59 protein-coding genes (2 of these 59 only partly in view) are annotated in these 54,707 nt (G+C 63.4%); 34 read left to right on the top strand and 25 right to left on the bottom strand.

Going from position 1 to position 54,707, the window contains the following annotated elements; all coding sequences use genetic code 11:
• The 3 genes from RBH20_RS14580 to RBH20_RS14570 form a co-directional block, all read left to right on the top strand.
• Positions 1–226: the 3' portion of a hypothetical protein gene (locus RBH20_RS14580; protein WP_005536918.1), read on the top strand. The gene continues 89 nt to the left of window position 1, outside the view; 226 of the gene's 315 nt are visible here — the last part of the coding sequence; its start codon lies beyond the left edge, outside the window; it ends in the stop codon at positions 224–226.
• A 30-nt stretch (positions 227–256) separates the two neighbouring features.
• On the top strand, positions 257–670 hold the full coding sequence (locus RBH20_RS14575) for an SRPBCC family protein (RefSeq protein ID WP_306709836.1): 414 nt from the start codon (positions 257–259) through the stop codon (positions 668–670).
• A 99-nt stretch (positions 671–769) separates the two neighbouring features.
• Positions 770–976, top strand: a complete 207-nt coding sequence (locus tag RBH20_RS14570; protein ID WP_170096672.1) for a hypothetical protein — start codon at positions 770–772, stop codon at positions 974–976.
• Here RBH20_RS14570 and RBH20_RS14565 read toward each other — a convergent pair.
• A complete protein-coding gene (locus tag RBH20_RS14565; RefSeq protein WP_306709834.1) occupies positions 973–2,253 on the bottom strand; it encodes a GTP-binding protein in 1,281 nt (426 codons plus the stop codon). The genes RBH20_RS14570 and RBH20_RS14565 overlap by 4 nt on opposite strands.
• A 145-nt stretch (positions 2,254–2,398) precedes the next feature.
• Between RBH20_RS14565 and RBH20_RS14560 the strand changes: the two genes are divergently transcribed.
• From RBH20_RS14560 to RBH20_RS14550, 3 genes are all read left to right on the top strand, one after another.
• Complete coding sequence (locus RBH20_RS14560) at positions 2,399–2,695, top strand: hypothetical protein (protein ID WP_004517689.1); 297 nt, start codon at positions 2,399–2,401, stop codon at positions 2,693–2,695.
• The gene (locus RBH20_RS14555) at positions 2,695–3,669 is read left to right on the top strand and encodes a TRC40/GET3/ArsA family transport-energizing ATPase (RefSeq protein WP_306709829.1); all 975 of its coding nucleotides are present in this window, start codon (positions 2,695–2,697) and stop codon (positions 3,667–3,669) included. The genes RBH20_RS14560 and RBH20_RS14555 overlap by 1 nt, the downstream gene beginning before the upstream one ends.
• Positions 3,670–3,843: 174 nt before the next feature.
• Positions 3,844–5,709 (top strand): carbon starvation protein A, encoded by a 1,866-nt coding sequence (locus RBH20_RS14550; RefSeq protein ID WP_306709827.1) that lies wholly within the window; start codon positions 3,844–3,846, stop codon positions 5,707–5,709.
• A 42-nt stretch (positions 5,710–5,751) separates the two neighbouring features.
• On the opposite strand, the gene RBH20_RS14545 is transcribed toward RBH20_RS14550, so the two are convergent.
• Both RBH20_RS14545 and RBH20_RS14540 read right to left on the bottom strand, forming a co-directional pair.
• A complete protein-coding gene (locus RBH20_RS14545) occupies positions 5,752–6,351 on the bottom strand; it encodes a DUF6517 family protein (RefSeq protein WP_306709825.1) in 600 nt (199 codons plus the stop codon).
• Entirely contained in the window at positions 6,348–7,031 is a 684-nt protein-coding gene (locus RBH20_RS14540) for a hypothetical protein (protein WP_306709823.1), read from the bottom strand. Before RBH20_RS14540 ends, RBH20_RS14545 begins: the two co-directional genes overlap by 4 nt.
• Positions 7,032–7,207: 176 nt before the next feature.
• Between RBH20_RS14540 and RBH20_RS14535 the strand changes: the two genes are divergently transcribed.
• Complete coding sequence (locus RBH20_RS14535; RefSeq protein WP_306709821.1) at positions 7,208–7,423, top strand: hypothetical protein; 216 nt, start codon at positions 7,208–7,210, stop codon at positions 7,421–7,423.
• A 4-nt stretch (positions 7,424–7,427) separates the two neighbouring features.
• Here the strand turns inward: RBH20_RS14535 and RBH20_RS14530 are convergent, their stop codons facing one another.
• Positions 7,428–8,627, bottom strand: a complete 1,200-nt coding sequence (locus tag RBH20_RS14530; RefSeq protein WP_306709819.1) for an inorganic phosphate transporter — start codon at positions 8,625–8,627, stop codon at positions 7,428–7,430.
• Between the two features lie 126 nt (positions 8,628–8,753).
• Here RBH20_RS14530 and RBH20_RS14525 point away from each other — a divergent pair, with 126 nt between their 5' ends.
• Positions 8,754–9,035 carry a hypothetical protein gene (locus RBH20_RS14525; protein WP_306709817.1) on the top strand — a complete coding sequence of 94 codons (282 nt, stop codon included), beginning with the start codon at positions 8,754–8,756 and terminating at the stop codon, positions 9,033–9,035.
• Positions 9,036–9,228: 193 nt separating this feature from the next.
• Here the strand turns inward: RBH20_RS14525 and RBH20_RS14520 are convergent, their stop codons facing one another.
• Entirely contained in the window at positions 9,229–9,927 is a 699-nt protein-coding gene (locus RBH20_RS14520) for a DUF5828 family protein (RefSeq protein WP_151101502.1), read from the bottom strand.
• A gap of 257 nt (positions 9,928–10,184) precedes the next feature.
• Between RBH20_RS14520 and RBH20_RS14515 the strand changes: the two genes are divergently transcribed.
• The 7 genes from RBH20_RS14515 to RBH20_RS14485 all read left to right on the top strand — a co-directional run bounded on the left by RBH20_RS14515 (position 10,185) and on the right by RBH20_RS14485 (position 17,516).
• The gene (locus RBH20_RS14515; protein WP_306709814.1) at positions 10,185–10,877 is read left to right on the top strand and encodes a type 1 glutamine amidotransferase domain-containing protein; all 693 of its coding nucleotides are present in this window, start codon (positions 10,185–10,187) and stop codon (positions 10,875–10,877) included.
• 199 nt (positions 10,878–11,076) lie between these two features.
• Entirely contained in the window at positions 11,077–12,117 is a 1,041-nt protein-coding gene (locus tag RBH20_RS14510; protein WP_306709812.1) for a TAXI family TRAP transporter solute-binding subunit, read from the top strand.
• A 61-nt stretch (positions 12,118–12,178) separates the two neighbouring features.
• Entirely contained in the window at positions 12,179–12,667 is a 489-nt protein-coding gene (locus RBH20_RS14505; RefSeq protein ID WP_306709810.1) for a DUF1850 domain-containing protein, read from the top strand.
• The gene (locus RBH20_RS14500; protein ID WP_306709808.1) at positions 12,664–15,465 is read left to right on the top strand and encodes a TRAP transporter fused permease subunit; all 2,802 of its coding nucleotides are present in this window, start codon (positions 12,664–12,666) and stop codon (positions 15,463–15,465) included. The genes RBH20_RS14505 and RBH20_RS14500 overlap by 4 nt, the downstream gene beginning before the upstream one ends.
• Positions 15,466–15,505: 40 nt before the next feature.
• Positions 15,506–16,183, top strand: coding sequence for a uracil phosphoribosyltransferase (gene upp, locus RBH20_RS14495; RefSeq protein WP_188852436.1), 678 nt, complete (start codon positions 15,506–15,508; stop codon positions 16,181–16,183).
• Positions 16,184–16,447: 264 nt separating this feature from the next.
• Positions 16,448–16,885 carry a DUF2391 family protein gene (locus tag RBH20_RS14490; protein WP_306709804.1) on the top strand — a complete coding sequence of 146 codons (438 nt, stop codon included), beginning with the start codon at positions 16,448–16,450 and terminating at the stop codon, positions 16,883–16,885.
• Between the two features lie 46 nt (positions 16,886–16,931).
• A complete protein-coding gene (locus RBH20_RS14485; protein ID WP_306709802.1) occupies positions 16,932–17,516 on the top strand; it encodes a hypothetical protein in 585 nt (194 codons plus the stop codon).
• A gap of 557 nt (positions 17,517–18,073) precedes the next feature.
• On the opposite strand, the gene glmM is transcribed toward RBH20_RS14485, so the two are convergent.
• Complete coding sequence (glmM, locus tag RBH20_RS14480; RefSeq protein ID WP_306709800.1) at positions 18,074–19,387, bottom strand: phosphoglucosamine mutase; 1,314 nt, start codon at positions 19,385–19,387, stop codon at positions 18,074–18,076.
• An 83-nt stretch (positions 19,388–19,470) separates the two neighbouring features.
• Positions 19,471–19,647 (bottom strand): hypothetical protein, encoded by a 177-nt coding sequence (locus tag RBH20_RS14475; protein ID WP_373567960.1) that lies wholly within the window; start codon positions 19,645–19,647, stop codon positions 19,471–19,473.
• A gap of 58 nt (positions 19,648–19,705) precedes the next feature.
• Between RBH20_RS14475 and rpiA the strand changes: the two genes are divergently transcribed.
• Positions 19,706–20,392, top strand: coding sequence for a ribose-5-phosphate isomerase RpiA (gene rpiA / locus RBH20_RS14470; protein WP_306709797.1), 687 nt, complete (start codon positions 19,706–19,708; stop codon positions 20,390–20,392).
• Between the two features lie 47 nt (positions 20,393–20,439).
• On the opposite strand, the gene RBH20_RS14465 is transcribed toward rpiA, so the two are convergent.
• Positions 20,440–20,607, bottom strand: a complete 168-nt coding sequence (locus RBH20_RS14465; protein WP_004517708.1) for a hypothetical protein — start codon at positions 20,605–20,607, stop codon at positions 20,440–20,442.
• A 290-nt stretch (positions 20,608–20,897) separates the two neighbouring features.
• Between RBH20_RS14465 and larB the strand changes: the two genes are divergently transcribed.
• The 3 genes from larB (at position 20,898) to RBH20_RS14450 (ending at position 23,715) form a co-directional block, all read left to right on the top strand.
• Entirely contained in the window at positions 20,898–21,662 is a 765-nt protein-coding gene (larB, locus tag RBH20_RS14460; RefSeq protein WP_306709791.1) for a nickel pincer cofactor biosynthesis protein LarB, read from the top strand.
• Between the two features lie 279 nt (positions 21,663–21,941).
• Positions 21,942–22,226 (top strand): GIY-YIG nuclease family protein, encoded by a 285-nt coding sequence (locus RBH20_RS14455; protein WP_174789919.1) that lies wholly within the window; start codon positions 21,942–21,944, stop codon positions 22,224–22,226.
• Between the two features lie 91 nt (positions 22,227–22,317).
• Positions 22,318–23,715, top strand: a complete 1,398-nt coding sequence (locus RBH20_RS14450; protein ID WP_306709789.1) for a phosphoglucomutase/phosphomannomutase family protein — start codon at positions 22,318–22,320, stop codon at positions 23,713–23,715.
• Positions 23,716–23,717: 2 nt separating this feature from the next.
• Here the strand turns inward: RBH20_RS14450 and RBH20_RS14445 are convergent, their stop codons facing one another.
• The 3 genes from RBH20_RS14445 to RBH20_RS14435 all read right to left on the bottom strand — a co-directional run bounded on the left by RBH20_RS14445 (position 23,718) and on the right by RBH20_RS14435 (position 24,975).
• Positions 23,718–24,293 carry an RDD family protein gene (locus RBH20_RS14445; RefSeq protein WP_306709787.1) on the bottom strand — a complete coding sequence of 192 codons (576 nt, stop codon included), beginning with the start codon at positions 24,291–24,293 and terminating at the stop codon, positions 23,718–23,720.
• Between the two features lie 75 nt (positions 24,294–24,368).
• Complete coding sequence (locus RBH20_RS14440) at positions 24,369–24,749, bottom strand: GNAT family N-acetyltransferase (protein WP_306709785.1); 381 nt, start codon at positions 24,747–24,749, stop codon at positions 24,369–24,371.
• Between the two features lie 25 nt (positions 24,750–24,774).
• Complete coding sequence (locus RBH20_RS14435; protein WP_306709783.1) at positions 24,775–24,975, bottom strand: ubiquitin-like small modifier protein 2; 201 nt, start codon at positions 24,973–24,975, stop codon at positions 24,775–24,777.
• Between the two features lie 79 nt (positions 24,976–25,054).
• Between RBH20_RS14435 and RBH20_RS14430 the strand changes: the two genes are divergently transcribed.
• The 4 genes from RBH20_RS14430 (at position 25,055) to RBH20_RS14415 (ending at position 30,144) form a co-directional block, all read left to right on the top strand.
• Positions 25,055–26,032: a replication factor C small subunit gene (locus tag RBH20_RS14430; protein WP_306709782.1), complete on the top strand. Its 978-nt coding sequence runs from the start codon at positions 25,055–25,057 to the stop codon at positions 26,030–26,032.
• Between the two features lie 92 nt (positions 26,033–26,124).
• Positions 26,125–26,754, top strand: a complete 630-nt coding sequence (locus tag RBH20_RS14425; RefSeq protein ID WP_306709780.1) for an archaellin/type IV pilin N-terminal domain-containing protein — start codon at positions 26,125–26,127, stop codon at positions 26,752–26,754.
• A 64-nt stretch (positions 26,755–26,818) separates the two neighbouring features.
• Entirely contained in the window at positions 26,819–29,602 is a 2,784-nt protein-coding gene (gene alaS / locus RBH20_RS14420; protein ID WP_306709778.1) for an alanine--tRNA ligase, read from the top strand.
• A gap of 350 nt (positions 29,603–29,952) precedes the next feature.
• Positions 29,953–30,144 carry a hypothetical protein gene (locus tag RBH20_RS14415; protein WP_306709776.1) on the top strand — a complete coding sequence of 64 codons (192 nt, stop codon included), beginning with the start codon at positions 29,953–29,955 and terminating at the stop codon, positions 30,142–30,144.
• An 18-nt stretch (positions 30,145–30,162) separates the two neighbouring features.
• Here RBH20_RS14415 and RBH20_RS14410 read toward each other — a convergent pair whose 3' ends face one another.
• Positions 30,163–32,025, bottom strand: coding sequence for a cation:proton antiporter (locus RBH20_RS14410; RefSeq protein ID WP_306709774.1), 1,863 nt, complete (start codon positions 32,023–32,025; stop codon positions 30,163–30,165).
• 82 nt (positions 32,026–32,107) lie between these two features.
• Here RBH20_RS14410 and RBH20_RS14405 point away from each other — a divergent pair, with 82 nt between their 5' ends.
• From RBH20_RS14405 to RBH20_RS14385, 5 genes are all read left to right on the top strand, one after another.
• The gene (locus RBH20_RS14405; protein WP_306709772.1) at positions 32,108–32,869 is read left to right on the top strand and encodes an alpha/beta fold hydrolase; all 762 of its coding nucleotides are present in this window, start codon (positions 32,108–32,110) and stop codon (positions 32,867–32,869) included.
• A gap of 42 nt (positions 32,870–32,911) precedes the next feature.
• Positions 32,912–33,499 carry an imidazoleglycerol-phosphate dehydratase HisB gene (gene hisB, locus RBH20_RS14400; protein ID WP_306709770.1) on the top strand — a complete coding sequence of 196 codons (588 nt, stop codon included), beginning with the start codon at positions 32,912–32,914 and terminating at the stop codon, positions 33,497–33,499.
• Between the two features lie 75 nt (positions 33,500–33,574).
• The gene (locus RBH20_RS14395; RefSeq protein ID WP_306709768.1) at positions 33,575–34,078 is read left to right on the top strand and encodes an ACT domain-containing protein; all 504 of its coding nucleotides are present in this window, start codon (positions 33,575–33,577) and stop codon (positions 34,076–34,078) included.
• The gene (locus RBH20_RS14390; RefSeq protein ID WP_306709766.1) at positions 34,078–34,413 is read left to right on the top strand and encodes a 2Fe-2S iron-sulfur cluster binding domain-containing protein; all 336 of its coding nucleotides are present in this window, start codon (positions 34,078–34,080) and stop codon (positions 34,411–34,413) included. Before RBH20_RS14395 ends, RBH20_RS14390 begins: the two co-directional genes overlap by 1 nt.
• Before the next feature lie 63 nt (positions 34,414–34,476).
• Entirely contained in the window at positions 34,477–35,079 is a 603-nt protein-coding gene (locus RBH20_RS14385; protein ID WP_306709763.1) for a YigZ family protein, read from the top strand.
• A 6-nt stretch (positions 35,080–35,085) separates the two neighbouring features.
• Here RBH20_RS14385 and RBH20_RS14380 read toward each other — a convergent pair whose 3' ends face one another.
• The 3 genes from RBH20_RS14380 to mutL form a co-directional block, all read right to left on the bottom strand.
• Positions 35,086–36,171 (bottom strand): aminomethyltransferase family protein, encoded by a 1,086-nt coding sequence (locus RBH20_RS14380; protein ID WP_306709761.1) that lies wholly within the window; start codon positions 36,169–36,171, stop codon positions 35,086–35,088.
• 201 nt (positions 36,172–36,372) lie between these two features.
• The gene (locus RBH20_RS14375; protein WP_306709758.1) at positions 36,373–37,317 is read right to left on the bottom strand and encodes a sugar kinase; all 945 of its coding nucleotides are present in this window, start codon (positions 37,315–37,317) and stop codon (positions 36,373–36,375) included.
• An 80-nt stretch (positions 37,318–37,397) separates the two neighbouring features.
• On the bottom strand, positions 37,398–39,548 hold the full coding sequence (mutL, locus tag RBH20_RS14370; RefSeq protein ID WP_306709756.1) for a DNA mismatch repair endonuclease MutL: 2,151 nt from the start codon (positions 39,546–39,548) through the stop codon (positions 37,398–37,400).
• A gap of 135 nt (positions 39,549–39,683) precedes the next feature.
• Here mutL and RBH20_RS14365 point away from each other — a divergent pair, with 135 nt between their 5' ends.
• The 4 genes from RBH20_RS14365 (at position 39,684) to RBH20_RS14350 (ending at position 42,068) form a co-directional block, all read left to right on the top strand.
• Positions 39,684–39,827, top strand: a complete 144-nt coding sequence (locus tag RBH20_RS14365; protein ID WP_306709754.1) for a hypothetical protein — start codon at positions 39,684–39,686, stop codon at positions 39,825–39,827.
• A 108-nt stretch (positions 39,828–39,935) separates the two neighbouring features.
• On the top strand, positions 39,936–41,201 hold the full coding sequence (locus RBH20_RS14360; RefSeq protein WP_306709752.1) for an HAD family hydrolase: 1,266 nt from the start codon (positions 39,936–39,938) through the stop codon (positions 41,199–41,201).
• A gap of 95 nt (positions 41,202–41,296) precedes the next feature.
• Positions 41,297–41,803, top strand: coding sequence for a hypothetical protein (locus RBH20_RS14355; RefSeq protein WP_306709749.1), 507 nt, complete (start codon positions 41,297–41,299; stop codon positions 41,801–41,803).
• 64 nt (positions 41,804–41,867) lie between these two features.
• Complete coding sequence (locus tag RBH20_RS14350; protein ID WP_004959541.1) at positions 41,868–42,068, top strand: hypothetical protein; 201 nt, start codon at positions 41,868–41,870, stop codon at positions 42,066–42,068.
• A gap of 14 nt (positions 42,069–42,082) precedes the next feature.
• On the opposite strand, the gene RBH20_RS14345 is transcribed toward RBH20_RS14350, so the two are convergent.
• The 9 genes from RBH20_RS14345 to mutS all read right to left on the bottom strand — a co-directional run bounded on the left by RBH20_RS14345 (position 42,083) and on the right by mutS (position 52,613).
• The gene (locus RBH20_RS14345; RefSeq protein WP_306709746.1) at positions 42,083–42,532 is read right to left on the bottom strand and encodes a hypothetical protein; all 450 of its coding nucleotides are present in this window, start codon (positions 42,530–42,532) and stop codon (positions 42,083–42,085) included.
• A 78-nt stretch (positions 42,533–42,610) separates the two neighbouring features.
• Positions 42,611–42,922: a hypothetical protein gene (locus RBH20_RS14340; RefSeq protein ID WP_306709744.1), complete on the bottom strand. Its 312-nt coding sequence runs from the start codon at positions 42,920–42,922 to the stop codon at positions 42,611–42,613.
• Between the two features lies 1 nt (position 42,923).
• Positions 42,924–43,295 (bottom strand): helix-turn-helix domain-containing protein, encoded by a 372-nt coding sequence (locus RBH20_RS14335; RefSeq protein ID WP_049909028.1) that lies wholly within the window; start codon positions 43,293–43,295, stop codon positions 42,924–42,926.
• 363 nt (positions 43,296–43,658) lie between these two features.
• Positions 43,659–44,843, bottom strand: a complete 1,185-nt coding sequence (locus RBH20_RS14330) for an outer membrane lipoprotein carrier protein LolA (RefSeq protein ID WP_306709740.1) — start codon at positions 44,841–44,843, stop codon at positions 43,659–43,661.
• Between the two features lie 61 nt (positions 44,844–44,904).
• Positions 44,905–45,744 (bottom strand): outer membrane lipoprotein carrier protein LolA, encoded by an 840-nt coding sequence (locus RBH20_RS14325; protein ID WP_306709738.1) that lies wholly within the window; start codon positions 45,742–45,744, stop codon positions 44,905–44,907.
• A 107-nt stretch (positions 45,745–45,851) separates the two neighbouring features.
• A complete protein-coding gene (locus tag RBH20_RS14320; protein WP_306709736.1) occupies positions 45,852–46,697 on the bottom strand; it encodes an ABC transporter permease in 846 nt (281 codons plus the stop codon).
• A gap of 19 nt (positions 46,698–46,716) precedes the next feature.
• Positions 46,717–47,733: an ABC transporter ATP-binding protein gene (locus RBH20_RS14315; protein ID WP_306709734.1), complete on the bottom strand. Its 1,017-nt coding sequence runs from the start codon at positions 47,731–47,733 to the stop codon at positions 46,717–46,719.
• Between the two features lie 99 nt (positions 47,734–47,832).
• Positions 47,833–49,773 (bottom strand): ATP-binding protein, encoded by a 1,941-nt coding sequence (locus tag RBH20_RS14310; RefSeq protein WP_306709731.1) that lies wholly within the window; start codon positions 49,771–49,773, stop codon positions 47,833–47,835.
• Between the two features lie 74 nt (positions 49,774–49,847).
• Positions 49,848–52,613, bottom strand: coding sequence for a DNA mismatch repair protein MutS (mutS, locus tag RBH20_RS14305; protein WP_306709729.1), 2,766 nt, complete (start codon positions 52,611–52,613; stop codon positions 49,848–49,850).
• 97 nt (positions 52,614–52,710) lie between these two features.
• Here mutS and RBH20_RS14300 point away from each other — a divergent pair, with 97 nt between their 5' ends.
• Positions 52,711–53,103: a nuclear transport factor 2 family protein gene (locus RBH20_RS14300; RefSeq protein ID WP_306709727.1), complete on the top strand. Its 393-nt coding sequence runs from the start codon at positions 52,711–52,713 to the stop codon at positions 53,101–53,103.
• A 7-nt stretch (positions 53,104–53,110) separates the two neighbouring features.
• Here RBH20_RS14300 and RBH20_RS14295 read toward each other — a convergent pair whose 3' ends face one another.
• Entirely contained in the window at positions 53,111–53,713 is a 603-nt protein-coding gene (locus tag RBH20_RS14295) for a class I SAM-dependent methyltransferase (RefSeq protein ID WP_306709725.1), read from the bottom strand.
• Positions 53,714–53,864: 151 nt separating this feature from the next.
• On the opposite strand from RBH20_RS14295, the gene RBH20_RS14290 reads away from it, so the two are divergent.
• Positions 53,865–54,707: the beginning of a glycoside hydrolase family 97 catalytic domain-containing protein gene (locus RBH20_RS14290; protein ID WP_306709724.1), read on the top strand. It continues 2,856 nt past the right edge of the window; only the first 843 of its 3,699 coding nucleotides appear in the window; the start codon lies at positions 53,865–53,867; its stop codon lies beyond the right edge, outside the window.

Below are 54,707 nucleotides of genomic sequence, written 5' to 3'. Positions count from 1 at the left end.
CGGCCCGCTGTACGGCCTCGCCTATGGGCTTCCGGTGTGGGCCGGTCTGACCGTTTCGACAGCCGGGACCGTCGCTGTCGCCGCCGTTTCGTATCACCGACTGGTCTGGACTGCGCCGCCGCCCTCGGTACAAATCGCCCCGGAGCTTCGCTTTCAGCGCCTCATCTACATCGGCGTCGGCTTCGCTGTGTTGCTGGTCGGCGTCTCGGCTCCGCTGGCCCTGTGATTTACCACCCCGGTACGCATGTGGACTGGTATGCGCGAGGTCGAACGCTCTCGGTTCGTGATGGCACGGCCGCCGGCTGTCCACCGCACGCTCTCGCCGGAAGCAGTCGTCGCAGCGGAGGGGACGTTCACGGTGACGGCTGTCGAGGAAACAGAGACTGGAACGCTCGTCACCGCCGCTGGCCCGGGGATGTCAGTGCCGCTGCGCTTCGAGTCGCGGGACGACGGACTCCGGTACACCGCTGAGGGCGAGGTCGGTCCGTTCGACCATCTGGAGACCCGGATTACTGTCGTACCGGAGGAGAACGGCTCTCGGGTCACGATGCGGTCGACCGTCTCGCTGAACCTGCCACTCCCCTTCGCTGACCGCATTGCCGCCTGGAAGCGTGGCAACGAAATAGAGCGAGCTATCGAGGAACTGGCGGCGGATGTGCCCGGGGGCTGAATCGGCGATGCCGCTCCCGTCCGGCCGGTTTATTGATGCCCGTGAGACGACTGCGCACAACCACGGTACGTTTAGTAGCTCTAATCTACACATACAACCATGAGCATCCTCGACAGCGTCAAGGAGGCACTCACCTCACAACCGGAGACGAAGTCCCGCCCCGACGATGGTTCGAAAGGGGCGTACTGGTGTGACGACTGTGGCGTTCGCATCAGAGATGTCGAACTGGAGGGCGAGCCGGTCTGTCCGGACTGTGGCGAGGAGATGCGCTTCGAGCGCGCGGCTGGTCGTGACTGCGCCTGTTAGGGGCTCCGTATCACCGTCTCCTCGCCCTGTTCCGCTGGGAACGGACCCGTGAGCGCCTCGTTCTCGGTCCATTCTTCATCTGTCACCAGCGCGTCGTCCAGCGCTGTCCGAAGAGTGTTTTCGTCGTAGTTAGTTCCGATGAACACCAGTTCCGTTCGACGGTCGCCGTGCTCGTCGTGCCAGTCAAGTTCCGGCCGGTTCGAGCGGTACATATCCTGCTCAATTTCAGGGAGACTCGCAATCCAGGGCCCCTGCGCTTCCGCCCGTATCGAAGGACCGGCCTGGCCGATGACCACCCGTACCTCAGTGCCTGCCAGCCAGACGGTCCCCTTCGAGCGGACGACACCTGGCGGCAGGTCCTGCAGCACGTCGGCGAGTCGGTCGGGGTGGAACGGCCGACGGCGGCGGTACGTGAAGGAGGTGACGCCGTACACCTCCTCGGGATGATGGTGGCCGTCGTGCTCGTGACCGCTGTCGCCCTCATGGGAATCCGTTTCGTGGCTGTGGTTGTCGCCGCCGTGTTTGGCTTCGGCCAGGGCTCGCTTCCAGCCCGGCAAGTCGTTGATTTCGGTCTGGTCGAACAGGCCGCGGTCGAACAGCCGGTCGGGGTCCACCTGTGAGAAGGTTGTTCGGACAGTCTCGGCGTCGGGCTGGAGCGCCCGCACCAGCTCCTCGGCTTCGTCCAGCTCCCCGTCCGTACAGAGGTCCGTCTTGTTCATCACGACAAGGTTCGACAGCTCGACCTGTTCGACCATCAGGTCCGAGAGCGGGCGGTCGGCGTCGTCGGTCGCTGTGTCGTCGCTGTCTCCACCGGCGTTCGCTTCCACGACCCCCCGGCGCTCGGGCGTCTCGCCGGCGAAGGAATCGAGAAACAATCGCGTATCCAGCACCGTCACGAGCGTGTCGACCCGATACAGCGCGGCCACGCGCGACTCAGTAGTGAACAGCCGCGCGACGGGCGCCGGCTCAGAGATGCCGGAGGACTCGACGACGAGCGCGTCGAAGTCGCGGTCGTTCGCCAACCGGACGACTGCCGTTTCGAGGTCGTCCTGTAGCTCACAGCAGATACAGCCGTTGGATAGCTCCGCGACCCCGTCGTCCACATCGAGTTCGGACCCCTCGGCGATGAGTTCCGCGTCGACGTTGACGGTTCCCATGTCGTTGACGAGGACGGCGATGTCGCGGTCACCGGCCTCAGTCAGCAGATGGTTCAGTAGCGTCGTCTTCCCGGCCCCGAGGCTGCCGGAGAGAATCGTGACGGGAATGGTGTCGCGCATACCTCCCGTTGTGGGCAGGCTCCCTTCAAATCGCGCCTTGTTTCCGGTGGTCAAACACGACCGCTGTCGCGCTACAGCGCGTGGGCACTGTCGACGGGGAACTGCGACAGCTTTTACTCCGTGCCTCTCGCACACACGACCCACGATGGAACTGGCCGACCGAATCGAGCGCTTTCGCCGGACGCTACGGGAGTGGGCCCGTGGACTGTACCACGGCATGATAACGCACCCGGCCTATGAGAAAATCGAGAAGGAGGCCGAGGACACCGAAGACGCGTTCATGCTGGCCTGTTTCCCCGATGCCTTCGGCATCCCGTCGCCGGTGTCGTACTACACCGCCGAACTGCTGCCGTACCTCGAAGACACCTTCGAGGCCTGGGAGCGGCGGCTGTGGGACCGGGGCTCGTACATCGAACGCAAAGGCCAGCAGTACCACTTCTGATGGAGCCGTTCGTCTTCTTCGGCGGCAAGGGCGGGGTCGGCAAGACAACCGTCTCCTGTGCCTACGGAGTGAAATCCGCGCGAGTCGGCCTTGATACGCTCGTCGTCTCGACGGATCCGGCCCACTCCGTCTCGGATGTGTTCGATCAGCAGTTCAGCGACGACCCGGAATCCGTCGAGGGTATTGATGGCCTCGACGCGATGGAGATCGACCCCGAAACCGAGACGCAGCGCCACCTCGACGGCATCCGAAACGACCTCTCCGAGCAGGTGTCGGCGGCGATGGTCAACGAAATCAACCAGCAGCTAGAGATGGCCCACCAGACGCCAGGGGCCTACGAGTCGGCGCTGTTCGACCGCTTCGTCGACGTGATGCGCAACGCCGACCCGTACGACCGGGTGGTCTTCGACACCTCGCCGACCGGCAGCACGCTCCGCTTGCTCGGTCTGCCGGAGTTCCTTGAAGGGTGGATCGACCGACTGATGCACAAACGCGAGAAGAGCATCGACCTCTTCGAGAAGGCCGCCATCGGCAACAACGAGCCACGGCGCGTGATGGACGGCGACCCGGTACTCGCCCGCCTGCAGGACCGTAAGGAGTTCTTCGAGTTCGCCGGCGGCGCGCTTCAGGCCGACGCCGCCTTCTTCCTCGTGCTCAACCCCGACCAGCTCTCGGTCAACGAGACGCGGCGCGCCATCGCCGAGATGCGCGAGCGTGACCTCTCGGTTCGGGGGCTCGTCGCGAACAAGCTCACGCCCGAACCGGACCCCGACGAGGCAGGTCGTGGGGCCCGGTATCTCCAGGACCGCGTCGCCACCGAGAACGAGCGGCTACAGGAGGTCCGTGAGACGCTCGACCCGCCGTTAGTCGCGGAAATCACGACCCGTACGGCGGAGGTGAAAGGCAACCTGCTCGATGATGTCGCTGCTGAACTCGATGTCGAAACCGACGCCGAGGTGCCCACGTTCGTCTGAATCACCGACCGCCGCTCATGTGTGGGCCGCGCATAACCGATAAGTAATCGGATATTGGATTTTTCGTTGACAGCCGGAGCTGTGTGCCCGAGCGGGTTCTGACGGACTTGAGAAGTATAAGAAATATATAATAACTATTAATAGCTTGATGTTGGTTACCATTCATGCATATCCATGACACAGGTAATCTGGATCGTCCTGGCAGTACTGGTGACGTTCAGCGTGGGGTATCTGGGGTATTCGAAGTACCTCGCGCGGTTCCTCGAACTCGATAACGACAACGAGACACCGGCACACAAGTACGAAGACGGGCAGGAATACGTCCCGTCGAAGAAACCGGTGTTGCTGGGTCACCACTACTCCAGTATCGCGGGTGGGGCACCAATTGTCGGACCGATTACTGCGGGGGCCATCTGGGGATGGGTTCCCGCACTGCTGTGGATCGCCATCGGCAACCCGCTGATGGGCAGCGTCCACGACTTCGTCTCGCTGTCGGGGTCACTCCGACACGAGGGGAAGTCCATCGGCTACATCGTCGGTGAGTATGTCGGCGAGGGCGGGAAGAACATGCTCCTGTGGTTCGCGTTCCTGACGATTATCCTCGTCGTCGCAGTGTTTGCGCTGGTGGTCGGGATCGTGTTCAACGCCTATCCCGAGGTGGTGACGGCGTCGATGGTCTACATTGCTCTCGCGCTGGCGTTTGGCGTGTACCTCTACCAGCTCAACGGCCCGTTCATCCCGGGGACAGTCCTGTTCGTTGCAGGCGTTTTCGCCGGCGTCTTCGCCGGGATTCAGTTCCCGATTGCCCTGTTCGAGCCGACGGCCGAACGGACCGCGGAGATGTCCGTCATCGTGTTGCTGGGTGGGAGCGGTTCCTGGGTGCCTGGCGCGAGCGCACTGGGCGGCAACACTGCGGCGTGGATCCCGGTCATCATGGCCTACGCCGCCGTCGCCAGCGCGCTCCCGGTGTGGGTGTTGCTCCAGCCGCGTGACTACCTCTCCTCGTTCTTGCTGTACACCGGCGTCGGCGGCGCGCTGCTCGCCATTATCGTCGGAACCATCCTCGGCTCGTCGAGCCAGCCGCTGGTCATCGACAGTTCGCTGGGTGCGTTCAACGGCTTCTGGGGTGTCGAAGGTGCGGGCCTGTACCCGCTGTTCCCACTGCTGTTCATTACTATCGCCTGTGGAACCATCAGCGGTTTCCACTCGCTGGTCTCCTCCGGGACGACGGCGAAGCAACTCGATAAGGAGACCGACGCCCGCCTCATCGGCTACGGCGGGATGCTGGGCGAGGGCCTGCTCGCGGCCGTCGCGCTGTCGACGCTCGCAGTCGCCGGCTTCCCCGACCCCGCGGGCGGTATCGGCGCGGCGCTGCCGAACTTCGCGACCGGTGGTGGCATTATCCTGACGAGCCTCGGCCTCCCACAGAGCTTTGGCGCACCGTTCATGGCACTCGTCCTCGTGAGCTTCCTGCTTACGTCTACTGACACGGCTGTCCGACTCGGCCGCTACATGATGGAAGAAATCGTCGGCCTGCCGGCCGGTCAGACGTCGAGCGGGCTCAATGTGGGCGGTGGCATCCGTTCAACGCTGGGTGAACTCGGCCGCGGCCGGTACACGAACCCGATTATCCAGTGTGGCCTCGCGTACGTGATGGTCGTCTCCGGCCAGTGGGTCGTCCTGTGGGCGCTGTTCGGTGGCGCGAACCAGCTACTGGCCGCGCTCGCACTACTGACCGGGACGGTCTGGCTGGCTAACTGGGACAAGAGCAAACAGCTGTACTCCACCGGAGTTCCGATGGCGATCATGGTGGCGATAACCGTGCTCGGCCTCGGCTGGCTCGCGTTCTACCAGAACATCTACCAGACGATTATCGTGGGCGGTGCGAGCGGTGTGCAACTGTTCGCAACGATTATCCAGACGCTTCTGGCACTGACCCTCATCGGCCTCGCTCTGGCGCTGGTCAAGAAGGGATACGACAACATCAGCACCGTCCGCGAGAGCTACGGCGGCGGTGCCGTCGAACCGAGCGACGACTGACACCGCGACTCCGTTTTCGTTTTTTACCGTCGATAGCGACAGTTACACGTCCCGTGTGACCACGCCGAACGGCGGCGCGTCGTCGTCCGAGACAGTCGCTATCGCCGTCACCGCGTCTTCGCCGGCACGGACGCGAACCCGCGCGAGCTTCCGCTCGCTGTCGTCGACCGTTGCCGTCGCTGTCGTCCGCGTCGTTTCGGTCCCGAGAAGCGTCTCTGCGCCGCGTTCGCGCCACTCCGAAACGGTGTCCACATCGGTACCCATCGCAAGCGAAACGATCCGGGCGCTGTCCACCGCTGTCAGCGGGTCACGGACGACCTCGGGCTGGTCGACGACTCGCACGGCCGGGGCGGTCAGGAGGCCAAACCGACCTCCGGTTGCTGACTCGTACACGCGCTGGAAAACCGTCGCAATCACGTCTTGCCGCGACGTTAGCTCCACGTCCCCGGAGAAATCGACGGTCACCGTCGTCTCGATGGTGCGGCTATCCTCGGCAACGAGTGAGTAGCCGCTGGACTCGGGGAGCACTGCCGGCGCGGCCGCGCTGGCTTCGATAGCCTCGCGCTCCTCCGGCAGGACGCTACAGCCGGCCAGCGTCGCCACACAGCCGACGACGAAGCCGCGCCGAGTCGGGAGCGTCATTTCCAGAACCGCTTTGCGAGTCGCGACAGCATCCCTTCCTCGGACTGGGTCACGTCTTCCCAGAGGACGAACGCTTCGACCACGTCAGCGGCTTCGCCAGCAACAGCCTCCTGCTTGTCCGGCACGACGACGCCCAGATTGACCTCGTAGTGACCGTAGTAGCCGTATTTCAGTAGCGTGCGCTCGCGCTGGCCCTCAACGAACGACCGAACCTCGTCGGGTAGCTCGTCGGCGACGAGGACGAACGTGAAGTCAGTTCGGTAGTGCTCTTCGTTCGGCGTGACCCGTTTGTCGGCCAGGTCGTGGCCGAGTTCGACCAGCCGCTTCAGTTCGCCGACTGTCGGCCGCTCGACGCGGCGGGCGTAAAGGTACTCCTCGGACTCGTGGTCGCCGTAGGACAGTGCTGGGTGGAAGAACTGTTTCTGATTGAGAACCCGCATCTCGCCGTAGAGGTCCCAGCGCTCGCCCCGGAGCCGGTGGTCCCGTTCCAGCGTATAGTTGTACATCAGGCGGTCGCTCACCCGGTCGAAGTAGGGATCGTCCGTCCAGTGTGGGACTTCCTCGATGATTTCGTCGGGAAGCTCCGACTTCGGGACTGCACCAGTCATGGGGTCCTCCCAGTTGTCCGCACCGTAGTCAGCTGACTCCTCGCCTGATTCGGACTCGGCTTCCTCGCTCATCGTGGTGAGTCACGTAGGCGTTCAGTTCGTACTGGTCCCCTGCCGCGGTAGGTCATACCATGGCGATGCCGTGTCGGGGTCTTAAGCGCGTCGGTCAGCCGACGGTCGTCCATTGGCCGTACACGACCGCCGCGGCAGGTTTTTGCTGCTGGCCGTTCAATTGCTCACCAACAATCATGGCGAAAGACACCGAGGCCTGCGGCCGGTGCTCGATGAGCGTCGTTGTCGACGCCGTTGACGAGAATGCGGGGGAAAAACCTCACGACCCCTTCGGAGACGATCGAATTGAGGTCGACCAGCGGGACATCGAGCGCGTCTCGCCTGAGGCCTGGATGGGCCGTCTTTCGACCAGAGTGAATGAGGTCGTCAGTCGCTACGTCTGGGGTCGCTGACCGATCAGAGCACCGCGTCGATGATCCAGAAGAGTCCGTAGCTCAGCGCGAACGCCAGCGCTAGCGAGCCGATCCAGGCAAGTACTGTTTTCCCCATCTTTTCCCGACTGACCTCGCCACCGCCGGCGGCCGCGCCAGAGCCGACGATAGCAGAGACGATAATCTCGTTGAACGACACCGGGATGCCGAAGAAGACGGCCGCCTGCGCGATGATGAAGCTCGGAATCAACGCGCCGATAGAACGCCGCGGCCCGAGCGAGGAGTAGTCCTGTGCCAGCGCCTTTATCATCCGCGGTGCGCCCGTCCAGGACCCAACGAGGAGGCCGAGGCCGCCGAACAACAGGATACCGGTGATGGGAATGGCGGCTGTCGGTCCTTCTCCGAGCAGCGGGACCAGCGGTCCCAGCGCCAGGCCGACCTGGCTCCCGCCGGCGGAGAAGGCCACGAGCCCGCCCATCACCAGCAGGAAGTGCCGCTGCCCGGCGGCCGCGTCCGCCCTGATATCTAGGTACAGCAGTCCCCCCGCGAGTACCCCGATGAGGAGCGTTGCGGCGACCATCGAGGGGAGTATCGGCGTCCCAACAGCCCGTGCGATGGCACGGGCGACCGACGCCTGCTCACTGCCCGGTGCCAGCAGCACGAACTCGATATTCGCCAGAATCACACCGACCAGCCCCCCCAGCAGTGGCACGAGCCGTTCCTCGGTCGTGGCTTCGTGCCGGAGCGACCATGCTGTCACGAAGGCGACCGACCCGCCGAAGAAGGGGGTCAGGACCCACAGCGAGACGATTTCGATGTACTTTGCCGTCGCCGGCTGGCCGCCCATCGCCAGCCCGACGCCGACGACCGCGCCGGTAACGGTAAACGCCGTCGCGATGGGGTAGCCGGTGAAAATCCCGACGGCGACCAGCACCGCTGCGGTGAGGAGGGCAACGATAGCGGCGATAGCCGAGAGACCGCCACCGCTCGGGAACAGGACGAGTTCGCTCCCGACGGCCTCTGTGACGTTGGCCCCCTGCAGGACCGCACCAGCCAGTCCGAGGATGCCGACAAAGAACCCGGCCCGCATCACCGAAATCGCGTTCGCCCCGACGGCCGGTGCGAACGGCGTGGACCCGGACGACCCAGCACCGATGGCCCAGGCCATAAACAGACTCGCGGCTGACGCGACAACAAGCGTCGCAATCGTACTCGTCGCGACCATCTGTCACGGCGTTTGCCCCGCCCTGCAATGAGCCTACCGTTCGCGCGCCCTTACGAGGCCGACTGCCGACGCTGACGCGGACGTCACGGGCAAACGTTCAGGTGGTAGCGCGTGGTTCGGTCCCGTATGTCCGCCACTGAAGAGACTGTCCGCGTCTGGCTGGTCGAACGAACCTACTCCGACGACGAACAGAACCTCATCATTCTCACGTACGCGACGCCCGACGGCGAACAGTACTTCCGCAAGGAGCGGGCGCTGACCTCGTTCTCTGATGTGCGGGAGACCACGGCCGCCGTCGATGCTGACCCGGACAACCTCGGGTCCGTCGACGACCCGGACCTGCAGGCGCAGTACGAGGCTGAGGCGACACGGATGGCCGAGAAACACGACCCCGACGACGCTATCTAACCGTCTGTGTGGCCATGCTCGTGCTTCGTTCGCCTTCCCTCTCGGACGCAAAATAGATGCCGGCGGCAGGAACGCCGCCTTAGTTCGTTTTTGCGTCGACGATGCTGGAAGCCGATGCCGCTCGCCCAGCGGCGAGCTTAGTTCGTCTTCGCCTCTCGGACACAAAATCGATGCCGGCGGCAGGAACGCCGCCTTAGTTCGTTTTTGCGTCCGTCTCGTCCCCCGTCTCGACCGCATCAACACCCTCAGCGGCCTCGACAGCCTCGGTGACCTTCTCGGTATCGACGTGCCAGCGGTCGACGGCCTGCTCGAAGTCAGCGAGCTTGTTCGAGACGCGCATCTTCAGGTCGTCGTCGTTGACGTTGACCTCGAAGACGTACTCGGGACGGTCGCCGTCACCGACGCGGCGGAGGTTCGCGCTGATAAGGTCGTTGTCGAAATAGTAGGGCGCGATCTGTGTCATCACGTTGCGATAGACGGTGTCCTCGACCTTTCGCAGGGCCTTCCGGCTGGCGGAGTCGGCCGCGCGGGCCACGTAGTCGACGGACTCGCTCCAGCGCTCCATCGCCTCGTCCGGTTCGTCGAGGTTCTCGTAGGACTCGCTGAGTTTCTCGCCAGCGGTCTGGAGGTCCTCATCCGGCCCCTTGCCGGCCTGTTCCCCCTTGCCCTCGTCGACGCTTGCTTGGTCAGCGGTTTTTTCGTTGACGTCCTCGTCCAGTCGTTCGTGGCTCTTGGGTCGCCACTCGTCGAACTCACTGAGGGCGTCCTCGTCGACGGCTTCGCCCGAAGCGATGTCTTTCAGCGCTTGTGTGATGCGCTCGCCGTGCTCGACGATGTCGACCCAGCCGCCTTTCGTCTTGAATCCTGAAACGCTCTCTTCGATGTCTGCCATGGTATAATAGATCGGTCTATGACAGCCGCGGGACCTGCTGCAGTGGGCTGTCCATCTGTACACAGCGGATTGCTGCTCAGTGGGGTTAAACGTTTCCGCCGTGACGGCAGCCGTGATACTCTCCCACCAGTCCCCTCCCGGCCCTCGATATCAACACGTAGACGACGTATTTCTACTGGATAACCGCCTGCTTGTTCGCCCCACTTCGCTCAACACCGAACGGCCGCTTATAAGGATTGCACGCGAATAGTAGTTTGATGACATCCGCACTATTCGTCGTAAGTGAACACGGGTACTGGGGCGAAGAATGTATCGAGCCGCTGACGACCCTCACAGAGGCCGGTCTGGATATCACGGTGGCGACACCGACTGGCGAGCCGCCGGTGCTTGACGAACGTTCCGTCGACCCCGAAGAAGTCGGCGAAGACCTCTCGGAGCACGTTCGAGAGGTCCACGAGACCGACGAGCGCCTGAACAACCCCATTCCGCTGGCACAGGCTGACGCCGAGGACTACGACACTGTCGTGTTCCCCGGCGGCCACGGCGCGGAGTGGGACGTCACGCAGGATGTTCACGCCCGCGAACTGCTGCGCGAGAGCGTCGCCGGCGACGACGGGAAGGCCCTCGTCGTCTGTCACACAGTCGGGATTCTGGCCTTCACCCGCGATACCGACGGCGAGTTCCTCGCCGACGGCCGCTCCGTCACCGGCTTCCCGAACGCCTGGGAAGAAGGCATCGTCGACGAGAACGACCTGCTCCCTGACGGCCGCAAGCTCCCGTACTGGGTCGAAGACGAAGTGAAGGCCATCGGTGCGGACTGGGATGCCGAACTCGATGCTGACACCAGCGTCACGGTCGACGGTGACCTCATCACGGCTCGTGGCCCGCCGTCGTCGGCTGCGGCCGCTCGGACGCTGCTCGACGAACTCGGTATCGAGACGTCGGCGTGACGACCGGACGCCCGCCGATCACCGCAACCAATCAATTTAGCTGAATTTCTCGGAAGCGAGCACGTCCGGCCTGGGTGCGTTTTCCCACGCAGTCGCCGTCCCGGAGAATACAGTGGCATACGCTATCGCACGATATAGTCAAATAACGACTGTGTACTAGCTAACCTTCTTGAAGCCCCCGTGCAACGTAGACATACGTATGACTAACAACTCCACGCGCAGGCGGTTCCTCAAGACAGCAGGCGTTGCAGGTGTCGCAGCTCTCGCCGGTTGTGGCGGCGGCGACGGCGGCGATGGCGGCGACGGCGAAATGACAGAGGGCGACGGCGAGATGACTGAAGGTGACGGTGGCATGACCGACGGCGAGATGACCGAAGGCGATATGGAAACCCGCCTCTCGTGGCACGCCGGCGGCACCGGTGGCACCTACTTCCCGCTCTCGAACGAGTTCAAGACGGTCGTAGAGGACAACACGGACTTCACGCTGAACGTCCAGTCGACCGGTGCGAGCGTCGAAAATGTCGGTAGTCTCGCCAGCGGCGACGCCGACTTCGCGCTCATCCAGAACGACATCGCCTCGTTCGCGAAGAACGGCACTGGCATTGATGCGTTCCAGGACAACGCCGTCGAGAACCTCCAAGGCGTTGCGACCCTGTACCCGGAGACCATCACAGTCGTTACCCTCGCGGACACGGGCATCACGCAGCTCTCTGACCTCGAAGGGGCGACGATCAACACTGGCGACCTCGGGAGCGGAACCCAGGTCAACGCGAACCAGATTCTGGAGTCAGTCGGTATCTCCGATTACAACGAGCAGAACGCCTCGTTCTCTCAGGCCGCCGATCAGCTCCGGAACGGCGATATCGACGCTGCGTTCGTCGTCGGTGGCTGGCCGGTTGGCGCAATCGAGGACCTCGCAAACACCAACGACCTCGTCATCGTCCCCATCTCCGGCGACAACCGTGCCGCAGCGAAGGAGGACGCCTCCTGGTTCGCTGACGACACCATCCCCGCCGACACCTACACCGGCGTCGACGAGGCTGTCGAAACAATCGCTGTGCAGGCGATGATTGCGACGAACGCCGAACAGCCCGAAGGGACGGTCGAATCGGTCACCGGCGCTATCTTCGACAACGTCGACGACCTCTCTATCAAGACAGACTTCATCAGCGCGGACTCCGCACAGGACGGGATGTCCATCGAACTCCACCCTGGCGCAGCGGCCTACTTCGACGCATAACGTCGCCGGCTGACGCCATCCGTATCGTTAACTAACCACCTTCTATTACTCACCAACTGGAATGAGACGACGATACGTCGCTATCGCGGTGCTCGTTGCCCTCCTCCTCATCGGGACTGTAGCAGCGCTCCCCGGCGGACGTGCACTGGTCGTTGAAGACGCCGAGACCGGTGAGCAGTATCTAACGGCCCCGGTCGAAGACGGTACGACCGTGGCGCTGGAATACATGCATAGTGTCGAAAAAACGCGCGTCTACGACGAGTACACGGTCCGTGGTGACCACCTCGAGATGACCCGCATGGAGTTCGAATCGTTCGGCTGGGGGCTCCCGAGCCGAGCCAACGTCACCCGCGAGGACGGAATGTACGTGTTCGACCCGCCGGGCAACTACACGCGGGTGACAGTCTCTCCCGGTGATGTTGCAGGACATAAACTTCACGTCGGAGCCGAAACCTACGACTTGGTAGCCCGCACCAACGGCCGCTCGGTCCACCTCTACGTGACCCAGCGCTCGGCGTTCGGTGCTGCGACAGACCAGCTCAACACATGACTGAAAACACACGATCTGACGACGGCGGGGAGGCCGTATCGGACGAGGAAGTCGACGAAGTACTGCAGGAGATCGAGCGGAAACGCTCGCTCACAGGCTGGGCAGTTGTCCTCGTTGCGCTCATCGGCATCTCGTTTTCAGTGTTTCAGATGTGGCTCGCGGCGAAAGGCTTCGTCCTCTCGCTCTCGCTCCCCGGCGTCGGTGATGTCGTGTTCGCGTCCCTGCAACTGCTCCAGATCAACGCCGTTCACGTCTCCTTTGGCCTCATTCTGACGTTCTTGCTGTATCCCGGCAGTACCGGTGACGGCCCACTTTCCCGGCGCTGTATCGCGCTCGGATCGCTGGTCGACGAGAAACTCGGTGCGGAGCACCCGGTCTCTCGTGTCGTTCACGCTATCGGGAGCGCCCTCGCCTGGGCGTTCCTCGACGCCGAAATGAACCGCGTGACGCCCTCGGATTTCGCCTTCATTGTCCTGTCGGTGCTGTCGGCCGCGTACTTCATCACTGACTTCAACGAGATCCAGCGCATGCGTGCGCTGGGTGTTCAACGTGGCCGCCCCATTCAGGAAGTATTCACCTTCTTGGAGCCGATAGCGGGCCTGCTCGGACCGCTCGCCGACACCTCCTACGCGTTCGTGCTGGGCGTGCTCGGCGTCCTGCTCGTCCTCGAAGCGACCCGCCGGGCGATCAGCCTCTGGCTGATGGTCATCGTCGCGGCCTTCGTCGTCTACGCCCGCTTCGGAGTCCTCATTCCACAGGACGCCGCCTACGTCGGCGTCCTCTCCATCCCGGAACTGTCCTGGCCCTCTATCATCCAGAACCTCTGGTACAACACGGAAAACGGGGTGTTCGGGATTCCGGTCACCGTCTCCGTGCAGTTCATCTACATCTTCATTCTTTTTGGCGCGTTCCTCGAGATGTCCGGCGCGGGACAGTGGTTCATCGACCTCGCGTACGGCGCGACGGGGACGCGGAAGGGCGGCCCCGCGAAGGCATCCATTCTCGCCAGCGGCTTCATGGGGACCATCTCGGGTTCGTCCATCGCCAACACGGTGACGACCGGTGCGTTCACGATTCCGCTGATGAAGCGGTCGGGCTACTCGCCGGAGTTCTCCGGCGGTGTCGAGGCCTCTGCCTCATCGGGTGGTCAAATTCTCCCGCCGGTGATGGGGGCCGCCGCATTCCTCATTGTCCAGTACACGGCAACGCCGTTCGCTGACGTCATCGTCGTCGCCACGATTCCCGCTATCGTCTTCTTCTTCGGCGTCTGGGTAATGGTCCACTTCGAGGCGGTCAAGGAGAACATCGGTGGTCTCGACCCCTCCGAACTGGTCAACCTCCGGAGTCACTTCAAAAGCGGGTGGTTCTACCTCGTCCCGCTGGGCCTCCTGCTGTACTACCTCATCATCGAGCGGCTGTCGGTTGCCCGCTCGGCGTGGTTCACACTCATCGCTATCGGTGCGCTCATCGCACTTATCGCGGCTTACAGCGATGAGACGCGTGCCCGACTCGGCGCTATATTTGCGTCTCTCTTCGGGCTGACGACGCTCACGCAGTTCCTCACTGGGGAAGGAATCTTCGGGTACCTGTTCAATCGGTTTGTACAGACCACTACAGCGTTCCCGGCGCTGTTCGACCGTATTGATGGACTTGTTGCGGCAGACCTGACAACAGAGGGTGCGCTTGCACTCCCCGGTCCACAACCACTTGGCTCCGCGCTTTCGGCCACCCTCGGTAACGTCGGCACGCTGATGATTCTCGCCGGTGTCATCACGTTGATTACGCGGCCCCGACTCGACTCGCCGCTGCTGTCGTTCGACGGTGCTGTCGACGAAACCGCCGAAACGACCGCTGACGCTGCTGGTCGCCCAGATCTGGCATCGAACGGACTGTACAAGCTTGGCGTTTTCCTCGGGAAGTCGATGGAAAGCGGGGCCAGAACTGCGGTGCCGGTCGTCATCGCCGTCGCCGCTGCCGGTATCATCCCAGGCGTCATCAGCGTCTCCGGCCTCGGCCCGAACCTCGTCTCGCTCATCACGGCCGTCGCCGGCGGTTCGCTGGTCTTGCTGTTGCTCGTCACCGCGTTCTCCTCAATTATCCTTGGGATGGGGATGCCGACGACGGTAACCTACATTATCCTCGTCTCACTGCTCGCGCCGGCGCTGACCGAGTTCGGCGTCCCGCTGCTCGCGGCGCATCTGTTCATCCTCTATTTCGGCGTCATCGCCGACATCACGCCGCCGGTCGCAGTGGCTGCCTACGCCGCTTCCGGTGTTGCAAAGTCCGATGCCTTCGAGACCGGCATCGAGGCGTTTTCGCTCTCGCTCAACAAGGCAATTGTGCCGTTCGCGTTCATCGTCACGCCGGGAATCATTCTGCTTCGGCGCAACCCTGACGCTCCCAATCTTGATGTCGGGGACAAATATCGGGTTGTCGAGGCTGCGGACTTGCTGGATGTCGGCTACGCTATCCCTGAGATACTGATACCCGTTATCGGCGTCTTCCTCGGCGTCGTTGCGCTGGCCGCGACGGTTATCGGGTTCGCGTACGCGCCGGTCTCCCGGGGCGAGCGGGCGGCGTTCGCGTTCAGTTCGCTGCTCCTGATGGCCCCCGGCCTCGCAGTGTCCGGCGTGTACGACATCCTCGGCCTCATTGGCCTCGGCGGCGGCGAGATGACGCTCTTGCTCGACGTTGTGCTCCGCGGCGTCGGTCTCGCGCTGTTCCTCTTCCTCATGGCAAAGAACCGCCAGCGCGGCGGTGACCCTGCGGTACGGTCAGGCACGGCTGAGCCGGCCTGAGTGAGAACCGTTTAAGCCATCGGGTGTCAACGGGCACGATATGCCAATCGAACAGCGCGGCGACGCCTCTGTCGTCACGCACGCGCTGGCGCGAGATGAACTGACTCGGATACGAAACGTCGAGACCGAACAGGTCGCTTTCCGGAAGGGACTGGTCCGCCTCGGCCGTATCTGTGGCTACGAAATCATTGACGGGCGGATGGAAACTGAGTACACGGAAATCCAGACGCCACTAACCACGACGATGGGTGAGCGCGTCAAAGGACTCGAAGACGTCGTTATCGTCAACGTCCTCCGTGCTGCGACGCCGTTTGTCGAGGGACTGCTCAAAGCGTTCCCTCGCGCCCGACAGGGCGTCATCTCCGCCAGCCGTGATGAGGAAGCTGGGATGAACGACGACGGCGAGTTCCCCATCTCCGTCGAATACGTCAAACTGCCCGAAATCACCGAGGACGACACCGTCATCATCGCGGACCCGATGCTCGCGACCGGGTCAACGATGGCCACGGTACTCGATTACATCACCTCGGAGAAGACAGAGCCGGAGAACCTGCTCGTCTTGGCCGCAGTCTCCGCACCGGAGGGTATCGTCCGCGTTTCGGAGGCGCAGCCGGACGCTGACATCATCAGCGTCGCTATCGACGACGAACTCGACGAGGACGGGTTCATCGTTCCGGGGCTCGGCGACGCCGGCGACCGCGCCTTCCGGACGACGTAAGCCGTCCTGGCCTGCTCGACCTGTCGGCTGTGGGACGAAACGTTTTTACTCACGGCCCGAATCAGCCGATGATGTCGTGATTTTCCGTCCACTCACAGCCGCTGTACCCCCTTGCTTCACCTGGAAACCGAGGGACGGTGGCATATTTTCTGTCCAGTTGAAACGAGAAAGACGGCCGTGAACCGCCCCGCGGCGGTTGGACGTGGTTCCTGTTGGACAGTGGCGGACCGGGAGACTTTCCTGCTGACGGGACAGCAACCCGGTATGGCTCGACGCCGATACCGGGTCGCGGACACTGCCCAGCAACTCGTCGGCGGGTTCCTGCTCGCGGGACCGTTCGTCGTGACCGAGGAGGTGTGGGTACTGGCCGAGAACATGTCCTGGTATCACGCGGTGCTCGTCGTCGGTATCGTGTTCGCTATCGGGTACGGGGCGCTGTACAAAGCCGACGCCGACCGCGACGTGGACACCGAGGCGGAGGTCGCCGGAATTCCGGTCCGGTTCGTCTCACTGATGGGCGTCGCGTTCGGCTCGGTCGCTATCCTCGCGGTGGCGCTGACTGCCCCGGATACGTTCCTCGTCGACGGCGGGGTTCTGCCGGACCCGACGCCGATGGCCGTCTTTCTGACGACGCTGAAAGCCATCACTGTCGGTGCAATTTTCAGCGTCGTCGGGGCCGCGACGGCGGACAGCGTGTTTTGACCGGGACCCGCACACTTAATTGGGTTCCACTCTCCTTGATGTGCATATGGAGTATACGCTGGCTATCGACAACGCGCCGGAGACCGTTCCGGGTGGCACAGGGGTACTGCTCCTGCATCCGAGTACCGGTGAGACGGACCGACTGGACACGGATTTCCTTGCGACCGATACGGACTCGATGCTCGTCATATCGACCCGGACTACCGCCCGGGAGGTCAAACAGAAACTGGAGTACTACGAGGTCGATGAGTCGAAAGCGACCATCCTCGACACGCTGTCGGTCGAGCGCGGCTACACCCGTCGCCAGTCCGAAAGCGTCCGATACGTTTCCGCGCCCGACGACCTTTCCGGGATTGTCTCGGAGGCCGAGACGTTCCTGCAGGAGCATGACGGCAAACTCCGGGTGACCTTCGACTCGCTGACGGAACTCATCTACTACGCCGACGAGGACGGCGCGCTGTCGGCTGTCGAAGATATCCTCGACCTGCTAGACGAATACGACGCTGTCGGGATGTTCCACCTCGCCGACGAGGTCCACGACGAGGAGACGGTCGCGGCGTTCCGGGACCTCTTCGACGGTGTCATCGAACTGTCCGAAGACGGAACCATTACCAGTAGCTTCAAAGCGTAACCGGACACGCTTTGTCCCGAATCCGCCGCTCCGTCGATGAGTTTGTGGTAACTGAACGACATTCAGCTGCCCGTCGTGTCCGTCGATGGCGTTTCCTTCTTTCGAACGAAATGGCGTTTTGACCCGGTAGCGCCGCCAACACCTCGTATGCGAACACTTACCAGACCAATAACAATTAAGAGGGTATAACCCACATACAGGGTTGTATGCCGGAATGCCAGAACTGCGGTAATTTTGTAACGGCTGACTACGCGCGTGTGTTCACGCCAAACGGGGTCGAAAAGCCCAGGGTCTGTCCGCAGTGTGAGGACAAGATCCGCGACGGGGCAGACGTCCGTGAGGCCCGGTCCACACGTCGCGGATAGAACCGGTCAGGAACGGTCGCCCTGTGACCTGATGGTTGCGGGGACGCTTTCCTCCCCGGTCGAACTCGCTATCAACCGCTGTTTTGCCGTGATCCTTGTTTCAGGCTCTATACTATAGTAACAGTTGAAACGATTTACACACCGATCGCACTGCCGTCGTGTGATCGGGTGTGTATTGATTTTCAATGGCTACTATAGCGCGTCTGTCAGGCGTGTCTGTGCCTCCTCGAACACCGCGTCAGCACGGTCTGGATCGCGGGCTTCGGCGGTGATCCGAACGAGTGGCTGGGTTCCGCTGGCCCGCAGGAGGAACCACGCGTCGCCGAGGTCGACACGGACGCCGTCGAGCGTCGTCACGTCGTCGTAGGCATCGGTCACTGTCTCTCGAACGCGGTCCATCACGGTCTCCTTCTCGTCGGTTTCGACGCTGTCCCGGCGGATGGGGTACTCCGGCACGTCGGCGGCGCGGTCGCCCAGCGGGCGCTCGCTGTCCAATGCTGCGGCGGTACAGGCCGCTAGCGGACCGTCCGGACACAGCGTTCGCTCGGGCCAGATCCACGCACCGCTTGGCTCGCCGCCGAAGGCGACACCCTCGGCGCTTGCGGCCTCGGCGACGTACACATCCCCAACCGGGGTGTACTCGACAGACACGTCGATGTCGTTGAGGTGGTCCTCGACGGCGAGGCTCGTATCGACCGGGACAGCGACCCGCTCGCCCGGTGACGCTGCAGTACGGGCGAACACGGCCAGTAACACGTCGCCGGAAAGGAAGGTCCCGTCGGCCGCGACCGCCCGCATCCGGTCGGCGTCGCCATCGTGTGCGATGCCGAGGTCGGCATCGGATTCAGCCACTAGCGTCGAAAGCGACTCGCAGTTCTCGGCTTTCGGCTCCGAGGGACGACCGGGAAACGCGCCGTCGGGCTGGCCGTTGAGCGTCTCGACAGAACAGCCCAGCGCCGAGAGCGCGTCGACGCTGACCCGGCCCGCGCCGTTGCCGAGATCGACAATGACGTGGCTGTCGAGGTCCTGTTCGCCGATTTCCGAGAGTAGCGTGTCGACGTGACGCTGGCTGACATCCCGGGACGCTAGGCTACCGCTCTCGTCCCACGCCGCTGGCTGGAACGCATCTTCGTCCAGTCGCTGTTCAATCGTCGCCCGGAGGTCCGCGTCGAAGGCCTGCCCGCTGGGCTGCCAGAGTTTGATACCGTTGTCTTCTGGCGGGTTGTGACTCGCCGTCACTGTGACACCGGCGTCGGCGTCCTGCCACGCCACCGCTCGTCCGATAGTCGGTGTCGCCGCGCCGCCAAGGTCGATCACGTCGACGCCGCTCTCCCGGAGCCCGGCCACCAGCGCCGCTTGCAGGTACTCGCCGCTCGCTCGCGGGTCCCGGCCCACGACCACCCGCTCGCAGTCGATGCCAAGCGCTCGCCCCACTGAGAGCGCCAACTCGGCTGTAACCGTCTCGCCGACGGGACCCCGAATCCCGCTCGTTCCGAACTGTGTCATTACTGCCCTCTGGGTCGGGCCGCCCCTAAAATCCATCCGGCATCGGACAGGTACTGCGGGCTGGCAGTGCCGACGCCGTGCCGCTACCGCGTCGGTGACCACTCACAGGCCGTGCCGGTCGTCAGGTCTGCCTCGTCGATGTGAGCCGAGAGGCAGCCGTAGTTGCAAAACTGTGCTGTCGGCTCTCCCTCGGGCGAATCGCTGAGGAACACCGGGTCGTGGGCCTCGACCGGACAGCCACAGTACGTGCAGTCGGTCATACGGGCGCTTGCGGCTGGGAGAACAAACGTTTTGTCCGCGTCTGTCGACCCACCGCATATGAAACAGGGCGGCTCCGACGCGGCGAAACAGGCAGCGGGGGAATCGGCAGCCGAGGCAGTTGAAGATGGCATGGCTGTCGGCCTCGGCACGGGGTCGACAGCAGCCCACGCTATCCGTGCTATCGGACGGGCGGTCGACGCCGGACTTGATGTTGTCGGCGTCCCCACGTCGTTTCAATCCCGTCAGCTGGCCAAGGACTGTGGCATCCCGCTGGGGGACCTCGATGACGTGTCGGTCGACCTCGCCATCGACGGGGCCGACGAGGTAGCCGGCGGTAATCTGATCAAAGGCGGTGGCGCGGCGCACGCTCAGGAGAAAATCGTCGACGCGAGTGCTGACCGCTTCCTCGTCGTCGCCGACCCGACGAAGGAGGCGGACGTACTCTCACACCCTGTCCCCGTCGAAGTGCTCCCGGTGGCCCGATCGACGGTCGCAACGGCGGTCGAAGACCTTGGCGGTGACCCGTCGCTTCGGCGGGCGGAACGCAAGGACGGCCCCGTCGTCACCGACAACGGAAACCTCGTACTCGACTGTGACTTCAATTCTATAGGCGACCCCGCCCCGCTCGCCAGCGACCTCGCTGCGCTCCCCGGGGTCGTCGAGCACGGGCTGTTCGTGGATATGGCTGACGAGATCCACGTTGGCACTGCTGACGGCGTCACCGTCCGAGCGCTTTCGGAATAGCTGTCGCTGGTCGGTTTGCGTCAAAAAATACGCTGCTTGAAACGACCTTACAGGTCGCGCGGCTGGACCGTCTTCCGGTCGTTCTCGTCAGCTCGTCGGGCTGCGTCCTGAAGCAGCTCCTCGACTTCCTCGTCGAGTGCGTCGTAGAAGTCGGACGCTACGTTCATGTCGTTGAGCTCTTCCTTAACGGCGGCTTTGACGATTAGGTCTGCCATACAGACGAGGTATCGACGGGGGTTACTTATATACTTTCTCCAATTAGTTCGCTCTCGACCCTATTACCGGCAGTTTGAGGCGTTATACGACACATAACCCCATATAAATCCGTGATTGTGTCCGAATGAATCCATCAGTATACGTCCTTCGGCCTGACTCAGATGGCTACTGTCGCGTTACACCGGCCGAGCGTCGCTCACGCGCGCTCCCACTAAATCCGACCCTGATTCGAGCGATACGCCTGTCCCGGACCGACGGATAGGAGTGGCCGTACCACTGAATGGACTCTATGCGCGATATACTCGATTCGGTTGCGGCGGGCGACCTCTCCCCGACGGAAGCCGAGGCGGCGCTTTCGGGCTACGCGACCAGCGGGGCCGGCCGGTTCGACGCTGCCCGGGAGGATCGTGCGGGCGTTCCCGAAGCAGTCCTCGCGGATGGGAAGACACCGACGGAAGTGGCGGACCTGGCGGCGACAGCTATCGAAACGACGGACCGGGCTATCGTGACACGACTCGATACGTCCACTGCAACGGCCGTTCGGGAGCGATTAGACAAGACGGCTCCGGACGCAACAGTTCGCTGGGACGACCGCTCGAACTGGCTGGTGGCGACAACGCCCGCGTTCGAACGTCCGTCGCTGGACGCGTCAGTGGGTATCGTCACCGCCGGGACATCCGATGCAGTTCCGGCCGGTGAGGCCGCGCTCATTGTCGAGGAGATGGGCGCAACTGTGACCCGTATCGACGACGTTGGCGTTGCGAGCCTCGCTCGGACGATCGATGCGGTTGATGGCCTCCGGGAGCAGGACGTGCTTATCGTCGCGGCGGGCCGCGAGGGTGCGCTCCCGACGGTCGTCGCCGGTCTCGTCGACGTGCCGGTCATCGGTCTGCCCGTCTCGACCGGCTACGGCCACGGCGGCGAGGGTGAGGCAGCCCTTTCGGGGCTGCTACAGTCCTGCACAGCCCTCTCTGTCGTGAATATCGACGCTGGCTTCACTGCCGGAACGCAGGCCGGCCTAATCGCCAGACAGCTCGACAATGCGCGGGAATAACCACCCTCGCCGGCCGCAGGTATACCCAAGTATTTGGGTAAAGAGCTATGAGAACAACGCGCGTACGCGTATACGTCGGCGGTGGTGTCGCCGACGAACACGATGCCTGAATGTGATCATTGCGGCGCGCACGTCTCAGACCAGTTCGCCCGAGTGTTCGCGGATGAACGTGGACATATCCGGGCGTGTCCGAACTGCTCGGCAAACGCTGGCATTGCCGAGGTATCGAGAGAGCGCGCCCAACAAGTGTGAGGCCCACTGGGCCACCAGCATCGTGCGATGACTACCGCGCGGAGCCCTTACCACGTGTACGTCCTCCGTTGTAGCGACAACACGTTTTACACTGGCTACACGACCGATGTAGAACGCCGCGTCCGCGAGCACGATGCCGGCGACGGCGCGAAGTACACTCGCGGCCGAACCCCGGTCGAACTAATCCATGTCGAGTCGTTTGACTCGCAGTCCGATGCGATGAGCCGTGAGTACGAGATCAAGCAGTACTCCAGAGCGGAGAAGGAACGGCTCGTCGAATCCAGCGACGCCGAAGTGGCATTCGATATCTGAGCCACCGCCCTCCCCTCGCTGTCGATACCAGGGAACTGACAGTTCATCGATGAGGCGTGACTTTTTGTCTGGGGGCTGAGAACCGCGGGCTATGGCTAACAACGCGGATGCTGACGCAGGTGCAATCGCCTTCGGGACGGACGGCTGGCGGGCGACGCTGGACGTGTTCACGAAGCCGCGGGTTCGGATGGTGGGGCAGGCCGTCGCCACGACGCTCGCCGAGCGCGGGGCGACTGGAACCGTCGCAATCGGGTACGACGCCCGCGAGACATCGCCCGGGTTCGCCGACGAACTCGCACACGTCCTGCGTGCGAACGGTTTTGACGTACTCTTGCCGGACCGAGACACGCCGACGCCGATTGTCGCCTGGACTGTAAAAGACCGCGGGCTGGCCGGGGCGCTTCAGATCACGGCCAGCCACAACCCGCCGGAGTACAACGGCGTGAAATTCATCCCCGGCGACGGGTCGCCAGCGCTGCCCGACTGGACAGCCGCCTTTGAGGAGAACCTCGCTGTCCTCGACCCACTCCCCGAAGACGAGTGGGGCGAGCGAACGGAAGAAGACCTCATCAGCCCGTTCCATGACCACGCGCTGGACTTCGTCGACACTGACCTCGATGGCCTGTCAGTCGCGTACGACGCGCTGTACGGCAGCGGCCGCGGCGTCACCGACGCCCTGCTTGAAGCGGCCGGGGCCGATGTGACTCGTCTCAACTGCGTACAGGACCCTGAGTTCGGCGGCGGGTCGCCCGAGCCATCGGCGGAGAACGCTGAGGGACTCGTCAGCGAAGTCAGCGAGGGCGACGCCGCACTCGGGATTATCAACGACGGCGACGCCGACCGCATCGGTGTCGTCACACCCAAGCGGGGCTATCTGGATCCCAACCTGTTTTTCGCCGCGATGTACGACTTCCTGCTCGAGGACAGGACGGGCGACGTGGTCCGAACGGTCTCGACCTCCAGTATCGTCGACCGCGTCGCCGAGGCCCACGGACAGGATGTCCACGAGGTCGCCGTCGGCTTCAAGTGGGTCGCCGAGGCGATGGCCGAGCACGACGCGCTGTTCGGCGGCGAGGAATCGGGCGGCTTCGGCCTGCCGGACCACCTGCGGAACAAGGACGGCGTGCTGGTGGCGCTGGTCGCCGCCGCCGCCGAGCGCGAGGAACCGCTTGATGCCCGTGTCAACCGAGTGCTGGACGAACACGGCGAAATCCACCAGAACCGGATCAGCGTTGATTGCCCGGACGACCGAAAGGAGCCAGTCCTCGACGACCTCGAAACCGCACTTCCCGACACACTGGCGGGGGTCGCCGTCGACGGAATCAACACGGTCGATGGGTTCAAAATTAGGCTTGAAGACGGGACGTGGGTGCTGGTGCGGCCCTCCGGGACAGAGCCGAAACTCCGCGTCTACGCCGAAGCATCGAGCGCGGAACGCGTCGAGGACCTGTTAGAGGCAGGTCGTAATCTGGTCGAACCGCTGGTCTGACTTCACTTGGTTGCGCTGACGACGTACGTGCCGGCCACGCGGTCGCCGAGGCGCTGTGCGTCGTCGCTCACGAACATAACGGCCGCTTCGATGAGGAGCCAGCCGATCATGAGAACGAGTGCGAAGACGAACCCGAACCCACCGAGAATTCCGCCAAGAAGGAGCATAATCGGGAACGGGGCGAGCAGCACTGCCGTTCGGATCAGTCGGTCACGCTGGCTCGGCGGCGAACCAGTTTCATCGACGACGGCGACGTCCTGTGATCGCTTCCCGACCGTTTCGTTGTCCATCGCGTAGTACCCGAAGTAGTAGACGAGTACCGCACCGATCGCGATCCACAGGGCGAAGTTGATGACGATCCCCAAGAGCCCTGCAGCCAGCATCGATCCACCGCCCATCGCGCCCGGATCCCCAGGAGTAGTGGCGGCCATCGCGCCTACTGAGAGGACCGTGTTGAGAACGAACGTGACGAGCCACAACCCGAACGCGACGGCGCTCAGGATGGCGAAATCGATGAGGTATGCGACGAACCGGTCGCTCCTCGCCTCGACTGCGTTTTCAGGGACAGTTGCTGCCATTGTCTTAAAACCGTTCTCGAAACCATATAAAAAATGTTACGACGCTGTGGGAACAGTTCTGCGGAATTGCCGCTCCTACTCACGCTTGCCACGGTAGCGGTCTGGTTCGTCCAGCGGGTCGGTGTCGAACCCCAGCGCCTCGTAGAACGGTTGAACGTCGGTGTCAAACTCGGCGGTGAGTCGGTCTCGCCGGTCGAGTGCGGCCTCGACGAGCGCCGTCCCGATGCCCTGGCCGCGACGACGGCGACGGACAGCGACGGCCTCGATGTGCGTTCCGTCGAGTACGAGTGCGCCGAGAACGCGCCCATCCGTCTCGTTGTCACCGGACACTGCGATGAGTGTGCTCCCGTCTTCAGCACCCGCTCGGACGGTCTCGACGTCGATCGAGAGGACCGCCCCGTCGAGGACGTTCATCACCGCTGGCACTTCGTCGGGGGTCGCTGTTCGGACGTGCATAGCTGTGGGGTCGCTGTTCAGCGGCTCATCCGCCTTTGATGAGCCTGACGACCCGAACGTGGTCGTGCTCGACTGGTTGGTCCGTCGGCACGTGCTCGCCGTCGACGAGGACCGATACCTCGTGGGGACTCAGATCGACCGGTGCGAGCAGATCGCCGTATGTCGCGTCCGCGTCCACCTCCAGTTTGTGGGTGTCTTCGCCGGCGATTTCGACGGTGACGTGCATACCCGGCCGTACTCCACCGACGTACCTGAGACTGTCGACTCTCGCGGGGTTTAAGACCGGCCCACGCTTCCAATCGTCCATGAGTGAGGCCGAGTCCGAGTCGCGGGCGGGACGCGAGGAGGTCTGGATCGAGAAGTACCGCCCGCAGACGCTCGACGACGTGATGGGCCACGAGAACATCGTCGGGCGGCTCAAGAGCTACGTCTCGCGTAACGACCTGAGCCACATGCTGTTTTCGGGCCCCGCGGGGACAGGGAAGACCACGTGTGCGACGGCTATCGCCCGCGAACTGTACGGCGATGACTGGCGCGAGCACTTTCTCGAACTGAACGCCTCCGACGAGCGTGGTATCGACGTGGTCCGGGACCGCATCAAGAACTTTGCTCGGACGAGCTTCGGCGGCGTCGAGTACCGTATTATTTTCCTTGACGAGGCCGACGCGCTGACCAGCGACGCACAGTCGGCGCTGCGCCGGACGATGGAGCAGTTCTCGAACAACGTTCGCTTTATTCTCTCGTGTAACTACTCCAGCCAAATCATCGACCCGATTCAGTCCCGCTGTGCAGTCTTCCGGTTCTCGCCGCTGGCAGACGATGCCGTTGCCGAGGAAATCCGAAACATCGCTGCCGAAGAGGACATCGAACTGACCGAAGACGGACTGGACGCGCTCATCTACGCCGCCGACGGGGATATGCGGAAAGCTATCAACGGCTTGCAAGCCGCATCGGTCAGCGGCGACACAGTCGATGAATCGGCGGTGTACGCTATCACTTCGACAGCCCGTCCGGAAGAGATACGCACGATGGTCCAGTCGGCGCTAGACGGCGACTTTACCGCCTCCCGGGCAACCCTCGATAGACTGCTGACTGAGGAGGGCATCGCCGGCGGCGACATCATCGACCAACTGCACCGTTCTATCTGGGAGTTCGATATCGACGATGCGGCAGCCGTCCGGGTGCTCGAACGCATCGGCGAAACCGATTATCGGATCACCCGCGGTGCGAACGAGCGCGTGCAACTCGAAGCGATGCTGGCCTCGCTCGCACAGGACGAGTAAGGGTCTCATACCGCGCCACTCCAATTTCTCACACCTGATAACTGGCAGGTGAGCTTTATGATGAAAGGAGTCTAATAGTATCAACAACTGAAATGCAACGTTTACGACCATCTACGCAGGGGACGAGCGAGGACCGCGGACAGGTCGGGATCGGGACGCTCATCGTGTTTATCGCGATGGTGCTGGTCGCGGCAATCGCAGCGGGCGTACTCATCAACACTGCGGGGTTCCTGCAGAATTCTGCGCAGGCGACGGGCCAGCAGTCTAGCGATTCGACGACGAACCGAATTCAGGTCGTTGGCATGACCGGCGATCACTTCACCAGTAACAGCGAAGTCGGCGTGGTTGATATCGTTGTCAGGCGAGCGCCAGGAGCAAGTAACGTTGATCTAGACAAGACAACGATCCAGTGGATTGGCCCGAGCGGGTCGTACTACCAGCTTGCGGCTGGCGGCGCAGACGGTAACCCAGATGGTCGTTTCGCTGTTTCGACCGTGCAGGATAACGACGGCTCCCAACCAGTGCTCAACGACGTTGAAGACCGGTTCAGAATAACGCTTGACCTCGGTGCCGATAACTCCGTTAGCGCTGTGCCATTCGGTGAGGAACTGCCAGAAGGCGAGACTGCGACACTGCGTATTACCTCGCCAGCGGGCGGGATGACGACCGAGGAAGTCGTCGTGCCGAAGACCCTTTCCGGGGAATCCTCAGTCACGCTCTGACGGCCAAGGATACCGCCGGCCCCTTCGGAACAGTTTTAGGCGAACGTGGGCCAACTGAACACCAATGAGCGACCTCGATGAGGCCTACCAACTCGACTACTTCGAAGAGGAAGGCTTCCACAGACAGGAGTGTGCCTCCTGTGGCGATATGTTCTGGTCCCGTGTCAAGCGCGAGACCTGCGGCGAACCGCCGTGTGCGGAGTACGACTTCATCGACAACCCCGGCTTCGACGAGTCCCACTCGCTGACGGAGATGCGCGAGGCGTTCCTCTCCTTTTTCGAGGACCGTGACCACGACCGCATCGATCCGTACCCGGTGGCAGCGAATCGCTGGCGCGACGATGTGTTGTTGACCCAGGCATCTATCTACGACTTCCAGCCGCTGGTCACGTCGGGAACGACGCCGCCGCCGGCGAACCCGCTGTGTATCAGCCAGCCCTGTATCCGGATGCAGGACATCGACAATGTCGGGAAGACCGGCCGGCACACGATGGCCTTCGAAATGATGGCCCACCACGCGTTCAACGCGCGTGAGGACATCGAAGACCCCGAGCAGTACGCCTACGAGGGCGAAGTGTACTGGAAAGACGAAACTGTCCGGTACTGTGACGAACTGTTCGAGGAAATGGGGGCAAATCTAGACGAAATCGTCTACATCGAGGACCCGTGGGTCGGCGGCGGCAACGCCGGTCCGGCCATCGAGGTCATCTATCGCGGGGCCGAACTCGCGACGCTCGTCTTCATGTCCATGGAGCAGGACCCTGAGGGCGAATACGAGATGAAAGACGGCAATCGGTACTCGCCGATGGATACCTACATCGTCGACACCGGCTACGGGCTCGAACGCTGGACCTGGATGAGCCAGGGGACGCCGACGGTGTACGAGGCCGTCTACCCCGATATGATCGCCTTCCTCAAGGACAACGCCGGCATCGAACTCACCGACGAGGAAGAGCGCATCGTCCACGAGGCCGCGAAACTGGCTGGCCGGATGGATATCGACGAGGCCGAAGACATCGAAGCCGAACGCGACACCATCGCCGCCGAGGTCGGTGTTGAGGTCGAGGAGATGCGAGACCTGATGGCCCCGCTTGAGGACATCTACGCCATCGCCGACCACTGCCGGACGCTTGCGTATATGCTCGGCGACGGCATCGTCCCGTCGAACGTTGGGACGGGCTATCTGGCCCGGATGGTGCTGCGCCGGACGAAGCGACTGGTCGACGGCGTCGGTGTCGACGCGCCGCTTGACGAACTCGTCGACATGCAGGCCGAGCGGCTTGACTACGAGAACCGCGACACCATCCGCGATATCGTCCGCACTGAGGTCGAGAAGTATCGCGAGACGCTGGACCGCGGTGGCCGGCGCGTCCGCCAGCTAGCCGACGAGTACGCGGAAAAGGGCGAGCCGATTCCGACGTCGGAACTGGTCGAACTGTACGACTCCCACGGCATCCAGCCGGACATGGTCGAAGAGATTGCCGCTGAGAAAGGCGTCGCGGTCGACGTGCCCGACGACTTCTATGCGGTTGTCGCCCAGCGCCACGGCGGCGACGACACCGCCACCGACGAGTCACAGACCCCTTACGAGGACCGACTCGAAGAACTGCCGGAGACCGACCGACTCTACTATGAAGACCAGCAGCGGACCGAGTTCGAGGCCGTCGTTCTCGAGGTCTTCGACCGCGATGAGGACACCTACGACGTGGTGCTCGATCAGACGATGTTCTACCCCGAAGGTGGTGGCCAGCCGCCGGACAAGGGGACGCTGTCGACCGACGACGTCTCTGCCGAGGTGACCGATGTCCAGCAGTACGGCGACGTTATCGTCCACACCTGCGACGACGACCCCGGCAAGGGCGAGTTCGTCCGCGGGCAGGTCGACGCGACCCGTCGCCAACGCCTGATGCAACACCACACGGCGACCCACATTGTCATCCACAGCGCCCGGCAGGTACTCGGCGAGCACGTCAGACAGGCCGGTGCGCAGAAAGGCACCGACTCAGCCCGCATCGACATCCGCCACTACGAGTCGGTGAGTCGCGAGGAAGTCAAGGAGATTGAACGCCTCGCAAACGACATCATTCAGGACAACATCACCGTCTCGCAGGAATGGCCCGACCGCAACGATGCCGAGGAACGGTACGGCTTCGACCTCTATCAGGGTGGAATTCCGGCCGGCGAGCAGATCCGCCTCATCACCGTCGGCGACGACGTACAGGCCTGTGGTGGCACCCACGTCGCCCGAACGGGCGATATCGGGGCTGTCAAGCTCCTGAACACCGAGCGGATTCAGGACGGCGTCATCCGCCTGACGTTCGCGGCGGGCAACGCGGCCATCGAGGCCACCCAGCGCACCGAGGACGCGCTCACCGAAGCCGCGGATATCCTTGACGTCGCGCCCGATTCTGTCCCGGAGACTGCCGAGCGGTTCTTCGACGAGTGGAAAGCCCGTGGCAAGGAGATCGAACAACTCAAAGAACAACTCGCTGAGGCCCGTGCCAGCGGCGGCAGCGACAACGAGGAAGTCGACGTGGGCGATGCGACCGCCGTCGTCGGGCGCATCGACGCCGACATGGATGAACTCCGCGCGCAGGCGAACGCTATCGTCGAGCAGGGTAACATCGCGGTGCTTGGCTCGGGACTCGACGGTGCGCAGTTCGTCGTCTCAGTGCCAGACGGCGTCGATGTCGACGCCGGTGAAGTCGTCGGCGAACTCGCCGGTCGCGTCGGCGGCGGCGGCGGCGGCCCGCCGGACTTCGCACAGGGCGGCGGCCCCGATGCGGACGCGCTGGACGACGCGCTAGACGACGCACCGGAGATCCTCCGAACTGTCGCGAACGCCTGAACCGTCCCTGTTTTCTCTCGCCGCCGACTTTGTCTCTCGCTCCGTTACTTCGGACAGTTGTCCGATTGGGACTCAATATTCTGCCCGAACGCGCCGAATACCCCCAACAGATACAATTACATTTACTTGTATTAGGTATATCTGGATGAGTTTCCAAAAGTATTTTTAGTAACTGCCCATCTATAGCAGATATGCGCGGAGAACGTGACATCGCACACATTCGGTCTCATACCGAGTACATTCGGTCACAACGGACGTGTCGGCGGTGTGGGACCAGTGTGCCCGCTGCCAGCGGCCGTGCTCCCGACGAACTGTGTACAAACTGCAGTGCTACCCACGCTACCTGAATAATGAGTGCTACCACGTCACCCCTGTCGGACACTGATCTGAACGAAACGCCGGAGTTCGAACTGGACTACCTGTACGACGACCCTGAGAACCCCTCAGAGCTGACGATCTTCCCCTCGGATCGCCAGCAGTCCGTGACCGAGTGGGTCACTGCGGACCGGTCGGCGACCGTCTCGCTCGACGAACTGCGCTGAGCGGTACGCGCCGTCCGGCTAGCCGCCCTGAAATAGTCTTCTGGCGTCCTGCATCGCCTCGTTGGTCTCGCAAACGAGCGTCAAGTGATCGCCACTCGCGAGTCGGAAATCGCTGTCGGGGACTCTATCCGTTCCGTTGCGGCTCACCATTGCGACCAGACAGCCGTCCGGGAGTTTGTCAGCGGTCTCCTCTATCGTCCGGTCGATCAGCGACTTGTTCCTGAGTTCGACCTCCAGTACGTCCCCCGTTCGGCCGGAGTCCGACAGCCAGTGGGCCAGCGCCGGTCGCTCGACCGCGTCGTCGATTGCGTCGGCGACGGCGAAGCCGGCGGATATCGTCTCGACGTCAAGATCCTCGAAGGCCTCGACGTTGTCCGGCTGGTTCGCTCTGGCGACCACGGTGTCGACGTCGAATCGGGTTGTCGCCAGCTGTGCCACGAGCAAGTTCACGTCGTCGTCCGCGGTCGCAGCAACGACAACGGACGCCCGGTTCGCCCCTGCTTCTTCGAGGACGTTCGCGTTCGTCGCGTCCCCGTGGACGACGCGGTGGCCGTTGGCTCGGGTCCGCTCGACGGTGTCCTCGTGGCTGTCGATGAGGACGACCTCCTCACCGCGTGACTCATACCGTACTGCCAGTTCCCGGCCGACACGACCGCCACCGACAATGAGTGTTTGCATGGGAAGGATATCAAGCGCTTGCGCGAAGTGACGGGCCAGCCCGCCTTGAAACATGACGGTCGCGAAAATAACGAGAAAGACAGTTCCGACGAGGACCGTCGCAGCTTCAGGGTTCTCGGGACGCAGTTCGATGGCAAACAGCGTGGCGACGCTGGCCGGGACGATACCGCGTGGCCCCATCCCGCCAACGAACATCCGCTCTCGAACGGTCAGTCGGCCACCCAGTGTCGAGAGGAACACGCCAAGCGGGCGGACGAGCGCAGCGACGACGATGACGACGACGAGCCCGCCGACACCAAGCGCACGCAGGTCACCGAGTGAGAGCTGCGCCGCGAGCACGATGAACACGAACGAGAGCACAAACAGCGTAATACCGCCTTTGAATTCAGCGATCGCTTCTTCGTGAGGGATATCGGCGTTTCCAAGTATGATACCGGAAACGGCGGCGGCTGCAATACCAGCCTCAGAGAGCCACATACTCCCGAGCGCGTACGCTAGCAGCGCCGCGGTCAGGACCACGACCCGGGCGTTCTGGAGGGCATTGTCCGCCGACAGGTGCCACCGCTGGAGCAGTAGTGCGGTGCCGCCGCCGACGGCGATGCCGACGACGTGGCCGACAGCCAGTCGGGCGACGAACGCTTCAATGACGACCACCGGCGAGGACTGGCTCGCGATGACGAACTCGAACGTCGCTACCGCAAGGATGGCAGCGGTCACATCGTTAATGATACCCTCAGTCTCAAGCGCCGCGGCGACCCGGTCCCGCACCGGAACCACCTGCATGATTGGCGTGATGACCGTCGGCCCGGTGGCGATAAGCAGGCTCCCGACGAGGATGGCGACCGGCCATGTCGTCTCGAACACGATTTTGACGGCGATGGCGGTTCCGACAAGCGAGACGAACGCGCCGATTGTCACCAGTCCAAGCGACTCTCTGGACGCTTCACGGACTCGCTCGATAGTGAGGTGGAACGCCCCCTCGAAGACGATGATACCGACGCTGAGGCCGACGATAGCCTGTAACCCGGCCTGCCCGAATATTGCGGGGTCGACCAGCCCGAACGCCTGCGGGCCGACGAGGACACCGGCGACTAGCAGGAACGCGACGCTCGGGATCTGGAGCCAGTCGCCGACCAGTTGCGCGGCGACCCCCAGACTCACGACCAACACGACGGCGCCGATAAGTGATTCTGCTCCGGACACAGGACTGGCGGTCCTTCGACAGCCAGCGCTAAAGACCTACTCACCGAAAGAGACACACCATCGGCGAAGGAACCGACAGCCAATGCCGACCGCACGCAACCGTGACGTGTCTCTCTACTACGAAGCCGACGGCGACGGCCCGACCGTCGTATTCATCAACGACGTGGGGTACGGCGCGTGGCTCTGGGGCTGGCACTACGACGCTATCGCCGGCCCATACGAGACGGTGGTGTGGGACCTCCGCGGGACCGGCCGGTCGGACGCGCCCGCGGGACCATACGATGTGGAAACGCTGGCCGCCGACCTCGAAGCCATGCTGGCCGATCACGGCGTCGGGAGTGCTCACCTCGTCGGGGCCGGCCTCGGCGGGATGGTCGCGCTCCAGTATGCCCACCAGTACAGCCGCGCCCGCTCGCTGACGCTGTACTGCACGGCCGGATCTGGCGATGCGATTGAGCGGGACGCACTCGACGCGCTTGCACTCGATGCCCCGTCGTCGCTCGACGGCGCGTTTTCGTCGGCGTTCCGCGAACACGACCCGGACCTCATGGAGCGAATTGCGGACTGGCGCGCCGACGAGGATGCGACCGGAGAGGCCCGCGATGCGCAGGCCAACGCAATGACGACCTTCGACGCGCCACCGCTGTACGAAATCACCCAGCCTGCCGAGGTGTACTATGGGCTGGACGACCCCGTCGTGTCGCCGGAGGCCGCACGGTCGCTTTCGGCCGACCTCCCCCGTGGCACTGGGGAGGCCGTCGAGGGCCGACACTGCTGTTTCGTCGAGCACGCGCCGGCGGTGACCGACCGATTGCTGGCGCTGCTCGACGAACAGACCGAGTGACCGGACGCAATCCACAAATACGCGGCCTGATACGTGTGAAGTATGACTGACCGGACGGCAGCCGTCACGCGGACGACGGCCGAGACAGACATCGAGGTCACGCTTGACGTTGACGGCGACGGCGACAGCACCATCGACACCGGCATCGGCTTTTTCGACCACATGCTCGACTCGTTCTCGACGCACGGGCTGTTCGACCTGACCGTGCAGTGTGACGGCGATCTGGACATCGACGACCACCACACCGTCGAGGATGTCGCCATCACGCTCGGCGAGGCGTTTACCGAGGCGCTGGACGATAAGCGCGGCATCCGCCGATTCGCCGACTGCAAGGTCCCGCTTGACGAGGCCGTTGCGAGCGTCGTCGTCGATATCTCCGGCCGCCCGTACTTCGCGTTCGACGGCGAGTTCTCACAGGCTTCTGTCGGCGGGATGACCAGCCACATGGCCCAGCATTTCTGTCGCTCGCTGGCGATGAACGCCGGGCTAACGCTGCACTGCGGTGTCGACGGCGAGAACGCCCACCACGAGATAGAGGCGCTGTTCAAGGGCCTGGCCCGGGCGCTTGACGACGCAACCCGGATCGACGAGCGCCGGTCCGACGTGGCGAGTACGAAAGGCGAGCTATAGTCGACTGCAACGCGGGCCCGCCCCTATTTCAACTGCTGCCGGCACCGATTAGTGGCCTCACGTCCACCACTCCGTATGTTCGATGAGATTATGCAGAAATTCGAGGACTCTCCCGGCCAGCAGGACGTCATCCGCTTGTTGCTGGAACGGGGGTTCTCGGTCAACGAGGACGGCCGCGTCGTCTCCGGCGGCATCGAGATCCCGAACACGGGTATCGCCCGCGAGGCCGACGTCGACCGCCGGGTAGTCAACGCCACGACGGACGCGATTCTCGCCGACGACGACCTGCGGCGTATCTTCCGAAATATCTCCTCTGTGCCGAGCCTGCTTGACCTCGCGCCGGTGCTCGACTTGCACGCGGTGACTGTCACCGTCCGGGCCGCCGACGAGTCCGGCATTGTTTCGACTGTCACGTCGGCTATTGCCAACCACGGTATCTCTATCCGGCAGGTCCTGAGCGAAGACCCTGAGTTCACCGATGAACCGAAACTGTACGTCATCACCGACGAGGAACTCCCCGGCGACCTCATCAACGAAATCCGTCGACTGGCGTTCGTTCGGACTATCGAACTAGCATAATGCCGGCAACGCTCACCGTCGAGACGCCTACCGGCGAGACCCACGAACTCACCGCCGAGCGTGGGGCTGTCCTCCGTGATGTGCTTCTCGATGCCGACCTCTCGCCACACGGCCGCTACGCCAAGCGAGTCAACTGCGGCGGCCGCGGCATCTGTGCCACTTGCGGCGTCCGTCTCGCCGAACCGCCTGATCCCGATCACTGGCACGACGACCTCGCCGACCGATTTGGCTACCCCCGGCTCTCCTGTCAGCTGCAGGTTCGAGACGGAATGCGGGTCAAACTGCTGGAAAAAAGGGTCTGGGGGTCGCGACAGGCTGGCGACGAGGCGGACTGATTTTATGCCACACGCAGGGAGCGAACGACAAACGCTATTCCGCCGCCGGGCGTACGCCGGCCCGTGACGGACAGCTATCGGACCGTTCCGGGCCGCGGCGAGGCGCGCTTCGAGGTGCGGGGTTCGGAGTTCATCGGCCACGTCGCCCCAGCGACAACCGTCGAAGACGCCGAGGCGTTCGTCGACGCCGTCGGAGAGGAGTACGCCGACGCGACCCACAACGTCCCCGCCTACCGCGTCCGATCCGATCCCTTCCGGGAGTATTCCAGTGACGATGGCGAACCAAGCGGCAGCGCCGGCGACCCCGCGCTGAACGTCCTCCAGCAGCGTGACATTGAGAACATTGTCGCCGTCGTCACGCGGTACTACGGCGGGACGAACCTCGGTGTCGGCGGCCTCGCCAGTGCGTACTCCCGAGCGGTGAAGGACGGCGTTGACGACGCTGGTGTCGTCGAGGAAGTTCCCCACGAGCAGTTCACTGTGACCGTCGCCTACGACGACTCGGGCAGTGTTCGGAGCCTGCTCGAATCCGCGGGCGTGGAATTCGAGGCTGACTACGAAGCCGAGGTCGTCTTCGACGTTCGAGTCCCTACTGTTGAGGGCAGCGAACTGCGAGACCGGATAAGGAGTGCGACCAGCGGGCGGGCCGCTATCGAACTGGAGTAATCCTCGCTACTCGTAGGTCGGCAGCCGCGCCGACTGCGCCGAGCCGTCGATAAAGGGCAGGTCGACCTGCTGGGCGCTGACCGGCTCACCGTCGATGCGGATTTTCAACGCTTCGTCGGGTCGGTCCCAGCTGAGGTTCGCCAGTGCAATCGGGGCTTCCCGCATCGGGCTCTGTGCGGCGCGGGTCACGTCGCCGACGTGCTCGTCGCCGGCGAACACCGCAGCACCGGGGTCCGGGCACGCCTCGACGGCGAGACCGACCAATCGCTGCGTGGGGTGGCCCCGGTTCTCGATACGGGAGACGACCTCCTGACCGACGTAACAGCCCTTCTCGAAGTCCAGGGCGTTCCGCAGGCCAAGGTCGTTCGGGAGCGCGCCCTCGATTTCGGTGTCGAACAGGGGCGTCCCGGCCTCAAGGGTCAGCGTCTCCCAGGTCTGGTAGCCGAAGGGGACGGCGTTAAGCCCGCGGTTGACCAGCGTGTCAAAGACAGCCTCGGCGTCGTCGGCGCTACAGACCACGTCGTAGCTCTCCTCGCCAGTGAGGTCGTCCGTCCGGATGACGGAGACGCCTGCGTCGCCGAGTTCGCCCCGCTCGAAGGTCAGCGGTGCCGGCGGGGTGCCGGTCTGGTGGAGGACGCTGGCGATTTTCTCTGTCGCTTTCGGCCCGTGGACGCCGAAGACGGCGAAGTCGTCAGTCGCTTCCTCGAACTCGACGTCCTGAATGAACGTTTTATCCGCCCACTCCGCGGCCAGTTCCTCGGCCTTCTGGGGCGGCGTGAACACGAGCAGGCGCTCGCCGGCGTTGTACACATACATGTCCGTGTCGATGCGACCATCGGGGTCAAGCAAGAGCGCGTAACAGCCTGCGCCGTCCTCGTCTGGCACGCGGTTCGAGACGGCGTTGTCAACGTAGTCGACGCGGTCCTCGCCGGTGACGACGATGACGCCGTAGCCGTACTCCATCGCGCCGACGACGTTCCGAACCGCGCGGTGGGTCCGCTCCGGTCGCCCGTAGTTGTCGACGACCTGCCGACCACCGACCTCCCTGAACGTCGCTTCGTGGGCCTCGTGAACGGACTCGAGAACAGTCATTGTACGGGTATGCGGCCCTCGTGGGGAAAAACGTCCCGTTAGCGCCGTCGGTGTGCGAGGAGAGTCACCGCGAGCAGCGCAGTCATCGCCAGAACGTCGGTGCGTATCACCGGTGACTACCCAGTAGTTGTTCCCCCACCACTCCGACTCCGACCAGCAGTGTCAGCGCTACAATTGTTAAAACAGTCCGAGTCTTGGCCTCTACGGCCGTCTGGACTGCTGTGAATCGACGAGCCGCTCAACTTCAGACGGTTCGAGTGGGGTCAACGGTCCGGACATTGTTCGAGACAGCGCTGCTGCCGCGACACCATGGAGCAGCGCTTCGTCCGTGTCAGCACCGGCGGCCAGTTGCTGGAGCGTTGCACCGATGAAGGCCTCGTGCTGTCCTGCTTCGTCCACTGCGGACGTCTCGATGGCATCCTGCTCGTGAATGACGCCGTCGTGATAGGCCACCGCGCCGTACTCGCTCCGAGTGAGAATCACGCGGGTGAGATCGTACTCCGTTGCGAGCGTGTGCACGACCTCGCGTGGACTCCCTGTCGTGTCAAACACCGCGGAAACCTGCTCTTCGGCGGCAAAGAGGGTGTCGACGGCTGGTAGCAGGTCTGCAAGTGCTTCGCGGGCATCTTCGGCGTCCCACAGTCCGGGGTGGAAACCGAGGTCGAACGCCCGCATCCCTGCGGCCGCTCTGAGCAACGCCCCCGTCGTGTCGGCGGCGGTCTCAGAGAGCGAGAGGGTTGCGCCTGACGTGAACACCACGTCCGCGTTCTGTATCTCGCCCATCGGCAGCTCGCCGGGCGTCACCGTTGCCATCGCGGTGTCGCCGCGGTCCTGTAGCAGCCGTTCGGTACGGGGTGGGTCGGCGTCCTCGTGGAACGTGAGTCCCTGCCGCCCAGCGTCCGGGTCTGCCCAAACAATGTCTGTTTCCAGACCAAACTCGTGGAGTTCCGCGACGACGCGCCGCCCGAGCGGCGTGTCCGGGACCTTCGATAGCCATCGTGCCTCAGCCCCGAGTCGGCCGGCCGTCGCCGCAACCCCGCTTGCGGTCCCGTCGACCCGAATCGACGCCTCGCGGGCTGTTTCGAACCGCTGTCCGCTTGGAGGAGCAAATCTGAGAGCAGTCTCACCGAACGTTACGAGTGACATACCGCGTGCATCGGGAGACGGAGGTTTAGTTTAATCGGCTGTATCGACTGCTGTGCCGGGGGACGGGCCGTCCTTCCTCGCTATCGCCGCCGACCGCCGTGCCCGGGGTAATCACGCTCGAACCGGTCTTCGAGTTCTTGCCGGTCAATGTGAATGACCGTCGGTCGTCCGTGTGGACACGCGTAGGGGTTCTCACACTCGTCCAGCGCGGCGAGTAGCTCCCGGACGGACCCCTCCGTCAGCGACGTGTTCCCGGTCACAGAGGGGTAACACGCCAGATCGCCGAGCAGTTCGTCGGCCGCCGCTTCGACTGTCGCCGCCGCTTCGTCGTCGCCGGCGACGAACGCACCGAGCACGTCCCTGACGATATCCGGCCCGGCCGCGTCGGCGATGACGCCCGGGAGGGTCCGGACCTCGACGCTTCGCTCACCTGTGCGTGCCGTGTGGAACCCCAGACTCGCCAGCGCGTCGCTGCGCCGGTCGAACACCTCAGCTTCGCGGGCGGTCAGTTCAAGTTCGACAGGGTTAGCAAGTGCCTGTGTCGTCGTTTCGCCTTCGAACTTAGCCTTGAGCCGTTCGTAGTTGACCCGCTCGTCGGCCGCGTGCTGGTCGACCAGCACGAGGCCGTCGTCCGTCTCCGCAACGACGTAGGTGTCGGCTAACTGTCCGAGAATCCGCATCGAGGGCAGCGACTCGTGGGTCGCCTCCGGCTCGTCGCCGAGACGTGCCTGCTCCTGTCCGCCGGTGAACTTCCGCTCCCCGCGCTCTGTCTCTGTCTGGCCCGCTGCAGACGCGTCAGGGTGTCCACCGTCACTATCTCCACCCGAAACGATGCCCCCCGTCTGAGTAGTCTCAGATTCGCTTGACGTACCGTCCGTTGTTCTGGTTTCAGAGGACTGTTTCGTATCTGCTGATTGAACTGATGGGGCTGTGTCGGCTGACTGGCGATCCCCTGTCTCCGTCTGGGTACTATCCGGTCGGGCTGTAGGCGCAGTCTCTGGCTCCTGTGCTGGTGCCTCAGCACTATTCTCCGTTGCGGTGGTGTCCGTCTGTCCCGACGTTGTTGCTTCGTCTCCGGCATCTCGGCCGTTCGAGTCCGCCTGCTCCTCGCTATCGGACGTTCCATCTGATTCCGGCGTTATTTCCGTCTGCTCGGGTGCTGACCGGCCACGCGGCGCTGTTGAGCGCAGCAGCCCCTCCCGCAACAGCGCATCCTCGACTGCAGTCCGAACCTGTTCCCGAACGCCCTCGTCGTCGGCAAAGCGGACCTCCATTTTCCGGGGATGGACGTTCACGTCCACGTCGCCTGCGGGAACGTCCAGAAAGAGGACAGCGAAGGGGTAGCGGTCCGGTGCGATCTGGGTACCGTAGGCATCGATAACGGCGTCCCGGACGGTGCCGGCCCTGACGTAGCGACTGTTGACGTACGTCGAGAGGTACTCGCGACCGGCGCGATTCGTCTCGGGATGGGACACGAGGCCGTAGACGCCGTCGAGCGGTCCGTCTGGGAAACTGTCCGTCCTGTCGCCCTCCGCGTTCGCTCCTGAACCCGCACCGACCGAGATCATCGACTCGGCCACCTCCCGGCCGTAGACAGACATCACCGTCTCACGCAAGTCGCCCTGGCCGGTCGTCGAGAACGTCTCGCGGTCGCCGTGGGTCAGTGAGACGGCCACGTCCGGGTTCGCCAGCGCGTAACTGGCAACGACGGTGTTGACGTGTGCAAACTCCGTTGACTCCTGCTTGAGGTATTTCCGGCGGGCCGGAACGTTATAGAAGAGGTCCTCGACCGCCATTGTCGTCCCCTCTGGACAGCCGGCGGGGCCGACTGACGTGACGTCACCACCTTCGAGCACCAGTTCGGTTCCCACATCGCCGCCGCGGGGTCTGGTCCGGATCGTCAGCCGTGAGACCGCCCCGATCGCGTGCAGGGCCTCGCCGCGGAATCCGAGCGTTCCCACGCCGCCTTCCAGATCTGCGATATCGCGGATCTTCGACGTGGTGTGTTCCTTGACGGCCGTCTCGACAGCCTCGCGATCCATCCCGACGCCGTCGTCCGTGACGCGAATTCCGTCGGTTCCGCCGGCTTCGACAACCACGTCGACCCGGCTCGCGTCGGCATCGATCGCGTTCTCGACCAGTTCCTTGACGACGGAGGCCGGCCGCTCGACCACCTCGCCGGCCGCGATGCGTTCGACGGTCTGGTCGTCGAGTCGCTGGATATCGGTCATACGTGCCTCCGCATGTGATTGCCACCGGCTAACGGGCGGAGCGACTTGATACTGTCTGCCCTCGACTGCGCCTATCAGTACAGTCATGAAAATAGTTAACACAACACAGTCCTGAGCCTCGCACGGTGTTGACCCATGTGCCACCACAGAGAACGCTCCTGGACCGAAGCGACGACGGACGACGAGGCAACTGACGAGGACGAGGAGGAACTCCCATCCTTCCTCAACGAGGAGGCGCCCGAAACCGAGGTGCTGACCGACGGCGGCGACGAGGCGTAGCAGCGGCGCATCCCCGTCACGGTGTTGGCAAACCAGCTGTTTTTTGTCGTGTGTGAGGACCACAAACCCGATAGCTAAAGTACGCTCGCCGTCAGTCGCCACTATCCTGTGGACCTCGACATGGAACAATACGACCAACTTTACCGCCTCTACAAGAGCGTAGACACGACGACGCTGCGCGGCTATCAGGAGTTCGTCGACCTGTTTCCCCCGCTCAGTTCGACCGTTGCGCTGGAACAGTGGGAAACCGCCAGTGACCGCCTCGACGCCCTCAAATCCGATATCGCTGACGAGTTTCCCGGGACCGGCGAAACCTACGCGGAAATCGCAGCTCGGCTGACCCGCGACGAGGCCTTCACCGCGCTCGACCTCTACTCGAAGTACGACCGATCAGTGAATGTGCTCGTGCTGGATGTCGACGAGACGCTCCGGTCGGCCGGCGACACCGACAACGAAATCCCCCGCGATACGCTGTATCTTCTGACCCAGTTTCACGAAGCAGGCATCCCTATCGTCGTCTGTACCGGCCAGACCCTGGAGAACGTTAAGGGGTTCATGATACAGGGGCTGGGTAACGACCTCGTCTCTTCCGGGCAGATGAGCATCGTCTACGAGTCCGGCAACGGGGTATTCACGCCCAAGCACGGCCAGAACACCAAGCGACTCCTGTATGAACGCCTCGACGATGCAGTCGTGGACGTGTTCGAGGCTGTCCGCCGGCGGGTCCTCTCGGAAGCCCCCGACGCCGTCGGCAAGCGCTGCCATCTCCAAGGCAACGAATTCAACGTTACGCTGAAACCCAACGCCGAGGTCGGCAGCGACAACGCCGTCGAAATCATCGACGAGTCCCTCCGCTACCTCTGCGGGCTGGTCGGCAACGCCATCGCTGGACAGGTTGACACCGCGGTCGACGACCCTGCAGGCTACGCACGGGCCTACTTCAGCCGTGACCCGGAGATTCTCGCCGTGCTGGAGGCTGGCGACCTGTCGACCGATGCCGACATCGACGACGCGCCCGAGGCGTTCCGCGACATCCTCAAACGCGTTGACCTGGGCTACTACGAGGGCGACGCGGCCGAACTCGTGAGCCTCGAACTGGACAAGTCAGCCGGCGTCGAGGAAGCCTTCGACGTGCTGGGCATCGACGACCCGTTCGCGCTCGTGATGGGTGACAGCAAGAGCGACCTGCGGGTGATGCGCTGGGTCGACGAGAACGACGCCGGTATCGCCGCCGCCCCCGCGCATTCCTCGCCCGATGTGCTCGACCACGTCAGTTCGAGAGACGACTTGGTGTACGAGGCCGGCGACGCCAGCACGGTGCTACGGACTACCTACGGTATCAGTCTCGTCGAGCAACTGAACGAGCAGGGCTAGTGAGCTATGATTCCCCGTTTTCTGAGGGTCTCGGCTGACTGAATCGGAGGGGTTTCCCACCCAACAGTTAGGCCGCCGCCGACCGAACTGCCCCCATGAGTCTCGATACCGTGTTCGGGCAGGTACCGGACCCGCAGTCGCACTCCTTCCCGGACTACTCGCTCCCGCAGGGTGACCCCGTCAAACCCATCGCGTTGACTGACGACGAACTGACTGCGCTGCTTGACCTGTACGATGCGTTCAGCGCCGTGGACCCGACGGGTATGGATTCGAACCCCTTCCTGCGGGCGACGAGCGAGTTCCTCCAGCAGGCCCTCGGTGCGCCGCTCACCCGCCCGGACGAGCAGCTGAACGACGACATCGCGGCCCTGCTCAACGACTTTTCCGGCGATCTGGGCGAGCAATCGATGGGCGTCATCGACGCGACGCCGGGCCACCACCGGACGCTGTACTTCTTCCTGACCAGTTGCAAGGCGTACCACATGGCCCCGCATCTGCAGTTCGACCCCGACCCGGCCGCAGTCGAGACGCTGTATGCGGTGTACGAACGCGTCACTGAGCAGGCGTTCTATCTTAAACGGCCGAAAAGCGTTCTAGAGTGAGTACGGGTGCGTGTCTGGCGAACGCTCCGGTCCGTTTATCGGGGAGCGAACGAAACTGCCGCCAATGACAACCGACCAGCCCGAAATTCCGGTCGTGTGTGAGGCCTGTGGGACACGGACATCGGTCGCGTTCGAGGACGTCGAGGACGCCGTCGCGCGCCACAACGAGCAACTTCACGACGGCGACCCGGTCGCCGAGGTCGACCCCGACGTACTGGAAGAACTCGCCGACCGTCTGGCAAAGGATATCGGCCTGCTGGAATAGCCCGCTGTCCAGCGTCAGCCGTCCAGCGGGAGCCGCTCGTAGGCTTCACGATCAGCGCCGGCGGCGAGCGTCCGCGGCCGCAGTCGGCAGATGTTCTTCACGGTTCGCGGGCCGAGCACGTGGGGCGAGACGAACCGCGGTCGCCCCGGCTCAGTCCCGGGTCCGTCGCCCAGCGCGAGGACCGCGCCGTTGAGGTCGGCAAGCGGGATACACGCCAGGTCGCCGTTTGCCGATTCGAACTGGACGTGGGTCGTATCGCCGGGCATCGACGCCGCCTCCAGCAGATCGAACACCTTGATGCCGGTGTACTTTCGTTCAATCCGGTCGCCGGAGGCACACTCGAACGCGACCGGCCCGCGGACGACATCGAACGGGAGCTGTTCGGGTGCCACGTCCCATGGAACCAATAGCGGGTCAGCCCCGTCGATACGGACTGTCGGCCGTCCCTCCGGCGTCTGTGCCATAGGTACAGCTTCCGACCGGATAGACTTGAGATGTTCGGCGTTGAAGTGCGTGGCCAACCCGGCAGACCACCCGGAACCTCACTCCCGCGAGTGAAGCGAGTACGCGATAAAGAGGACGCCGACGAACTGGAAGGCACGGGTGACGAGTGTCAGCGGTTGCTGGAACTGACTGGGGAGCAGGCCCTGGCGAAGGAGGACTGAGCCGGCGAACGCGACAACGAAGGCTACCGCCGTGAGACAGAACAGTCCGAGCGAGAGGTACTGCATCGCGCGGCTGTTGTGCCGCCGATACCCCCGATAGGCTTGGTAGCCGACGTACCCACCCAGTACAGTCGAGCCAAACGCCAGGGCGGTGATGAGCCAGTTCATGAGCGTCTCTATGGCGACCATATCAGAGATTCTCCCACATTTTTGTGAATCGGTCCGCGGTGTCCTGTTCGTCCTGTCCCGGGAACGCCGGCGGTTCGGCCCGCTCTATTTCGGTTTCGAAATCACCGTCAGCAAGCGCCAGTGAGAACTCCGAGAGCGTGGCAGCGAACACGCTGTAGTCGTTGCCGCCCGTCTCTATCTGGGTCTGTTCCTCGATGAGGCCGTACTCCTGAAGCCACTCGACCCGTCTGTACACGGTCGGTTGTGACATCTCACACTGGTCGGCGAGCTGTTTCGCGGACATGGGTTTGACACTCGTTGCTGCGAGGATGTCCCGGGCGTACTCGTCACTGAGCAGGTCGAGGATGTCGCCCACGGCCGGGTCCTCACTCACGTACTGGACCAACGTCCCGTCCCCGAATAAAAGGTCCTGTCAGTTTCCGAGTCAGAAGTCAGTCGCGGTAGAGAAGGGCGCAGTGTCAGCGGGGACCGGCGCAGTCAGGGCATCGCCTTCGGGCAAAGGTGGGGCACGGTGGGGGACCAGTTTGCAGGCGGCCTGGCCCACATTCCTTCCCGGGGTGGCAGCCCGGGGAACCCTAGGGCAGTGTGGTGGACAGACAGCGGCCATCACCGGAGGGCGTTGGTGGCACGGTGTTGTTAGGGCCGCTGCACTCAAAGCAAGGAGGGGTTCCATAATATAACGTGCAGTCGAACTTCTGACCCAGAAAACGGCGGCTTGATATGCCAGCGTGGCTGTTCACTTGCCGCTGGGACAACCGACTGACTGACCGATTGTGATGAGTCGGTCCGCGGACACGCCCTCACCGCGAATCGTGTACCGGTAGCGTTCACAACTCCACGACACTGATGTTGTCAGCCCGTAGCTGACCTGTGCTGGCTGCCCGTCGATTGTTACCCCTTCGCTGGCGTTGTCCCCGACACCCGGCCGGTCGTACTTAGCAACAGTGATCAGACTGGTCCGGTTCATGTAGCGGAGGCCGACGCTGTGGACCCGTCCCTGTGTCTGTGTCGCATAGGTCAGTTCGTATCCCGGCGGGATGTCGGGCTCCGGAACCTGAATCTCGGTGTCGGCTTTGAGGGCACCAACCGACTCGTAGGTCTGTCTTTCCGGCGTCTCTGGGACAGTGACAGTCATGTTGTCCGGGAAGCTGGGGGTAAACACGTCTTCGGACACACCGGTATCGTAGGTGATGTCGGTGTACGCCGTCGTCACGACTGTGCGCTCACCGTCGGCTGTCCATGCAGTGCGCTTTTTGACCGGGAAAAACTGCTCTGTGTCTACCCATACCGTCTGCTCGTAGGCCGCTGTGCCATCTTTCGGTGCCACGTGGATGACATACACTTCACGCCCATCGAGTGATTCAGTACCGCGGTAGCTGACGGTCATCGAACCGGCCGATCCGGTCGGCCGCTGCTCGCCGCGGGGAACGACAGGCAATGGCTCAACTGACTGTGGGTCGCTCGTCGTGTCGCCCGGTGTGGCCATGTTGAGATTCGCAAAGAGACGCTGTAGCCGCTCACCTTGGTCTGACCCGGTCCTGCTGAGAGAGATGCGTGTCGCCCTCGAGCGGCGCTGGTCGTACAGCCACAGTGCCGAGCCGTTTGATATTCGGAGACCGTATCGCTCGACGGTGCTGTTGACGACTGCCAGCCGTTTCTTCTCGGTCCCCGGCTGGAGCACGGCGTTGTAAGTTGTCCGACTCGCGACCGTCCCGTTCCGAGTGATAGTCGTCGTCTGTGTCGCGTTGACGCCGTCTATCGTCTCGTAGCGTTGCTGCACGTCCGCATCGATCTGTGGCTGATCGGCGGTCCCGGTACTCGCGAATGCGAGCGACCATATCGCAACAGCAAGCACACCAACGACGACCACTGTCGCGATCGTGAGCACCAGTCGTTCCGATGTGAGGTGTCGAGTGACCATCTCTCGGGCTACCGGGCGCAGGGGAGTGTCCGGCTACGTTCGATCTGTTTGAGCGACAATATTATGTAGCACATAATTGGCAGCGCAAGTAAAACCTCCTATCTGCTGGTTCCGGATCACTGACAGTTGTATCATCCGGGAAGTCGGGGGAAAATGCGTCACTGGACACATCGGTGTCGTACGAGATGTTCGCGTACCTCGTCGTCACAACTGTGTGCTTTCCATTTGCTGTCCAGGCAGTCCGCTTTTTTGTCGGGAAGAACCGCTGTGTTTCGACCCAGACTGTTTGCTCGTATGCTTTTGTCTCATTTCTTGGCGTCACGTGGACGACGTACGCTTCGCGTCCGTCAACTGGTTCCGTGCCCCGGTAGCGGACGGTCATCTCCTCGGTCGAGTTGACTGGCCGCCGTTCGCTCTGGGGGACAACAGGCAGTGGTTCAACCGACTGCGGGTCCGTTTTCGACTCATCGAGTTTCGTGAACAGGCGCTGTAGCCGTTCACCCCTGTCAGACTCAGTCTCGGGGAGGGGAACTCGTGTCGCACTTTCACGACGGCCGTTGTACAGCCATAGCGTTGACCCGTCCGAGATCCGCACGTTACTCGCCTGTGCCGTACTATTGATGGGTACGAGCCGCTTTCTCTCCGTCCCCGGCTGGAGCGTCGCGTGGTAGGTCGTTCGGCTTGCAACCGTCCCGTTCCGTGAGATGACTGTCGTCTGGGTCGCGTTGACACCGTCTATCGACTCGTAGCGTTGTTGGACGTCCGCATCGATCTGCGGGTGGTCGGCGGTGCCGCCGCTCGTGGCCACGAGCGACCACGCCGAAATAGTTAGAACACCAATAACAAGGACTGTCGCGACGGCGGGGACAAGTTGCTCCGTTGAGAAGTGTCGAGTGACCATAGCTGGAGTACGGGGCAGAGACCGCCCGGCGCTGTGTGTGCAGTCCGAGCGACAGTGTTATCTATCAAATTATCGGCATCATAAGTAAAAGCACCTGTCTACGCCAGTCAGTAGTCACCGAGTACGCCGAGCCGTCTGGCCCGTCGGGTCGTGTACTGAAACACGACGTAGCCCAGCAACACGTAGCCGGACGGGACACCGACGAGGAGGCCTAGGTCGGTAGCGGAGAACTGCCAGAGCCGGGTCCCGTCGACCATCGCCCGCTGGAGGAGCGCGCTTCCGTGGGCCAGTGGCAGGACCCGCGTCCAGCCGAGCTCGAACACTGGCGCGGAGATGAGGACAATGAACCCGAACTGGAGCAGATTGAGCCAGTTCCCGATACGCTTGTACAGCACCGCAACACCGCCGGCAGCGAACCCAAGCCCCAGCACGGAAGCAATAGTCAGGGATGCGACGACGACGACGGTGAGAACGTTCAACTGGAGCGTCGTTCCGGTAATCGCCAGCATCACTGCCAGCACGACGGTCGAGGTAATGAACGTCCGGACGACTTTCGCGACGCCCTTGCAGAACGCGACCGGCGCGAAGCCAAACGGCGTCATAACGTGCCGTTCGAGCGTTCCCCACTGGGCCTCGCTCCCGATATCGTTCGAGATTGCCTGGTACGCACCGACGGAAAGCGACCACAGGAAGTAACCGACGATGATCCCCTCGATAGAATCCGTTATTGCCTGCCCGGCAAGCATCCGGCCGCCGTAGAACAGCAGGCCGAAAAAGAACACCGAGATGACGATGCCGCCGACGGCGTTGGCCGGATAGCGGACGAAGATGAGATACTCGCGGTACAGCACCGCTCGCGCGAGGTCGAGATAGCCCGCCTGCATGGCGGCCCCGACGGTCTGGCCGCTCGCACCGTCACTGTCGTCCGCGTGCGTGTCGGCGCTCGCGGTCATCGTCCTAGCCCCGCCTCCCTCATCGTCCTTGCCCCGTGATTTCGACGAACACGTCTTCCAGGTCCGGTTCAACCGTGCCGACGGCTGAAAGCGTCACGTCGTGGTCCCGGCACAGGGCCAGCAGGCGATAGAACCCGTCGCTGTCGGTCGCTACCTCGACGCGCCGGCCCCGCTCGGTGCTCGTCACCTCGACCACCTCGAAGCGCTCCCGGATGATCGCAAGCAGACCATCGGTGATGTCGGGACTGGTGACGGCGAACGCGTTTGCGGTGAACTGGTCGAGCACGGCCGGCACGCTATCGTCGGCGATAATCTTCCCCTCGTTCATGATGATGACCCGGTCACAGACATCTTCGATGACGTCCATGTCGTGGCTGCTGACGACGGCCGTGAGGTCACGCTCGTCGACGATGCGGCGCAGTTCCCGCCGTAGCGTCAGCGAGCTTTCTACATCCAGTCCCAGCGTCGGCTCGTCGAGAAACACCAGATCGGACTCGCTGGCCAGCACACTCGCCAGCGACACCTTCTGTTTCATCCCGCGGGAAAGGTCTCGAACGGGCTCGTCGGCCTTCTCCAGAAGGTCAAGTTTCGCCAGCAGGCGCTCGTGTCGGTCGGCGACGGCATCCGGCTTGACGCCCTTGATGGTCGAGAAATAGCGCAGGTTCTCCCGGACGGTCAGCCGCCAGTAGTCGTTTCGCGCCCCTTCAAGCATCCCGTCGACGTGACGGTAGGCCGCTCGCGGGTGCTCGCTCATGTCGATACCCTGAACCTGAATCCTCCCGGAATCAGGCAACACCAGCCCGAGAATTGATTTTATTGTCGTTGTCTTGCCCGCACCGTTAGGCCCCAGCAGGCCGACGACCGTCCCTTGCTCGATGCGAAACGACACGTCGTCGACGGCCGTCACCGCGTCGGCACCGCTGCCGAACTGCTTTGACAACCCCTCGACGGCGAGCGCGGGCGTCGCTCCGTCCCTCGGCGCAGCTGACTGCTTGGTGGTCCGCGAGCCCTGCCGCGGAGGGCGCTGGGATGACATTACCATCACTGAGGGCTTCAGAACCAAAAGGTCAGTCACGTCTTGCGGCGGGTCTGCCGTCGGTGGCACTGTCCCGCACTCGGCGACTGGTCTGTCTGCTCAAGCAGGTTCGAGACCCGTCACCTCAAACCGCGCGCCGCCGGCCTCGCTCTCGGTGGCTGTAACCGTCCATCCGTGGACCTCAGCGATCCGCTGAACGATTTTAAGTCCGAACCCGGTCCCGCTCTCGCCGGTCGAATAGCCCCCTTCAAACACCTGTTCACGGTCGGCCGCCGGGATGCCCGGACCGTCATCGGCGACGTAGAACCCGTGTCGGTCCGTATCCTCAATGACACCTACTCGTACAGTTGCGCTCCCGCCACTGTGGTCGGTGTTGTCGTCAGCCGTCGTCTGAGCGCCTGTGGTCCCGTGTTCAACACTGTTTCGAAGGAGGTTCGCTAACAGCCGCCGGAGTTTTGCCATATCTGCCCGAACCCGCCGGTCACCCTCGACGACGAGTGTTGCCCGGTCATCTTCGACACTCTGCCAGCACTCCTCAACGATGCCGGCGAGCGCGACAGATTCGAGGTCGGTCGCCGTTTCGCCGGCGCGTGCAAACGCCAAGAGGTCGTCTATCAGCGCTCGCATTCGTTCGTGGGCGCGTGACACCTTGTCGAGAGCGTCGCTGTCGTATTCTGCTCTGGCCAGTTCCAGATTCCCCTCCGCGACAGTCAGCGGGTTTCGGAGGTCGTGGCTGACGATGCTTGTAAACTCGTCGAGGCGCTCGTTCTGGCGTTCTAACTGCTGTTCGTACGCTTTGCGCTGGGAGATATCCCGACCGATACCCACAGTCCCGACGGGTGCCCCATCAGCGTCGGTCAGCTGGGTTCCGGCAAACTCATACGGAATCCGCTCTCTATCGGCAGTCAGAATCTCCGCTTCAACAGTCACCCGGCCGCTGGTTCGAGTCTCATTTATCGCCGCAGCGATTGTCTCATGCTCGTCACCCGGGAAAAACTCGGAGACGGGCATATCGTCAATCTCGTCATTGCTGTATCCTGTGACTTCGGGGATGCGCTCGTTCCACCGCCGAAGGCTCCCGTCCGTGTCGATGACGTAGAACAGGTCGTCAAGCGTATTGAGCGCCTGATCGATGAACTCACGCTCTTCGCGGAGCTGGCGGTCGCGGTCGAGACGGCTAAGCGCCGCCGTCGCGTGGACTGAGAGCGTCCGCGCAAGTGTGACATCTGTGTCATCGAATGCACCTGTCACACACGACCCGATGAGGAGAACACCATGGTCACCCAGCGGAAGGATGAGTTCACTCTGGATGTCCGTGTCCGGATTGTACCGGGCTGGACTTGACGCGACATCGTTGTGAACCTGCGTTTCGCCGCTTTCGAAGGCTTGCCATGCGAGGCCATCTCCGGGCTCGAAGACCGGTGGTGTCCCGATGAGCTCTTCTACCTGATTGGTCCAGGCGGCCGGATACAGACTGTCGCCGTCAGCGAAGTGAACCGCGTTGGCCGGCATATTGAGGATCGTCCGAGCTGCGTCCACTGTGACCTGCGCCACCGCATCAGCAGTCGTGGCTCGCATGAACGCCCTGGCAGTGGAGTGTAGTTCCTCGATAGCACGCTCACGACGTGAGCCCTGTGTGTGTTTGATATCGTCGGCTGTCCGTTCGACGGCGTTGACGACGGTGTGTGCCAGTCGTGCGTACGGCTCCGCGCTGCCGTCAGCCCGGAGGTACTCGGTGACGCCGGCGGAAATCGCGTCGCTGGCAGCCGCTTCGTTCCCCTCGCGGGCGAACAGAACGAACGGCAGGTCCGGTGATCGTTTGCGGACCGCATCGAGGAACTCGACGCCGGTTTGCCCCGGCAGGTCGTAGCCGGCGATGACACAGTCGAACGCACCCTCGTCAAGTCGCTTGAGGCCGTCGGCGACGTTCGTCTCCGTCTCGACCGTGATACCACAGTGCGCCTGTTCCAGCGCACTTGTGGCCGCTTCGACGACAGCCGGCTCGTCGTCGACGTGGAGAACGCGAATCCGGTCGGTCATTGCCTTCTAGCAGTGACAACTCCCGTATACACCTTCCGCCGTGAGTATCTTCGTTGAAAATCGGGTGCTGTCTGCTACTCGTCGTCCAGCTCGGCCTGCCACTCCTGTACTTTCGCCATCAGTTCGACCGGTGGTGTCTCGTTGACATCCAGTTCCGTCAGTTCCGAGAGGACGGCCTCAGTTTCAGGATCGAGCGACGCTGCTGCCGCGTCGCTATCTGAGGCTTCAGCCACGGACCCGTCGGGAGCGTGTTCGGGGTTGCCGTCGGTCGCAACCGGCTCAGCCGCCGAACCGGCTGCTGCGTCCTCGGACTGAGCCGCGCCGTCCCTGAACTGCCCCGAATCAAGGTCGAACACGGCCTGTGTCGTCCCGCCCTCGTTCTGCTTGCTGCCCCGAATCTCGATGGCCTTGTCGTCGCGCAACCGGTCGAGCACTGCCTGCGAGCGGTCGACGACTGGTTCAGGGACGCCAGCGAGGTCGGCGACGTGGACGCCGTAGGAGCGGTCGGTCGGGCCGTTCCGGACCGTTCGGAGGAACGTCACGTCGCCGTCGCCCTCCGCGGAGCGGGGCTCGCCGTCGACCGCGACGTGGACGTTCTCGACGGTCGGCAGCTCCTCGCCCAGCGCCGTCAGTTCGTGGTAGTGAGTCGCAAACAGCGTCTTCGACCGGATGGCGTTGACGATGTACTCTGTCGCGGCCCAGGCGATAGAGATACCGTCGAAGGTCGCGGTCCCGCGGCCCACCTCGTCCAGAATCACGAGTGATTCTTCGGTGGCTGAGTGGAGGATGTTCGATAGCTCCTGCATCTCGACCATGAACGTCGAGCGGCCCTGTGCGAGTTCGTCCAGCGCGCCGACGCGGGTGAAGATGCCGTCCACTAGTCCGACGGTTGCCGACCGCGCCGGGACGAAACTGCCCACCTGCGAGAGCAGCGTGATTAGCGCGGCCTGGCGCATATACGTCGACTTCCCGCTCATGTTCGGGCCGGTGACGATGAGGAACTGCCGGTCGTCGTCCATATAGAGGTCGTTCGGGACGAACTCGGTGGTCTGCTCGACGACCGGATGGCGGCCGGCCTCGATAGACAGTTCGTTGCCGTCGACGACCGCCGGACGGGCCCAGTCGTTCTCGACGGCGTGGACTGCCAGTGACGCGAAGGCGTCCAGTTCCGCCAGCGTCCGACCCACATCCTGCAGCAGCGTCGCACGCTCGGCCACGCGCTCCCGGAGCCGCTGGAAGTGCTCGTACTCCATGTCGTGGCGGCGCTCCTCCAAGCGCAGCACGTCCCGTTCTTTCTCGTCGAGTTCGGGCGTCGTGTAGCGCTTGGAGTTCTTGAGTGTCTTGATGTGCTGGTACTTTTCCGGAACGCCGTCGGTTTCGCTCTTGCCGACCTGAATGTAGTAGCCGTCGGTTTTGTTCCGGTCGACTGAGAGGTGGGTGATGCCGGTCCGCTCCTTTTCACGGTCCGGCAGCGTCTCCAGCCACTCCAGCGCGGCTTCGTGCTCGTCGATGACTGCGTCGAGGTCGTCGTCGTACCCCCGCTTGAACAGGCCACCCTGGCGCACCGTCCCCGGCGGGTCCGTGACCAGTGCGCTGTCGAGTTCCGCGGCCAGTGCGTCAGCCGCTTCGCGGTCGGCTCCGTCAAGGGCGTCGGCAAGCGGCGACTCGGCCAGCCGCTCGGTCTCGGTAACGGCGTCGGCGACCTGCCCGAGCACTGAAAGCGTCTCCTGCACTGCTCGCAGGTCCCGCGCGTCGGCGCTCCCCGACGTGGCCCGCGCGGCCAGCCGTTCGAGGTCGTACGCATCCGATAGCGTCTCCCGGATCCGCTCGCGGGCCATCGCTGCCTCCGACAGCGCCGCCACGCAGGACTGCCGGCGCTGGAGTTCGGCCCGGTTTCGACGGGGTCGCTGGAGCCACTGCTGGAGCAGTCGTCCGCCAGCGGCCGTGACCGTGTGGTCGATAGTGTCGAACAGCGACCCCGAGCTGTCGCCCTGCATGGTCTCGGTGAGTTCGAGGTTGCGTTGTGTCGTCGCGTCAAGGTCGACGTGGTCGCGTTCGCCGTACGTTTGCAGGCGCGTGACCGCCGCTAGCGTGCCGACACCGGTGTCCTCGACGTAGGAAAGCACCGCGCCTGCGGCCCGCAGTGCCACGTCCTGATCGCCGATGCCGACGCTGTCGACCGTCTCGCTCCCGAACTGCTCGCGGACGGTGTGGCCCGCTCGCCCCGGCTCAAACGACGCCGAGTCGTGCAGCGTCAGCGCCGCGTCCGTCCGCTCGCGCAGGCGGTCTAAGAACTCGTCGTCGTTCCGGAGCTCCGGGCCGGGAAGAATCTCGGCCGGCCCGAACGTGTACAGCTCTGTCAGCGCCTCGCCCGCGTCGGCGTCGTCGAGCTGTGTGACCTGGAACTGACCCGTGGTCACGTCCGTCGCGGCGATGCCGTAGGTGTCACCGCCGTCTCGGCTGGCCTCTCGAACCACCGCGGCGAGGTACTGCGCCGACTCGTCGCCGGTCTCCAGATGTGTCCCGGGCGTAACGACCCGCGTTACCTCGCGAGCGTGGCCGTTCTCGGTCTCGTGCTGGTCGGCGATTGCGACTCGATAGCCCCGCTCGACCAGCGCGGAGACGTACGGCGTCAGGTCGTCAACCGGGACCCCTGCCATCGGGTACGACGAGCCATGCGAGGACTTCTGGCTCACCTTCAGGTCGAGTTCGTTGGCGACGATCTCGGCGTCTTCGGCGAAAAATTCGTAGAAGTCGCCACACTGCATCGCCAGCAGGTCCGCGTCGGTCCCCTCCTTGAGTGTGAGGAACTCCCCGACGATTCCCGTCGCCTCTGTCATACACGTCCGTGTGGCCGTCCGCGGCGTAAGGATTGCGGGTCGGGAGAGCGGCCGCCGGGCGTAGCCAGTGAAGGGGCCACAGGCCGTAGAGCCAAGTATGGACGCGACTGAGACTATCGAGGCGTACTACGCGGCGTTGCGGGCCGGCAATCAGCTCGGCTCCTTCTTCGCCGACGACGCGGACCGCTCGGTGGTCAAGTTCGGTATCTCCGAGCAGTTGGTCGGGACCGACGCTATCAAGATAGGACTGCAGAACCAGACCGAGACGACGGGCGATTGGACTGTCGAGAGCCATGCACTCCGGGTAACAGAACGCGAGGGCTACGCATGGTTCAGCGACGACGTGACACTGTGCTGGACTGACACCGAGGATGGCGTCCACCACGCGTACGACACCCGCTGGAGCGGGACGCTCGAAGCCACTGATGGGGACCGCCCGTGGCAGTTCGTGGGGATGCACGTCAGCACTGCTGACGAGCTAGCTGAGTAGGCGGCCGCTAATCGCCGCCGAGCGTGGCAAAGACGAACTCGCTATCGCTCCCGAGGGGGTCCGTCGCAGTGACGGTCTCCGTGTCAGTGAAGCCGGCGTCGGCCAACTGGTCGAGCGTCGCCCGCCGACCTGGCGCTGAGAAGAACATCGACCCGCCCATCCAGCCGCGCCGGACGGTCTCGAACTGGCCGCTTGGCAGCGTCATCAACACAGTACCGCCCGGACGGAGCACGCGGGCGAACTCCCGGTAAACCGCCGGGTGCTGGTCCCGCGGGACGTGAAAGACGGCGTGGTAGGCCGTGATGGCGTCCACGCTGTCGGTCGCAACCGGGAGCGACGTCATGTCTCCTTGTACAAGCCGGCTCTCCGGCACTGTCTCTGCTGCGAGGGCCAGGCCCGCACGGGAGAAGTCGAGGCCGATGCTGTTCGGCGGAAGGTTCGCAAGCGTCCGCGCGCCGTCGCCACAGCCCACGTCGAGGACCGTTGGCGCTTCGGGGAGTCGTTCGAGCAAGTCATCGAGCAGGGCTGCGTCCGACCCAGTCGGGTCGCGCCGTTCGGCGTAGGTCTCGGAGACGCTGTCCCACGCGTGGCGAACCTCGTTGCGGTCCATATCTACACTATGTGTGCGAGCCGGATAGGCGTTCAGCCACCTCTCTATTTCGACTGTAACGCGATAGCGCGGTGGCATTCGACGACTCACTGATCAACTGGTACGTAATCTAGGTGAACTTTTATTATTGACCCACGGCAGAACCAACTCGATGTTTGAAGAAAGATCACAGCCCAAATCGAACCCGAGCCGCAGACAGTTCCTCGGTGGGGTCGGTTCGCTCCTCGCCGCATCGGCCTTCTCGGTCTCCGTCTCCGACGACGCTGCTGCACAGGTGACAGCGGGCGACGATTCGGCCACACAGACTGTCTCATCACCCGACGGGGCAGTAACACTCACCGTAGATGTCAGCGACGGTGTGGCAACATACGAAATTCTACACGAGGGGATGGCGCTCATCGGGAAATCCGAACTGGGCTTTGAGTTCCAGAATCAGGACGCGTTCCGTTCGGGACTTGTCGTGACTGGGAGCGAACGGACCGAGGTTGATTCGTCATGGACGCCAGTGTGGGACCGGTACGACGAAATCGAGGAGCAGTACACGGAGCTACGTCTGGGAGTTGCGGAGTCGTCCGGGCCGGAGCGGTTCGGGACGATCGTCTTCCGGGTGTTCGACGACGGTGTCGGCTTCCGGTTCATCTTTGGAGAGCCCTTTGGCGACCAGTTTGTCATCACGTCAGAGCGGACCGAGTACAACTTCGCCGGGGACTACACCTCCTGGTGGATCCCCAACGACTACAACAACTTCGAGGTGGAGTACGCCGAGACGCCGCTGAGCGAGGTCGCTGGCGAACTGGACGGCACTGGCTTCGACGGCGTCCACACGCCGATGACGATGCAGACCGACGACGACCACTATGTGGCCGTTCACGAGGCAGACCTGACAGATTACGCCTCGCTCGCACTCACGCCGTCGGACGGCGGCGATACAGTATTCGAGTCAACGCTCGCACCGCTACCTGACGGTACCAAGGTGTCAGCCTCGGCCCCGCAC

Origin of the sequence: Haloarcula sp. H-GB4 (assembly GCF_030848575.1) — an archaeon.
Classification (GTDB): Archaea; Halobacteriota; Halobacteria; order Halobacteriales; family Haloarculaceae; genus Haloarcula.
Note: the sequence above shows the minus strand (reverse complement) of the source record. Positions and strands in the feature narration are given on the sequence as shown.

Excerpts from the sequence above, each read along its gene's own strand:
- RBH20_RS14575 (WP_306709836.1), top strand. The coding sequence starts at position 257 with ATGCGCGAGGTCGAACGCTCTCGGTTCGTGATGGCACGGCCGCCGGCT.
- RBH20_RS14570 (WP_170096672.1), top strand. The coding sequence starts at position 770 with ATGAGCATCCTCGACAGCGTCAAGGAGGCACTCACCTCACAACCGGAG.
- RBH20_RS14565 (WP_306709834.1), bottom strand. The coding sequence starts at position 2,253 with ATGCGCGACACCATTCCCGTCACGATTCTCTCCGGCAGCCTCGGGGCC.
- RBH20_RS14560 (WP_004517689.1), top strand. The coding sequence starts at position 2,399 with ATGGAACTGGCCGACCGAATCGAGCGCTTTCGCCGGACGCTACGGGAG.
- RBH20_RS14555 (WP_306709829.1), top strand. The coding sequence starts at position 2,695 with ATGGAGCCGTTCGTCTTCTTCGGCGGCAAGGGCGGGGTCGGCAAGACA.
- RBH20_RS14550 (WP_306709827.1), top strand. The coding sequence starts at position 3,844 with ATGACACAGGTAATCTGGATCGTCCTGGCAGTACTGGTGACGTTCAGC.
- RBH20_RS14545 (WP_306709825.1), bottom strand. The coding sequence starts at position 6,351 with ATGACGCTCCCGACTCGGCGCGGCTTCGTCGTCGGCTGTGTGGCGACG.
- RBH20_RS14540 (WP_306709823.1), bottom strand. The coding sequence starts at position 7,031 with ATGAGCGAGGAAGCCGAGTCCGAATCAGGCGAGGAGTCAGCTGACTAC.
- RBH20_RS14535 (WP_306709821.1), top strand. The coding sequence starts at position 7,208 with ATGGCGAAAGACACCGAGGCCTGCGGCCGGTGCTCGATGAGCGTCGTT.
- RBH20_RS14530 (WP_306709819.1), bottom strand. The coding sequence starts at position 8,627 with ATGGTCGCGACGAGTACGATTGCGACGCTTGTTGTCGCGTCAGCCGCG.
- RBH20_RS14525 (WP_306709817.1), top strand. The coding sequence starts at position 8,754 with ATGTCCGCCACTGAAGAGACTGTCCGCGTCTGGCTGGTCGAACGAACC.
- RBH20_RS14520 (WP_151101502.1), bottom strand. The coding sequence starts at position 9,927 with ATGGCAGACATCGAAGAGAGCGTTTCAGGATTCAAGACGAAAGGCGGC.
- RBH20_RS14515 (WP_306709814.1), top strand. The coding sequence starts at position 10,185 with ATGACATCCGCACTATTCGTCGTAAGTGAACACGGGTACTGGGGCGAA.
- RBH20_RS14510 (WP_306709812.1), top strand. The coding sequence starts at position 11,077 with ATGACTAACAACTCCACGCGCAGGCGGTTCCTCAAGACAGCAGGCGTT.
- RBH20_RS14505 (WP_306709810.1), top strand. The coding sequence starts at position 12,179 with ATGAGACGACGATACGTCGCTATCGCGGTGCTCGTTGCCCTCCTCCTC.
- RBH20_RS14500 (WP_306709808.1), top strand. The coding sequence starts at position 12,664 with ATGACTGAAAACACACGATCTGACGACGGCGGGGAGGCCGTATCGGAC.
- upp (WP_188852436.1), top strand. The coding sequence starts at position 15,506 with ATGCCAATCGAACAGCGCGGCGACGCCTCTGTCGTCACGCACGCGCTG.
- RBH20_RS14490 (WP_306709804.1), top strand. The coding sequence starts at position 16,448 with ATGGCTCGACGCCGATACCGGGTCGCGGACACTGCCCAGCAACTCGTC.
- RBH20_RS14485 (WP_306709802.1), top strand. The coding sequence starts at position 16,932 with ATGGAGTATACGCTGGCTATCGACAACGCGCCGGAGACCGTTCCGGGT.
- glmM (WP_306709800.1), bottom strand. The coding sequence starts at position 19,387 with ATGACACAGTTCGGAACGAGCGGGATTCGGGGTCCCGTCGGCGAGACG.
- RBH20_RS14475 (WP_373567960.1), bottom strand. The coding sequence starts at position 19,647 with ATGACCGACTGCACGTACTGTGGCTGTCCGGTCGAGGCCCACGACCCG.
- rpiA (WP_306709797.1), top strand. The coding sequence starts at position 19,706 with ATGAAACAGGGCGGCTCCGACGCGGCGAAACAGGCAGCGGGGGAATCG.
- RBH20_RS14465 (WP_004517708.1), bottom strand. The coding sequence starts at position 20,607 with ATGGCAGACCTAATCGTCAAAGCCGCCGTTAAGGAAGAGCTCAACGAC.
- larB (WP_306709791.1), top strand. The coding sequence starts at position 20,898 with ATGCGCGATATACTCGATTCGGTTGCGGCGGGCGACCTCTCCCCGACG.
- RBH20_RS14455 (WP_174789919.1), top strand. The coding sequence starts at position 21,942 with ATGACTACCGCGCGGAGCCCTTACCACGTGTACGTCCTCCGTTGTAGC.
- RBH20_RS14450 (WP_306709789.1), top strand. The coding sequence starts at position 22,318 with ATGGCTAACAACGCGGATGCTGACGCAGGTGCAATCGCCTTCGGGACG.
- RBH20_RS14445 (WP_306709787.1), bottom strand. The coding sequence starts at position 24,293 with ATGGCAGCAACTGTCCCTGAAAACGCAGTCGAGGCGAGGAGCGACCGG.
- RBH20_RS14440 (WP_306709785.1), bottom strand. The coding sequence starts at position 24,749 with ATGCACGTCCGAACAGCGACCCCCGACGAAGTGCCAGCGGTGATGAAC.
- RBH20_RS14435 (WP_306709783.1), bottom strand. The coding sequence starts at position 24,975 with ATGCACGTCACCGTCGAAATCGCCGGCGAAGACACCCACAAACTGGAG.
- RBH20_RS14430 (WP_306709782.1), top strand. The coding sequence starts at position 25,055 with ATGAGTGAGGCCGAGTCCGAGTCGCGGGCGGGACGCGAGGAGGTCTGG.
- RBH20_RS14425 (WP_306709780.1), top strand. The coding sequence starts at position 26,125 with ATGCAACGTTTACGACCATCTACGCAGGGGACGAGCGAGGACCGCGGA.
- alaS (WP_306709778.1), top strand. The coding sequence starts at position 26,819 with ATGAGCGACCTCGATGAGGCCTACCAACTCGACTACTTCGAAGAGGAA.
- RBH20_RS14415 (WP_306709776.1), top strand. The coding sequence starts at position 29,953 with ATGAGTGCTACCACGTCACCCCTGTCGGACACTGATCTGAACGAAACG.
- RBH20_RS14405 (WP_306709772.1), top strand. The coding sequence starts at position 32,108 with ATGCCGACCGCACGCAACCGTGACGTGTCTCTCTACTACGAAGCCGAC.
- hisB (WP_306709770.1), top strand. The coding sequence starts at position 32,912 with ATGACTGACCGGACGGCAGCCGTCACGCGGACGACGGCCGAGACAGAC.
- RBH20_RS14395 (WP_306709768.1), top strand. The coding sequence starts at position 33,575 with ATGTTCGATGAGATTATGCAGAAATTCGAGGACTCTCCCGGCCAGCAG.
- RBH20_RS14390 (WP_306709766.1), top strand. The coding sequence starts at position 34,078 with ATGCCGGCAACGCTCACCGTCGAGACGCCTACCGGCGAGACCCACGAA.
- RBH20_RS14380 (WP_306709761.1), bottom strand. The coding sequence starts at position 36,171 with ATGACTGTTCTCGAGTCCGTTCACGAGGCCCACGAAGCGACGTTCAGG.
- RBH20_RS14375 (WP_306709758.1), bottom strand. The coding sequence starts at position 37,317 with ATGTCACTCGTAACGTTCGGTGAGACTGCTCTCAGATTTGCTCCTCCA.
- mutL (WP_306709756.1), bottom strand. The coding sequence starts at position 39,548 with ATGACCGATATCCAGCGACTCGACGACCAGACCGTCGAACGCATCGCG.
- RBH20_RS14365 (WP_306709754.1), top strand. The coding sequence starts at position 39,684 with ATGTGCCACCACAGAGAACGCTCCTGGACCGAAGCGACGACGGACGAC.
- RBH20_RS14355 (WP_306709749.1), top strand. The coding sequence starts at position 41,297 with ATGAGTCTCGATACCGTGTTCGGGCAGGTACCGGACCCGCAGTCGCAC.
- RBH20_RS14350 (WP_004959541.1), top strand. The coding sequence starts at position 41,868 with ATGACAACCGACCAGCCCGAAATTCCGGTCGTGTGTGAGGCCTGTGGG.
- RBH20_RS14345 (WP_306709746.1), bottom strand. The coding sequence starts at position 42,532 with ATGGCACAGACGCCGGAGGGACGGCCGACAGTCCGTATCGACGGGGCT.
- RBH20_RS14340 (WP_306709744.1), bottom strand. The coding sequence starts at position 42,922 with ATGGTCGCCATAGAGACGCTCATGAACTGGCTCATCACCGCCCTGGCG.
- RBH20_RS14330 (WP_306709740.1), bottom strand. The coding sequence starts at position 44,843 with ATGGTCACTCGACACCTCACATCGGAACGACTGGTGCTCACGATCGCG.
- RBH20_RS14325 (WP_306709738.1), bottom strand. The coding sequence starts at position 45,744 with ATGGTCACTCGACACTTCTCAACGGAGCAACTTGTCCCCGCCGTCGCG.
- RBH20_RS14320 (WP_306709736.1), bottom strand. The coding sequence starts at position 46,697 with ATGACCGCGAGCGCCGACACGCACGCGGACGACAGTGACGGTGCGAGC.
- RBH20_RS14315 (WP_306709734.1), bottom strand. The coding sequence starts at position 47,733 with ATGTCATCCCAGCGCCCTCCGCGGCAGGGCTCGCGGACCACCAAGCAG.
- RBH20_RS14310 (WP_306709731.1), bottom strand. The coding sequence starts at position 49,773 with ATGACCGACCGGATTCGCGTTCTCCACGTCGACGACGAGCCGGCTGTC.
- mutS (WP_306709729.1), bottom strand. The coding sequence starts at position 52,613 with ATGACAGAGGCGACGGGAATCGTCGGGGAGTTCCTCACACTCAAGGAG.
- RBH20_RS14300 (WP_306709727.1), top strand. The coding sequence starts at position 52,711 with ATGGACGCGACTGAGACTATCGAGGCGTACTACGCGGCGTTGCGGGCC.
- RBH20_RS14295 (WP_306709725.1), bottom strand. The coding sequence starts at position 53,713 with ATGGACCGCAACGAGGTTCGCCACGCGTGGGACAGCGTCTCCGAGACC.